Below are 54939 nucleotides of genomic sequence, written 5' to 3' on the forward strand. Positions count from 1 at the left end.
CGCGTCGCGTGGGCCGGGGGCCAGGACCGCACCGCCTCTCGCCATGCGCGTCAGCCACCACGGCAGGCGCCCGATGTTCTCGTAGGGGCCGAGGACGAGTCCCGCCCGCACCAGCAGGGCCCGTTCGCCGAACACCTGGGTAGCTGCGAGTTCTCCCCCGCGCTTGGCCGTCGCGTAGTCGACGTCGTCGCCTTCGCCGGGGGAGCCGCCGACCACGGCGGCCTCCTCGCCGGACCCGGCCGGCGCGGGGAACTGGTAGACCGAACGGCTGGAGATGTAGGCGTACCGTCCGACGCGTCCGTCCAGGAGCCTCGCGACGTCACGCACAGCGGACGGTGCACTCGACCAGGTGTCGACGACCGCGTCCCACTCCCCGTCGTTGAGCGCTTGGAGGCCGCCTTCCGCGGTTCGGTCGCCGTGCAGCGATGCGACTCCCTTGGGCGGCTCGTGCCGTCCCCTGTGGAAGACGGTCACCTCCCATCCCCGGGCGAGCGCGTCCTCGGTGGTGGCGCGGCCCACGAACTCCGTCCCGCCCAACATCAAAAGCCTCATGGGAGAACTCTGCCCTCTGTACGTTCTGTACGGAACGGCTGCACGCTCAGAGCGGAACCGTTCGGCGGTTGTACACCGGAACCGTTCAACCGCCGAACGGCCCGCCCGTAACCGGAGTAGCTTCACGACCGTGACCGATTCCTTCGACCTTGTCCGGGATCTCCCGGCCGCGCTGCGCGACCGGACGGCCGCGTGGGCGTACATCCGGGGCTTCGCCGCGACGTGGCGGACCCCGCTGGCCCCCGGCGACGGGATCCCGGACGCCGACCTGACGGCGGTCGAAGCGGCCCTGGGCGTGCGCCTCCCCGCCGCCCTCCGCGAGGCGTACGCGCTGTTCGGCCGGCGCGCCGACCTGCACAGCAACATGCACTTGCTGCTGAGCCCGGACGAGTTCTACGTGGACGACCGCAAGGAGGCGCTCGTCTTCCGCGAGGAGAACCAGGGGGCCGCTTCATGGGGCGTCCTGCTCGGCGACCTGGACAAGGCGGACCCGCCCGTCCGCATGCGCACCGACCTGGGGGACAAGGAGGCGGAGCGCTGGGAGGGCTGGCTGGCCGCCTTCTCCACGTCCTGCATAGAGATCGTCCTCTCCGAGGCGCTCCAGGCCGACGAGCCCGTGTGCGACCACGGCGACTTCGAGGACTTCGAAGAGCTGGACCGCCGCTTCACCCGGCTGCCCTTCCCGTCGTACCCCGAGGGTGAGGAAGGCGAGGCCTTCTACACGGCCCCGGGCCTGCTCATCTGCGACGCCGGAGGCTGGCTCTCCGTCCGCGCCGGCGACGAGGAGACCCTGGACCGCTTCCGCGAAGACTTCCCGGCCGACTGGCTCACCTCCTGACGCAGTAGCCCACCAAGCCCCACCCGCTCCGTTGACTTGCGGCGTGTTGTTGTTATCCGGCCTGCCATAACAACAACACGCCGCAAGTCAACGTTGTGGGTGCTGCGCCCGTCCGCTGAGAGGTGGTTGTGGGCGGCGTGCAATGGGGTGAGGCGGGTGGTCCGTATTCCGGGGCGCAACGTTATGTGTGGGCTGACCGGTTGGCATACCTGATGGTATTTATGTCCCGCTCGATGGGAGTCGTGCGGATTTAACTGGTTGGCCTTGCGTGGGGCAAAGTTCGGTCTAAGGTCGAGTTCCTGCAACTCTCATTCGGTGGGGGAATGGGCGTGCGCATTGACGACTGCCTTGCGCGGATGATGACGATCCCGGGCGCGCAGCGGGTCACGCTGGTGGACTGCGCCAGCGGGCTCGCCGTCGCGGCCGCGGGCCGGGAGGACCTCGTCGACCAGCATGAGGACGCCGCCGGCGCGACCGACGTGGTGCGGGCCGTGCTGACCGCGCCCGCGCTCAGCGCCACCCCGGCCGGCGACGACGTCGAGGAGATCATCGTCTGCGGTACGGACGGATACCACCTATTGGCCCTCACCGGAGCGGATCTCGACGGCCATCTGTTCGTCCATTTGCTGCTCGACCGGGAAAAGGGGAATCTCGCGCTCGCCCGGCTGCGGATGCGGGGCCTCGTCGATGAAATGACAGGGCCGAAATGACGGTGCTGAAGTGACAGGGACGAAGCGACGGAGAGCCGAAGTAGCGGGGCCGAAATGACGGACGGGTGACGGTGGCGGATATTCCAGAAGTCCTCGGTTCGCTGGAGCGTGCGCGCGGCACCGGTTCGCTGCGCGTCGGAGAGGAGGGTGCGCTACATATCCGCCGCGGGCTCGTCACCGGTGCCGAAAGCCGCCACGCGCCCGGCGCCGGTGGGCACGATCCCGAACTGGCGGCGCTGCTCGCGCTGTTCGACGCCGCCTATTTCCTGCTCGGCTCGGACGCCGAACCTGTCTTCACCGAGGAGCCGGTGGACGCGGCGTCCCCGGGGATCACCGTGGCGACGCTCGTGCACGAGCAGCGCCGGCGGCGCGGGCTGCTCGACGCCGCCTGGCCGGACGGGGCCGTGGACGTCGCGCCGGTGGAGCCCGTCCGGCGCGTCCGGCGGCAGCGCGTAATCCTGACCGGCCTCCAGGCGGAGATCCTCCTCAACGCCGACGGGACGCGGACGCCGGCGGAGCTGGCGCGGGACCTCGGGCGGACGGCCTTCGCCTGCCTCCTCGCCGTCCGCGGCCTCGCCGCCGCATCGCTGCTGCGCACCGAGGCCCCGGAACCCGAGGCGGCGCGGACCGGGACCCCGAGACCCGGGCCGGCGCCGCGGCCGGAGCTCCCGGCCGAGTGGGCGCCGGCCGACCAGGACCTCCTCACCCGGCTCCGGACGGCGCTCGTGGAACTCGGCTGACCGTGTGGACACTGATCGAAAGGCTGACGAAGGTGGCGAAACGAGCGGCGCCGGCGGTGCGGCTGCCGGAGGCCGAGGTGACGGCCGAGCTGAGGACGCTGCGGGCCCGCATCCCGCAGCTCACCGGGACCCTGGTCGCGTCGGCGGACGGGCTGCTCATCGCACAGGACCTGCCCGAGTCCGTCGAGCCGTCCGGCATGGCGGCCGTGACCGCGACCGGCCTCTCGCTGGCGCACCGCATCGCGCAGACCGCGCACGGCGGCGCGTTCCACGAGGTCGTGATCCGCGGCGTGGACGGCTACGTCGTGATCTACGCCGCGGGGCCGACCGCGTCCCTCACCGTCCTCGCCGGCCCGGCCGTCAACGTCGGGCGCCTCCACCTGGAGTCCCGCCCCGCCGCCCGCGCCATCGCCGCGCACCTCGCAGGACCGCGCACCGACCACCGCACATGACGACCACCGCACACGGCAACCACGAAAGGGGAGCACGCATGTCCAACCTGGATCTCGCGCTGAAGGACATGATGGCCATCGACGGGGCGATCGGCGTCGCCGTCGTCGACTACAACAGCGGGATGGCCCTCGGCCAGCTCGGCAGCTCGAAGACCCTCGACCTCCAGGTCGCGGCGGCCGGGAACACCGAGGTCGTCCGGGCGAAGCTCCGCACCATGGAGCAGCTCGCCATCAAGGAGGAGATCGAGGACATCCTCATCAGCATCTCCAGCCAGTACCACATCATCCGCCCGGTGACCGGACGCAAGGGCAAGGGCCTGTTCCTCTACATGGCGCTGGACCGCGCCCGCGCCAACCTCGCCATGGCCCGGCACCGGCTCCGCGACATCGAGGAGAACCTGGAGGTCTGAAGAACACGTGCCCGCCGCCCCCGGGCAACGGGGGCGGCGGGCACAAGCCTCCGCGGGCCCTACTTGGTGAGGGTCAGGCCGCGGGCGGGCTGGACGGTCAGCTTGTCGGCGGCCTCGTCCAGGTCGACGAGCACCTCGTCGCCGTCGCGGACCTCGCCGGAGAGGAGCTCGCGGGCGAGCTGGTCGCCGATGGCCGTCTGGACGAGGCGGCGCAGCGGCCGCGCCCCGTACAGCGGGTCGTAGCCGGTCAGCGCCAGCCACTCGCGGGCCGCGTCGCTCACCTTGAGCGTGAGCTGCCGCTCCGCGAGCCGCCTGGCCAGCTGGTCGACCTGCAGGTCCACGATCTTCGTCAGCTCGGCGGTGGACAGCGAGTCGAACAGGATCACGTCGTCCAGCCGGTTGAGGAACTCCGGCTTGAACGAGTTCCGCACCGCGTTCCAGACCGCCTCGCGCTTCGCGCCGTTCTCCAGCGTCGGGTCGACCAGGAACTGCGACCCGATGTTGGACGTGAGGATCAGGATCGTGTTGCGGAAGTCGACCGTGCGGCCCTGGCCGTCGGTGAGCCGGCCGTCGTCGAGGACCTGGAGGAGGATGTCGAAGACCTCGGGATGCGCCTTCTCCACCTCGTCCAGCAGCACCGCCGAGTACGGGCGGCGCCGGACGGCCTCGGTGAGCTGCCCGCCCTCCTCGTAGCCGACGTAGCCGGGCGGGGCGCCGACCAGCCGCGCCACGCTGTGCTTCTCGGAGTACTCGCTCATGTCGATGCGGGTCATCGCCCGCTCGTCGTCGAACAGGAACTCCGCGAGCGCCTTCGCCAGCTCGGTCTTGCCGACGCCGGTCGGGCCGAGGAACAGGAACGAGCCGGTCGGGCGGTCGGGGTCGGAGATGCCCGCGCGGGCGCGGCGGACCGCGTCCGACACCGTCCGGACCGCGGCGGACTGCCCGATCAGCCGCCTGCCGAGCTCCTCCTCCATCCGCAGCAGCTTCGCCGTCTCCCCTTCGAGCAGCCGGCCGGCGGGGATGCCCGTCCACAGCGCGACCACGTCGGCGACGTCGTCGGGGCCGACCTCCTCCTTGACCATCGCGTCGCGGTTCTCGGCCGCCTCCGACGCCTCCTCCAGCTGCTTCTCCAGCGCCGGGATCTCGCCGTAGGTGAGCCGCGCGGACGTCTCCAGGTCGCCGTCGCGCTGCGCGCGCTCCGCCTCGCCGCGGAGCTGGTCGATCCGCTCCTTGATCTCGCCGACGCGGTTCAGGCTCGCCTTCTCCTTGTCCCAGCGGGCGACGAGCCCGGTCAGGTGCTCCTGCTTGTCGGCCAGGTCGGCGCGGAGCCTGTCGAGCCGCTGCCGGGACGCCTCGTCGGTCTCCTTGGAGAGGTTCATCTCCTCCATCTTGAGCCGGTCGACGGTGCGCTGCAGCTCGTCGATCTCGACGGGCCGGGAGTCGATCTCCATGCGCAGCCGGGACGCGGCCTCGTCCACCAGGTCGATCGCCTTGTCCGGCAGGTACCGGGACGTGATGTAGCGGTCGGACAGCGTCGCCGCCGCCACCATCGCCGAGTCGTTGATCTGCACCTTGTGGTGCGCCTCGTAGCGGCCCTTGAGCCCGCGCAGGATCGCGATCGTGTCCGCCACGGACGGCTCGCCGACGAAGACCTGCTGGAACCGGCGCTCCAGCGCCGCGTCCTTCTCGATCCGCTCGCGGTACTCGTCCAGCGTCGTCGCGCCGATCATCCGAAGCTCGCCGCGGGCCAGCATCGGCTTCAGCATGTTGCCGGCGTCCATCGCGCCCTCGGCCGCGCCCGCGCCGACGACGGTGTGCAGCTCGTCGATGAACGTGACGACCTGCCCCTCGGACTCCTTGATCTCGTGCAGGACGGCCTTCAGCCGCTCCTCGAACTCGCCGCGGTACTTCGCGCCCGCGACCATCGCGCCGAGGTCGAGCGACACGAGGCGCTTGCCGCGCAGGGACTCGGGGACGTCCCCCGCGACGATGCGCTGCGCCAGGCCCTCCACCACGGCGGTCTTGCCGACGCCGGGCTCGCCGATGAGCACCGGGTTGTTCTTCGTCCGCCGCGACAGCACCTGCACGACCCGGCGGATCTCCGCGTCGCGCCCGATCACCGGGTCGAGCCGGCCGTCGCGGGCCGCGGCCGTCAGGTCGACGCCGTACTTCTCCAGCGACTGGTAGGTGCCCTCGGGGTTCTCGCTGGTGACGCGGGCGTGCCCGCGCACCTTCTCGAACGCGTCCAGCAGCGCCTGCGGCGTCGCGCCGTGCTCCTTCAGCAGGCCCGCGACGGGGCCGCCGTCCGCCGCCAGCCCGACCAGCAGGTGCTCGGTCGAGACGTAGTCGTCCTCGAGCTGCTCCGCGCGGTGCCCCGCGGTGTTGACCGACCGCTGGAGCTGCCCCGACAGGCGCGGCGTCGCCACCGTCGAGCCCTCCGCCTTCGGCTTGGCCGCGAGCTGCTCCTCGGCCTGCCGCCGGATGGCCTGCCAGTCCGCGCCGACGGCCTCCAGCAGCGGGACGGCCGTCCCGTCGGTCAGTCCGATCAGCGCCACCAGCAGGTGCTGCGGCTCCACCTCGGGGTGTCCCTCCGCCGCGGCCCTGCGGACCGCGACCGACACCGCTTCCTGGCTCTTCTGCGTCAGTTTGTAGTCCATGTGTCCCCAGCCCCCGTGTATTGAGAAGCGGTGATATTGAGCTTTAGTCCCGGTTGCGTTCGTGCCAGACCACGACGCTCGTCTGCCTGATCGGCACCAGGTCGGACCCGGGCGTGCCGCCCTGCTCCCCGTGCCGGCGGCGCTGCTGCGCCAGCCGGGCCGCGACGGAACGGGTGGACTCGAGTTCCTTGGCGAGCTCCTCCAGCGCCGCGTGCGCCTTCGCGAGCTCCTCCCGGAGCCGCACGTTGTCGCGCTGCAGCCCCAGGATGTGCTTGATGCCGGACAGGTTGATGCCCTCTTCCTGCGAGAGCCGCTGGATCTCGCGGAGCATCACGATGTCGCGCATCGAGTAGCGGCGGCCCCGTCCCGCCGTCCGGCCCGGGGACACGAGGCCCATCCGGTCGTAGGTCCGCAGCGTCTGCGGGTGCAGCCCGGACAGCTGCGCCGCCACCGAGATCACGTAGACCGGAGTGTCGTCACCGAACGGATCAGTATTCACGGCCCACTCCGTTCACGCGCACCCGGGAGACAACGCCACCTCATGTCGTCACTCCTGCTTGGCCTGCTGGAGGAGGTCGACGCGGAGGTCGTCGCCGGCGTTCGCCTCGCGCAGCCGGGCGAGGGCCTCCCGCGCCTGGTCGTCGAGCTTCTGCGGGACCTGGACGTCGACGGTGACGAGCAGGTCGCCCTTGGTGCCGTCGCGCCGGGGGGCGCCGCGGCCCTTCACGCGGAACGTGCGGCCGTTCGGGGTGCCCTCCGGCAGGCGCAGCGTCACCGGCTGGCCCTGGAACGTCGGCACCCGGATCTCCGCGCCCAGCGCCGCCTCCGGGAACGTCACCGGGACGCTCAGCGTGAGGTTGTCGCCGCTGCGGCCGAACACCTTGTGCGGGAGCACCTTGATGTTGACGTACAGGTCGCCCTGCGGGCCGCCGTTCTCGCCCGGCGCGCCCTTGCCCTTCAGCCGGATCTTCTGGCCGTCGGCGACGCCCGCCGGGATCCGCGCCTGGATCGTGCGGGTGCCGGTGGCGCGGCCGCTGCCGTGGCAGATCGGGCACGGGTCGTCGACGACGAGGCCCCGCCCGTGGCAGTCCTTGCACGGCTCCTGGAAGCCGAAGTTGCCCAGGTTGCGGGTCTCGTGGCCGGTGCCCTCGCAGTTCGGGCACACCCGCGGCACGGTGCCGGCCTTGGCGCCGGTCCCGCGGCAGGCGTTGCAGGCGGCCTCGCTCGTCAGCTTGATCGGCACGGTCACGCCGTTCATCGAGCGGCCGAACGACAGTGTCACCTCGGTCTCGACGTCCGCGCCGCGCCGCGCGCGCCGCGTCGTCCCGGTGGTGCGCCCGCCGCCGCCGCGGCCGAACAGCCCGCCGAACAGGTCGCCGATGCGCTCCCCGGTGCCGCCGGTCTGCGTCCCGCCGCCGGTCTGGCCGAACAGGTCGCCGAGGTCGAACGGGAAGCTCCCGCCGCCCTGCTGGCCGCGGAAGCCGCCCGGCATGGACCGCACCGCGTCGTACTCCTTGCGGCGCTTCTCGTCGGAGAGGACGTCGTACGCCTCGGAGACCTCCTTGAAGCGGTCCTCGGCCTCGGCGTCGCCCTTGTTCGCGTCCGGGTGGTACTTGCGCGCCAGCTTCCGGTACGACTTCTTGATCTCCTCCTGCGAGGCCGTCTTGGCGACACCGAGGACCTTGTAGTAGTCCTTCTCCAGGTAGTCCTTGGTGCTCACGGCGCCCCGCCTTCTGCTATCGCCACTTGCCACATGTCTTCACGTGCCCCGGCGGTCCCGTCCCGGCCGTCGCGGCCGGGACGGGACACCGGGTCCTTCGGGGGGCGTGCCCCCGGATCCCTCGGCGCGGGGCCGGGGATCACTCGCCGTCGCCGCCCGTGTCGCCGCCGCTCTCGCCGCCGGCGTCCGGGGCGGGGTCGGCCACCGCCACGCGCGCGGCCCGCAGTATCCGCTCGCCGATCCGGTAACCGGGCTGGAGGACGTCCACGACACTCGTCTCGGTCACGTCCGGCGAGAGCGAGTGCATGAGCGCCTCGTGCACGGTCGGGTCGAAGGGCTCGCCCTTCTCGCCGTACCGCTCCAGGCCGAGCTTGCCCGTGATGGCCTCCAGGCTCTCGGCGACGGACTTGAACCCGCCCTGGAGCTCGTCGTGCTCACGGGCGCGGACGATGTCGTCCAGCACCGGGAGCAGCTCGGACAGCACCTGCCCGAGGGCCTGCTCCCGGACCGCGACCCGGTCGCGCTCGACGCGCCTGCGGTAGTTGTCGTATTCGGCCTTCAGTCTCTGGAGGTCGGCGACGCGTTCCGCCAGCTGCTCCTGCAGCGCGGTGACCTCCTGGTCGGTGGCCTTGGCGCCGTCGTCCGCGGGGGCCTCCGGGGCGGGCGACTCGGCCGCCTGCTCCCGGACTTGCCCCGTCTCGGGATCGATGCGCCGCTTGTCGCGGATCACCGGGCCCTCCTTCTCCTCGCCCTCGTCAGGGGAGGACGTCACGATGCATCACCCTTCGGCTTCTCGTCGTCCACGATCTCGGCGTCGACGACCTCGTCGTCCTGCTCGTCGCCGCCCTGGGCGTCGGCCGTCGGGCCGGCGTCGCCGCCCGGCTGCGCGCCCTCGGGGTTCTGCGCGTACATCGCGGCGCCCATCTTCTGGCTGACCTGCGCGAGCTTCTCGGCGCTGGTCTTGATGGCGTCGACGTCGGTGCCCTCCAGGGCCTTCTTCACCTCGGCGACCGCGTCGTTGACCTCGGTCTTCAGCTCCTCGGGGACCTTCTCGTCGTTCTCCCGCAGGAACTTCTCGGTCGAGTACGCGAGGGTGTCGGCCTGGTTGCGGACCTCGGCCTCCTCCTTGCGCCTGCGGTCCTCCTCGGCGTACTCCTCGGCGTCGCGCATCATGCGGTCGATGTCGTCCTTGGGCAGCGCGCTGCCGCCCGTGATGACCATCGACTGCTCCTTGCCGGTGCCCTGGTCCTTCGCGCTGACGTTCACGATGCCGTTCGCGTCGATGTCGAAGGTGACCTCGATCTGCGGGACGCCGCGCGGCGCCGGCGGCAGACCGGTGAGCTGGAAGGTGCCGAGCTTCTTGTTGTACGCCGCGATCTCGCGCTCGCCCTGGTAGACCTGGATCTCCACGGACGGCTGGTTGTCGTCGGCGGTGGTGAACGTCTCCGACCGCTTGGTCGGGATCGTGGTGTTCCGCTCGATGATCTTGGTGAAGATGCCGCCCTTGGTCTCGATGCCCAGGCTCAGCGGGGTCACGTCCAGCAGCAGGACGTCCTTGACCTCGCCCTTGAGCACGCCGGCCTGGAGGCTGGCGCCGATCGCGACGACCTCGTCGGGGTTGACGCCCTTGTTCGGCTCCTTGCCGGTCATCTCCTTGACCAGGTCGGACACCGCGGGCATCCGGGTCGAGCCGCCGACCAGGACGACCTGGTTGATGTCGTTCACCGAGATGCCGGCGTCCTTCAGCACCGAGTTGAACGGCGCCTTGGTCCGGTCGAGCAGGTCGCTGGTCATCCGCTGGAACTCGGCCCGGCTGAGCTTCTCGTCCAGGTGCAGCGGGCCTTCGCTCGACGCGGTGATGTAGGGCAGGTTGATCTGCGTCTCGGTCGAGCTGGACAGCTCGATCTTCGCCTTCTCCGCGGCCTCGCGCAGCCGCTGGAGGGCCATCTTGTCCTTGCCCAGGTCGACGCCGTTGGCGTTCTTGAACTTCTCGACCAGCCAGTCGACGAGCTTCTGGTCCCAGTCGTCGCCGCCCAGGTGGTTGTCACCGCTGGTGGCCTTCACCTCGACCACGCCGTCGCCGACCTCCAGCAGGGACACGTCGAACGTGCCGCCGCCCAGGTCGAAGACCAGGATCGTGGCCTCGTTCTCCTTCTCCAGGTGGTAGGCCAGCGCCGCCGAGGTCGGCTCGTTGATGATGCGCAGGACGTTCAGCCCGGCGATCTGGCCGGCCTCCTTGGTGGCCTGGCGCTGGTGGTCGGAGAAGTAGGCGGGCACGGTGATGACCGCGTCGGTGACGGTCTCGCCCAGGTACGCCTCAGCGTCGCGCTTGAGCTTCTGCAGCACGAACGCGCTCATCTGCTGCGGGTTGAAGTCCTTGCCGTCGATCGTGGTCTTCCAGTCGGTGCCCATCTCGCGCTTGACCGAACGGATCGTCCGGTCGACGTTGGTCACCGCCTGGCGCTTGGCGACCTCGCCTACCAGGACTTCACCGTTCTTGGCGAAGGCGACGACGGACGGTGTGGTCCGCGACCCCTCCGCGTTCGCGATGACGGTGGGCTCGCCGCCCTCCAGAATCGCGACGACCGAGTTGGTCGTCCCGAGGTCGATGCCGACCGCACGTGCCATGTTCTCGTCCTCCGTCGTTTCCGGTGTTCAGCGCGTTTCCGGTTGTGAACGCCCCCCGGTCGCCCCCGGGGTGCGGCCGGTTCGTTGCTGTCCGCAAGGTTGCCCGGCCGGTTCCCCGTTGTCAAATGACTTGAGTCGACCAGGCTCAACTTTGCTGACGTCCTCTACAACAGGACGATTGAGCCACCTATTCCGGTTCCCCACCGGCTGCAAGAAAACGGGATCAGTCGCCACTCCCGCCATGAAGTCGGTCACCCGCTCCGGGCGATCGCCTCGTGACGAGAGGAGACCCGATGACCCCCCGAACCTGGTGCCGGGCAATGCTCGGCGCCCTGCTGGCGGCGGGCGCGCTGACCGCGATGCCCCCGCCGGCCCAGGCCGCCCCGCCTCCCACGGGCGGCCTGCCCTCGGGCAAGGAGGCAGCCCCGGTGAAGGCCCTGGGCGGCGGCCGCTTCAGCGCACCGCTCCCGGCGGCCACCCCCGGGCGGGGCCGTGTCGCTCCGCGTCCAGGCGGCGGACGCGGACGGCAGCGGCGTCGACCAGCGGATCACGCGCGCCTACCTCGCCCGCTGACACCCGGGCCCGTATCTTCGCGAACTTCGGACGCTCTCGTAAGAAGCTGCGGGCCCGGATCACTACCCAGGTGACGGCACCCCCGGACGAAGGGCCCAGACCTTGTCGGATCCCGAAGACGCCGCCCGGTTCACGGCGATCTACGACGCGTACCATCCGCGCGTCCACGCCTACGTCGTGAGCCGGGTCGGCGCGCAGGCCGCCGAAGAGATCACGAGTGAGGCGTTCTGCGTCGCCTGGCGGCGCATCCGCGACCTGCCGGACGAGCCGCTGCCGTGGCTGTTCGGCATCGCCCGCAACCTGCTGCGCGAGTCCTACCGGGCGCGAGGGCGGCAGGACGCGCTGGCCCGCGAGCTGCGGACCTGGGCGGCCGGGCAGCCGCCCGCGGGCGACGTCGCGGAGGCGGTGGCCGAGCGCGCCGGGATGCTGCGGGCGCTGGCGGCCCTGCCCGACCGCGACCGCGAGCTGCTGACGCTCGTCGCCTGGCACGAGCTGTCGCCGGACGAGGCGGCGACGGTCGTCGGCTGCTCGAAGGCCGCGTTCTACGTGCGGCTGCACCGCGCCCGGCGCCGCCTGGAACGCGCGCTCGCCGCCGAGTCGCGGGCGCCCGGCCCGGTCGCGGCGCGCGCCCCCTCCATGATCACTCCGAAGAAGAAGGCGGTCCGATGAAGCACGACGTGATGAAGGCGCTGTCCGCGGCGCGGCCCCAGCAGCTCGACCCCCCGGCCGACCCGGCCGCGGCCCGCGCCCGCCGGGAACGCGACCTGGGCCGGGCGCTCCGGGCGGACCCGGAGGCGGCGCCCGCCGCGGGACGGGCGCGGGGGCGCCGTCCGGTCCGCTGGGCGGTCATCGGCACGGGCATCGTCTCGGCGGGCGCCGCGGCGGCGATCGCGGTCTCGGCCGCCGTGCCCGGGGCGCCCGAGGGCGGTGACCCCGGAGGCGGTCCGGGCGAGATCAGCCTCGGCAAGGAGGCCGTGCTGGTCGCGGCGGAGAACGCGGCGAAGCAGGAGATCGGCGAGTACTGGTTCTCCGATGACGTCGCCGGCCAGTCCTACGTCGTCCGGGGCGGGACGGGCTCGTACGTGATGGTCGGCGCGTACACGGAGTCCTTCCGGTGGGCGGGGGCCAAGCCCGGTTCGGCTTCGGGCGGCGCCTGGCGCATGCTCCCGGCCCGGCCGCAGACCCCGCCGGACGCGGCGGCGTGGCGGAAGGCCGGCTCCCCGGCGAAGATCAGGGCTTGGTCGGGGGACAAGTGGCTCACGCTGAACACCGCGGAGAATACGGCGTGGAAGGTGGACCATTCCGACGCTTCCGGCGGTGACCAGTGGTACGGCCGCATGACCACCGAGGAGGTGCAGAACCTGCCGACGGACCCGAAGAAGCTCACCGAGCGGTTCCTGACCTCCGAGGCGATGCAGTGGCGCGCGGCGGGAGCGCCGTCGCCGGAGAAGCTCAACGAGATGGAACGCGCGCACGGGCCGCTCCCCAAGCACGAGTTCGACTCCTTCGCCAAGCTCGGCGCGGTCGGCGGGCTCATCGTGAACTCGCCGGTCCCGCCGGACGTGCGCGCCGGGCTGATCCGGGCGGCGACCGCGCTGCCGGGCGTGGAGGCGATCGGGGAGGCGACCGATCCGCTCGGCCGCAAGGGCGTCGCGCTGGCGTCCGAGAGCAGGACCGTCGAGGTCACCGGCGACTCCGGCACGCCGCCTGGGCAGCGGGGCACGTACATGGCCCGCAAGGAGCTCATCTTCGACAAGGCCACGGGCGCGGTGCTGGCCTCGCAGTACGTGCTGACCAAGCCCGGCGGTCCCTATAAGGACCGTGCACGCGGGTTCGTCATCGACTACATGGCCGTCCGCGACACGGGCTGGACCGACGCCAAGCCGCAGCCGCCCGCGAAGCTGCCTCACTGACCCGGGACAGGCCCCCGTCCGGCGCACCGGACGGGGGTTTCCCGGCGGTTCGTCAGGCGGTGAGGTCGGCCGGGGACGTGCCGGCGTGGGTCAGCGGCAGGCCGAGGGCGGCGCGTTCGGTGAGCCAGGCGCTCGGGCGGTAGCGCGGGTCGCCGGTGGAGGCGTGCAGGCCGCGCAGGATCGCCAGGACGCGGTCGGCCCCGGCGTGCTCGCCCCATTCCAGCGGACCGCGCGGGTAACCGAGGCCGAGCCGGACGGCGGTGTCGATGTCCTCGGGGAGGGCGAGCCGCTGTTCGGCGATCCCGCAGCCGACGTTCACGATCGCCGCGAGAAGCCGCTGAGCGACGGGCGCATGGACGTCCCTCACGACGGTGACGGCCCGGCCTGTGGCGGCGAGGGCCGCGAGGCAAGCACGCCCTGTCTCCTTGTCGAGCCCGGGATGCACGGCCACGGTCAGACGGGTGAAGAACCCACCGAACGGGTCAACACCCAAGGTGCGCTCTACGGGAAGGTCCTCGGCAAGGGCGGTCTCGACCGTGCTCCGCCCGAGCGGTGCGACGAGCACGACCGCTCGACTGGACGGACGCTCACCGGACTCCACCTCGGCCCCAGACGTCGACAGCAACGCCCCAAGCTCCTCGCGGACATCGCCGTGCACCCAGACGGGACGGGCCTCCACGTCCGGGGCCGTGACCTCGGGCGGCTCCTGCTTGGCACCGTCCACGTACTTGTAGAAGCCCTCGCCGGTCTTGCGCCCGTACAGGCCCGCCTCGACGCGGGCCCGCCCGATCCTGGACGGACGGAACCGCGGCTCCGTGTAGAAGCCCGTCCAGATGGACTCCATCACCGGGTGCGACACGTCCAACCCGGTGAGGTCGAGCAGCTCGCAAGGCCCCATCTTCAGGCCGAGGACGTCCCGCGCGATGCGGTCGATGTCCACGGGCTCGGCGACACCCTCGGAGAGGATCTGCAATGCCTCCGTCGTCAGCCCGCGCCCAGCGTGGTTGACCAGGAACCCAGGCGCGTCTGGCGCGAGCACGGGTTCGTGACCGAGACGCCTCACCAGGTCGGTCAGCGCGTCCGGAATCCACTCGGCGGTGCGCGCCCCCGGAATCACCTCGACGAGGCGCATCAACGGCACGGGGTTGAAGAAGTGGAGGCCCGCCACACGGGACGGGTCGTTCAGCACGGCCGCGATCGACGTGACCGGCAGCGAACTGGTGTTGGTGACAAGGATCGTGTGCTCGGGGCAGACCTTCTCCAGGGTCGAGAACAGCTCACGCTTGGTCTCGATGTCCTCCCGGACGGCCTCGATGACGAGGTCGCACTCCTGGAAAGGCGTCATCGGCTCGCCGACCGGCTGCAGCCGCTCCTTCGCCGCGGCGGCGTCGTCCGCGGTCATCCGGCCCTTCGCCACGAGCTTGTCGAACATCCCGCGGATGTGGACGACCGCGTCCCGCACCGCCTCCGCGCGGACGTCGGCGATCTCCACGGTCAGCCCGCCCGCCGCCGCGAGCTGCGCGATGCCGCGCCCCATCACTCCGGCGCCGATCACCCGGACCGTCCGCACGTCCCGCGCCCAGTGCCCCGCGCCGTCCGCCGCGCCTTCCGCCATGCCGCCTCCTCCGTCCCACGGGCCGGGCCGGTGGCCGCGCCCCGGCACGATAGTAGGCGCGGCCCCCACGGCCACCGCCGCCGCACCGGCGGATCAGTCGTCGTTACCCCCGTCGTCGTCCTGGTCGTTGTTCTGGTTGTCGTTGTCCTGGTCGTCCTGCTGGTCGCGGTCACCGTCCTGGTCCCCGCCGTCGTCGCCGTTCCCGCCGCCGCCGCACCCGGCCGTCACGACGGCGGTCGCCCCGACCACCCCGGCCAGCGCGGCGGCCGGGGCCGCCGGCGTCAGGAACGCCAGCGCCGCGACCAGCATCTTCAGCATCTTCGTCGCCATGCCCGCCCTCTCCGATGATCTCCGCGTCCCGGGACCGGGACGCCCCCGCCGGGTGCTACCCCGGCCGCGGTCACCCTCACGGAAGGGGCCCGCATCCGAATGCTCCGCTGGACGGAAGCCCGCACGCCACCGATCCGGACGAACCGCATAACCTGCCAAGTGCGCCAGACGTCGAGTTGAGGAGCATCCATGCGTGAAGCGGTCGTCTGCGAGCCGCTGCGTACCCCGATCGGCCGGTTCGGCGGGGTCCTGAAGTCCGTCCCGCCCGTCGAGCTCGCCGCGACCGTCATCCGCGCGCTCGTGGAGCGCGCGGGCCTGCCCGGCGACGCGGTCGACGAGGTGATCCTCGGCCACTGCTACCCCTCGGCCGACGCCCCCGCCATCGGACGCGTCGCCGCGCTCGACGCCGGGCTGCCCATCGAGGTCGGCGGCACCCAGCTCGACCGGCGCTGCGGGTCCGGGCTCCAGGCCGTCCTCGACGCCGCCATGCAGGTCCAGCTCGGCGTCAGCGACGTCGTCATCGCGGGCGGCGCGGAGAGCATGAGCAACGCGCCCTTCTACACGACGCAGGCCCGCTGGGGCGTGCGCGGCCCGTCCCTCGAACTGCACGACGCGCTCGCCCGCGGCCGCGTCACCGCGGGCGGCGCCGGCCACCCGGTGCCCGGCGGGATGCTGGAGACCGCCGAGAACCTGCGGCGCGAGTACGGCATCGGCCGCGAGGAGCAGGACGAGCTGGCCGTGCGCTCCCACCAGCGCGCCGTCGCGGCGCAGCAGTCCGGGGTGTTCGACGAGGAGATCGTCCCGGTGACCATCCGGTCGCGCAAGGGCGACACCGTGGTCGACACCGACGAGCACCCCCGCCCCGGCACGACGGTCGAGGGGCTGGCGAAGCTCCGTCCCGTCCTCGGGAAGTCCGACGACCAGGCCACGGTCACCGCGGGCAACGCCAGCGGCCAGAACGACGCGGCGGCCGCGTGCGTCGTCACCACCCCCGAACGCGCCGCCGAACTGGGCCTGCGCCCGCTGGTGCGGCTCGTCTCCTGGGCCCGCGCCGGCGTCCCGCCCCGCACCATGGGCATCGGCCCCGTCCCGGCCACCGCCAAGGCCCTGGACCGGGCGGGGCTCACCCTCGCCGACATCGACCTCATCGAACTGAACGAGGCGTTCGCCGCCCAGGTCCTCGCCGTCACCCGCGAATGGGACCTGAAGGACGCCGACTGGGACCGCGTCAACGTCCACGGCTCCGGCATCTCCCTAGGCCACCCCGTAGGCGCCACGGGAGCCCGCATCCTCGCCACCCTCGCCCGCGAGATGCACCGCCGCGAAGCCCGCTACGGCCTGGAGACCATGTGCATCGGCGGCGGCCAGGGCCTCGCAGCGGTGTTCGAGAAGGTCTGACCCCCCACCCGCATCCGCACCCCACGGGTTCTGCGGCCGGAGCGAGTGCAGCGAGCGCAGGTCGCAGGACCCGCCGTGCGGAGCGGGGGTTCCAGGGGGTCGCCCCCTGGGCTAGTAGGGGTTTCGGCCGGTCTGGGCTATCAGCTGGTCCAGGGCGGGGGCGTTGGCGGGGATCTCTACCGGTGGGCCGAAGAGGCCCTCGATGCCCTTGCCGCCGCTTTGTTCGACGGCCGGTGCGACGAAGGCGAGGCAGGTGTCGATCTCGTCCTTGCCCGCGTCGTAGGGCTGGCCGCTGGCGCGGGCGACGTCCCAGCCGTGCACGACCAGTTCGTTCATCGCGACGTGGCCGGCCTCCTCGCCGGACAGGTCCACGCCGCCCGCCTGGGTGGCGCCCTCCCAGGCTTCGGGGGAGCGCCACGCGGCGGCGAGTGCGGCGAGCCGCTCGGGGTAGAGGGTGCGCCAGTCCGCGGGGAGGTTCGCGGCGTCGGCGGACGGCGGCTGCGACGGCCCGTCGGGGAACCGCTTGGCGGCCGCCCAGGTGAACGCCAGGCTCAGCCCGCCGATGTGCTCGATGAGCGCGGCGAGCGGCATGCCGGGGCACGGGGTGGGCGCGGTGAGCTGGTCGTCGCGGACGCCCGCGAGCAGTTCGGCCATCCGCCGGGCGGCGGGTGTGAGGTCGGGCTTCGAGGTCATGTGGGCACCTCCGTCGTACGGTCCGGTGGCGGTCGGCGGGTCGGTCCCGCCCGCGGATATGGACTCGTGGTCCGGCCCGTACTCATCGGCCCGGTGCCCGGCGATATGCGGAATCCATAAGGTATGGGGGACGTGACGTAACGCGGGCCGGTTCGCGAATGGTCTCCGGATCGCCGTACTGTGGGCTGACCTGCGAATGTGACGCATAAACTACTACCGAGTAGTATTCGGGCCCCGGATGAAGCGCAGTCTGTCGCGAGCCCTACGCTGACTGCCATCGCCCGTACCCCAGGAGGACGGAACAGTGTTCTGGATCACGTTGGTCATTGGGCTCGCCGGAACGGCGGTCGCTCTGGCGCTCGCCGGTCGGCGGGTGCTGTTCCTGTATCAGATCGCCAAGAGCGGCCAGCCCGACCCCGAACGGACGCTGCAGGTCAAGCGGGACCCCAAGAGCGCGGTCGAGGGTCAGGCGGTCGAGGTCTTCGGGCAGCGCAAGCTGCTGAAGTGGACCATCGCCGGCGCCGCGCACTTCGCCGTCATGTGGGCGTTCTTCCTCCTGGCGACCGTCTACGGGGAAGCGGCCGTCCAGCTGCTGTTCGGGCTTGAGGCGCACATTCCGTTCCTGCAGACCTGGGGGCCGGTCGGCTTCGTGCAGGACACCATCGCCCTCGCCTGCCTCGCCGGCCTGATCACTTTCACGGCCATCCGCGTCAAGAACTCGCCGAAGCGGATCGGGCGCCAGTCCCGGTTCAAGGGCTCGCACCTGTCCGGCGCCTGGATCACGCTGTTCATGATCTTCAACGTGATCTGGACGATGTTCTTCTTCCGCGGCGTCGAGGTCGCCCGCGACAACTTCGGCTACGGCGGGGCCGCCTACTTCTCCCACCTCACCGGCAACCTCTTCGAGGGGATGAGCGACAGCACCCTCGAGGTCCTGGAGTCGGTCGGCCTGCTGCTGCACATCGGCGTCGCGCTCGTCTTCCTGGTGTTCGTCGTCCACTCCAAGCACCTGCACATCTTCCTGGCGCCGCTGAACGTCATGTTCAAGCGCCGCCCGGACGGCCTCGGCGCCGCGCAGCCGATGATGTCGGACGGCAAGCCGCTCGACTTCGAGGAGGCCGACCCCGACGAGGACGTCTTCGGCCGCGGCAAGATCGAGGACTTCACCTGGAAGGGCTTCCTCGACATGGCGACCTGCACCGAGTGCGGTCGCTGCCAGTCGCAGTGCCCCGCCTGGAACACCGGCAAGCCGCTGTCGCCGAAGATGCTCGTCCTCGAACTGCGCGACCACGCGCTCGCCAAGGCGCCCTACATGGTCGCCTCGGAGGAGGAGAAGCAGAAGTTCACCGACGAGCAGAAGCTCGCCATGGAGGTGGACAAGGCGCTCGTCGGCGACGACGGCGTCATCCACCCGGACGTCCTGTGGTCGTGCACCAACTGCGGCGCCTGCGTCGAGCAGTGCCCGGTCGACATCGAGCACATCGACCACATCCTGGACATGCGCCGCTTCCAGGTGATGATCGAGTCCTCGTTCCCGTCCGAGGCCGGCGTCATGCTGAAGAACCTCGAGAACAAGGGCAACCCGTGGGGCATGTCCGAGATGAAGCGCCTCGAGTGGATCGAGGAGCTGGACTTCGAGGTCGAGGTCGTCGACGACAAGCTCCCCGAGGAGACCGAGTACCTGTTCTGGGTCGGCTGCGCCGGCGCCCTGGAGGACCGCGCCAAGAAGACCACCAAGGCCGTCGCGGAGCTGCTGCACATCGCGGGCGTCAAGTTCGCCGTCCTCGGCCCCATGGAGGCGTGCACCGGTGACCCGGCCCGCCGCCTCGGCATGGAGTTCGTCTTCCAGATGCTGGGCCAGCAGAACGTCGAGACGCTGAACGACGCGGGCGCGAAGAAGATCGTCGCGACGTGCCCGCACTGCTTCAACACCCTGGCCAACGAGTACCCGCAGATCGGCGGGAACTACGAGGTCGTCCACCACACCCAGCTCCTCGCGCACCTGGTCGAGGAAGGGAAGCTCACTCCGGTCACGCCGATCGAGGAGAGCATCACCTACCACGACCCCTGCTTCCTGGGCCGGCACAACAAGGTCTACAAGCAGCCGCGCGACATCATGGCGACCGTCCCCGGCGTCAAGACGCAGGAGATGCACCGCCACAAGGACCGCGGCTTCTGCTGCGGCGCCGGCGGCGCGCGGATGTGGATGGAGGAGCGCATCGGCAAGCGCATCAACACCGAGCGCGTGGACGAGGCGCTGGAGACGAACCCGGACACCGTGTCCACCGCGTGCCCGTTCTGCCTGGTCATGCTGGGCGACGCCATCAACGAGAAGAAGAACTCGGGCGACGCCAAGGAGTCGCTGGAGGTCGTGGACGTCTCCCAGCTCCTGATCCGCTCCGTCAAGGGCGAAGGCACCGCCCCCGAGAAGGAGACGGTCGCCGCCGAGTAGCGGTCGCGCGCGCAGCGCCAGGACCCCCGGCTTCGGCCGGGGGTCCTTCGCGTTGCGCGGTCGGCGGGGCGGTGCGCGGTCAGCGGGGCGGTTCGGGCGGGAGCACGGCGCCGGTCGCCGCCTCGGGCTCCGCCACCGCGGCCGACGTGATGTCCATGCCGCCGTCCAGCTCACCGTCCGCGCCGCCCTCCAGGACGGGCGGGACCGCGACCAGGACCTCGTGCAGCCCGTGCAGCATCCACGGAGGCAGGATCTCCCGGCGGACGAGGTCTTCGGTGGAGGTGAAGGGGCCCTGCGCCGTCCGGGCCAGGACGAGCAGCTTCGCGTGGTACGGGTCCAGGCCGGGCAGCGCGGAGAGCAGCCCCTCGGGCGCCGAGTTGACGTCGACGAGGCCCCCGTCGTCGAACTTGCGGGGCAGGTCGGGGCGGCCGACGCGGAGCCGGTGCGCGATCGACGGGTAGTGCGTCACCAGGGAGCGGGCCTGCTCGCGGCGGACCCGGCGCTCGATCAGCGGGACGCCGAGCGTCCCCGCCTCGCCGGCGAATCCGGGCCCGGTCGGCCCCGCGGTGAGGATGGCGAGGTGGACGGCACCGCCGAACACCGTGCCCAGCAGCGAGATGCCGAGCGGCAGGTCCCACCAGGTCGTCCGCTCCACGTCGGTCAGGTCCACGGCCACGAAGCAGAGGACCGTCAGCGCGAGGTAGCCGACCGCCGCCAGCGCGAGGGGGAGGCTGCGGCGGCGCGCCGCGAAGTAGGTGACGGCGGCCCACGTCACGGTTCCGAAGGTGAGCAGGGGGAGCGACACCAGGATGGCCCGAAGCGGCCACGGGAGCCGCCGCGCGGCGGGCACGGCCATCGGGTGCGCGAAGGCCGGCGCCGGGCCCGGGGGAGCGAGCCGGGGCATCGCGGGAGCGTCGGCGAAGCGCGGCCCGGCGACGCCTCCAGGGGGCACCGGCAGGACGGTCGGCTCCCGAGGCGGCGGCACCGCCTGGCTGGGCTGCGGAGCCTGGCTGGGCTGCGGCGCCGGCTCGCTCCGCTTCTGCGCGGCGGGTAACGCCAGCGCGGGATCGGCGCGCAGGATGCCCACGTGCAGGTTCTGGAGCCGCTCCCCCGGCTCGACGCCGAACTCCTCGGCGAAGAAGTCGCGTGCGTCCCGGTAGGCGGCCAGGGCCTCCGCCTGCCTGCCGCACCGGTACAGCGCCAGCATCAGCTGGTGGCGGAACCCCTCCCGGAGCGGGAACTCGCCGACCAGCCGGATCAGCTCGGGCACCAGGCGTGCGTGCTCCCCCAGCTCCAGCCCGATCTCGGCGGACGCCTCCAGCGCCGCCGCGCGCTCCTCGTCGAGCCGCTCCCGCGCCGCGTCGAAGAACGACCCGGTCAGCCCGGCCAGCGCCGTTCCGCGCCACAGCGTCAGCGCCTCCCGTAACTCCGCCGCCGCCCGCGCCGCGTCACCGGCCGCCCGCACGGCCAGCGCCGCCCGCACCCGCTTCTGGAAGAGTTCGGCGTCCAGGCCGCCTTGCGGGACGTTCAGCGCGTACCCCGCGCCGCTCCGCGTCAGCAGCCGCCCCGGGGCGCGCGGCGAGCGGTCGGGTTCGAGGACGCGCCGCAGCCCGGCGATGTACTTCTGGACGACGTTCGCGCCGTTGTCGGGAGGCTCGTCCCCCCACACCGCCGTCACGATCGAGAAGGTCGGGACGGGCCGGTTCGGCGACAGCAGCAGCACGGCGAGCACCGCCCGCTGCTTCCCGGGGCCGAGGTCGAGCTCCCTCCCGTCCCGCCACGCGGACGGCCGGCCGAGGATCTCGAAGCGCAGTGACGAGGTTCCGCCCGGCAGCGTGACCACCTCCGCTCACCGTCCGGTGCGCCGCCGTCTCCGGCGCCGCGGCAGGGCTCCCGCAGTCCCGCCGCAGTGATCGCAGCATACCGACCGCGCCTCCGCGCCGTTCCGGCGCCGACTTGACATCGGGGCCATCGTCCTGCCCGGTTTCGGCGGCGTCCGGCGGCGTGTCAGGACGCGGGAGGGGGTTGCGGCGGGGTCACCCTGGTAAGACCCAGGGATGGTCGTGCTCGTCTCCCTCCTCGCGTTCCTGACGACCCTCGCCGGGGGCCTCGCGGCGATGCGGGTGCGCGACAACCGGCACCTCGTCCTCGGACTGGCCGGCGGCCTGATGCTCGGGATCGTCGCGTTCGACCTGATCCCCGAGTCGCTGGAGCTGACCCGGCACTCCCCGCTCGGCGTCCCCGCCCCCATGATCGGCTTCGCCGCGGGGTTCCTGCTGCTGCACGTCGTGGAGCAGGCCGTGGTGATCCACCGGGCCCACGAGCACGAGTACGCCCCGCACGTGCACGTCCACGCGCACGTCGGCGGATCCGCGGGGCTGGTCACCGCGTCCGCGCTCGTCGTGCACAGCCTGATGGACGGCGTCAGCATCGGCCTCGGCTTCCAGTCCGGGACCGAGGTGGGGATCTTCGTCGCCCTCGCCGTGATCGTGCACAAGTTCGCGGACGGGTTCAACACCGTCACCGCCGCGTCGCTGAACCGCGCCGACCGGCGGCCCGCCGTCGTGCTGCTGTTCGCCAACGCCACCGCCCCGATCGCCGGCGCCGCGCTCGGCACGGTCGTGCGGGTGCCCGACGCCGTCCTCGGCCCGTACCTCGGCGGCTTCGCCGGCGTCCTGCTCTACCTGGCCGCCGCCGAGATCCTGCCGGAGGCCCATAGCGTCCACCCCCGCGTGATGACCCTGTGCGCGACCGGACTCGGCCTGGCGGCCGTCCTGCTCATCGTCAGCCTGGCCCATTGAGGACATGGGAAAGGCCCTGCGAGCAAAGGCAGAGGGCCGTCCGGGAGCACCCGGACGACCCTCTGTCGCCTTGGGAACTAACGTCCCCGAAGGAAATCAGCCCGTCATGGACTGCGCGAACTCGGCGTTGGACTTCAGCCACTCGTCCACGGCCTCGTCGGGCTTGCCCTTGTACTTGTTCTCCATCAGGTCCTCGAGCGTCCCGAGCTGCTCGTCGGTCATCCGGAACTTCTTCAGCCAGCCGGTGACGTCCTGCTGGTCCTCGGAGAAGCCCTCACGGGCGACGGTGTAGATGCCGTCCGGCTTGCCCATCGCGCCCTTCGGGTCCTTCAGGTCGCGGATGGGGTACTTCGAGTAGGCCCAGTGCGGGCGCCACAGCGTGACGACGATGTCCTTCTTGGCGTTCACGGCCTTGTCCAGCTCGGTGAGCATGGCCGCCGTCGAGGACGTCGTCACCGTGAACTCGTCCTTGAGGCCGTACGCGGGGAGCATCTCCTCCTGCGACACCCGGTACAGGCCGGAGCTCTTCTCGATGCCGATGATCTTGCCGTCGTACGTGCCGCCCTTGCCCTTGAGGTCCTCGAGCGACTGCAGCGGCGAGTACTCCGGCACCGCGATCGTCAGCGGCGCCGAGTCGTACCAGGCGCTGACCTTCTCCAGCTTGTCGCCGTACTGCTTCCAGTAGTCCTCGTGGGTGCCCGGCAGCCAGGCGTCGAGGAACAGGTCCACGTCGCCCTTGGCCATGCCCGCGTACAGCGGCCCGGTGTCGAGGGTCTTGACCTCGACGTTGTACCCCTTGTCGGTCAGCAGCCGCTTCCACAGCTGCGTCGCGGCCTCACCCTCGGCCCAGCCGGCGACCATGCCGATCGTGATGTTCTTGTCGGTTTCGCCCCCGCCGGAGCCCGAGTCGGAGTCACCGCATCCCGCGGCGGTCAACGCCAGCGTCAGCGACATGGCCGCGACGGCCAGACCCTTGAACTTGAAGCGCATTCCCGTCCTTTCGTAGACATGCATGTGGAGCTGGGGGAGCGGTGAGTCAGCCGACGAGCTCGGCCTCCCGGTCGGCCACGGGGGCCGCCGTGCCGCGGGTGGCCGTCCCGCGGCCGTTCCTGCCGCGCGCGAACAGCGCGCGAAGCATGCTCGGGCCGTGGCCCAGGGCGCCGGTGAGGCGGTCCAGGTAGATGGCCAGGATGACGACCGCGATTCCGCCCTCGAACCCCTTGGCGACGTCCACCCGGTTGATGCCCTCCAGCACCACCCCGCCGAGGCCGCCCGCGCCGACCATGCCCGCGATGACGACCATCGACAGCGACAGCATGATCAGCTGGTTGATGCCCGCCATGATCGACGGCATGGCCAGCGGGATCTGGATCCGGGTGAGGATCCGGTTCGGCGGCGTGCCGAACGCCTCGCCCGCCTCGACCATCTCCGGGTCGACGCCGCGGATCCCGAGCTCGGTCAGCCGCACCCCCGGCGGCATCGAGAAGATCACCGTGGCGACCACGCCCGGGACGGCCCCGATGCTGAAGAAGAAGATCGCCGGGATCAGGTAGACGAACGCCGGCATCGTCTGCATGAAGTCCAGGACGGGCCGCACGATGCGGCTCACCACGTCGCTGCGCGCCGCCGCGATCCCGATCGGCACCGACAGCACCGTGGACACCGCCGCCGCCACGATCACCAGCGCCAGCGAGTCCATCGAGTCCTTCCACAGCTCCATGCTCTCGATGAGCGCGAAGCCGAGGATCGTGAACGCGCTGAGCTTCCAGCCGCTCACCAGCAGCGCCAGCAGTGCCAGCACCAGCGCCAGCACGATCGGCGGCGGCCCCGTCAGTACGCTGGTCAGCGCGTCCACCGACGCTTGTATCGCCGACCCGATCCCGTCGAACAGCCACGACAGGTTGTCGGTGCACCAGCTCACCAGGTTGTCGAACCACTCGCCGATCGGCGCCCGGGGCAGTTCGATCGCGAGCACGTCACTCGTCAACGCCACTGCCCTCCTTCGTCAGCGCCAGCTCCGGCTCCTCGTGGACGACCTCGTCGAGGTGCGTGTTGATCGATCCGAGCGCCGCCAGCAGCGTCACCCGGGGGATAACGCCGACCAGTGTGCCCTCCTCGTCCGCGACCGGTACCGGCAGGTCGCTCTCGGCGCACCTGACGAACAGGTCCGCCACCGGCGTGTCGGGCGACACGGGCTCCGGGTCCTCCGGGTCGATCAGGCCGTCGAGCTTCGCGACGTTGTCCTGGACCGCGTCCGCTATCACCGTGGCGCGGACCCGCCCGACCAGCTTCCGGTCCCGCCCGATCACGAAGGCCGCGGAGGTCTGGTGCTCGCGCATCGTGCGCAGCGCCGTCCGGGGGCCCGTCGTTGACAGTACCGTGACCAGCGGTTTCTCCATAACCGAGGCCGCCGTCAGCACCCTGGTGCGGTCCACGTCCGCCACGAACTGCGCGACGTAGTCGTTGGCCGGGTCGGTGAGGATCTCCTCGGCCGTCCCGATCTGCACGATCCGGCCCTCCCGCATCACCGCGATGCGGTCGCCGATGCGCATGGCCTCGTTCAGGTCGTGGGTGATGAAGACGATCGTCTTGCCGAACCGCCCCTGCAGATCCAGGAGCAGGTCCTGGACCTCCCGGCGGATCAGCGGGTCGAGCGCGCTGAACGCCTCGTCCATCAGGATCAGCGGGGTGCCGGACGCCAGCGCCCGGGCGAGCCCGACGCGCTGCTTCATACCGCCCGACAACTGCCCGGGGACTTTGTCCTCCCAGCCTTCGAGGCCGACCAGTTTGAGGAACTCCCGGGCCGTCTTCTCGCGTTCTTCCTTCGGGACGCCGCGGACCTCCAGCGCGTACGCGGCATTCGCCAGAACCGTCCGGTGCGGGAAGAGCGCGAAGTGCTGGAAGACCATGCTGACCTTGTTCTGCCGCAGGGTCCGCAGCGCCTTCGGCGACATCTTCGCGATGTCCTGGCCGTCGATCTCGACGCTGCCGGACGTGACCCCGAGCAGGCCGTTCAGCATCCGGATGAGCGTGGACTTGCCGGACCCCGACAGGCCCATGACCACGAAGATCTCACCCTCGCGGACCTCGAACGTGGCGTCCACCACCGCCGGGGTGACCCCGAGGTCACGGACGGCCTTGAGATCGGCGCCCGCCTTGAGCTTCCGTTGGGCCTCGGCCGTCTTACGGCCGAAGAGCTTGGTGACGCTTTCCGCGCGGAGTACTGACACGATCTCCTTCCGGGTTCCCACTGCCGACTGTGGCGCGGAAACGGGTCGCCCTATCCGTCCAGGCGCCCGGACGAGACGACCTCACGCAAAGAGATCGTCAACCAGACGCCAAACCAGTGCGTCGCCCGAAACTACCCGTTCAGAGAACATGTTTCATCTTTCGGTGCTTTCCGTCACATCTAGGTCACGAATCGAGCACGTCTTACACCTTCGTCCGATGAAAGTTGAGGTAGGAGCGCGATGGCGTGGGCCCGCGCTGGTCCTGGTAGCGCGACCCGTACCGCGCCGCCCCGTAGGGGTACTCCGCCGGCGAGCTCGTCCGGAACAGGCACATCTGCCCGATCTTCATCCCCGGCCACAACTTGATCGGCAGCGTCGCCACGTTCGACAGCTCCAGCGTCACGTGCCCCGCGAACCCGGGGTCGATCCACCCCGCCGTCGAGTGCGTGAGCAGCCCCAGCCGCCCCAGACTGGACTTCCCCTCCAGCCGCGCGGCGAGATCGTCCGGCAGCCCGAACACCTCGTACGTCGAGGCCAGCACGAACTCCCCGGGATGCAGCACGAACGGCTCGTCGGCCTCCACCTCCAGCAGCCGCGTCAGATCCGGCTGCTCCACAGACGGATCGATGTGCGGATACTTGTGGTTCTCGAACACCCTGAACCACCGGTCCAGCCGGACGTCCACACTGGACGGCTGAACCATACCCGGCTCATACGGGTCGATCTTCACCCGCCCAGACTCGAGCTCGGCCCTGATGTCACGATCGGAGAGCAGCACGCCAGAAAAGCTATCCCACCCAACCCCCACCCACGATCCGGTACAGTATCCCCAGCACGGAGGCCCCACCGGCCCCCGCACGCGGGTGTAGTTCAATGGCAGAACTTCAGCTTCCCAAGCTGACAGCGCGGGTTCGATTCCCGTCACCCGCTCACCGCAAAGGCCCAGGTCAAAGACATGATCCCCGACACTGGGCCTTGATCGTTTCTGCTTGCCATCACTGTCGTGCAATTAGCGTGCAACTAGGCCACCGGCACCAGCGCCCCGGCCGCGCCGTCGTCCCCCTCGTCGTCCTGGTCCCGCTCCTCACGAACGAGGGCATCGAGGCCATCGGCGATCATACGGTCACCCTTGGCCGACCTGTGTTGGTAGCGCAGCGCCGCCCACGCCTACGCTCAGTGGTCCGCCAAGGCCCTCCCCACCGCCCAGCAGTGGGAGAAGGCAGCCCACGGAACCCGAGGCGAGATCTACCCGCGTGGGGCAACCAGCGGACCCCCGCGAAGGTCAACTGCCGAGAGGGCGGCAAGCGCAGCACCACCGCCGTTGACTGCTACGCGAGCGGCGTCAGCCCTACGGCGTCTACGACATGGGCGGCAACACCTGGGACTGATGCTCCACCGAGACCGAACCCGGCCGCTACGAGCTGAAGGGCAGCGCCTTCACAAGCCCATTCCTACGCTGCGCACCCTCCACCTTCGACGACGACACCGGCTTCCGCTGCGTCACCCCAGCCGAAACCATGCGAGCCCTACTCAACGTGAAAGGGCAATAAGCACGACGTGACGCCACGCCCGCGCCGGGTGTCGCGGCCCTGTCACTCCTGTCCTAGGACATAGGACATGCTTGCCGGGCCAACAGGGGCAGGGCGTTCACGCACGTTGTCAGATCCATGCGGCATGCTCTGCCGCATGGACGAGAACGGCTTTTGGCTGCTCATCGAGGACTGCAAGCCAGGAGCGCCTGACCCGGATGCTGAGCATCTTGCGGCCACGCTAACGGCACGCCTTGCCGCCGGTCCGTTGTACAAAGTCATCGGGTTCGCTGAATACCTGTCGTGGGCGCTTTACCGTCTGGATCGCAGAGAGTACGGCTGCGATCTATCGGGTGACGCCTTCCTCTACACACGTGCTGCCGTCGTTGCTGCCGGTCGGGATGCTTACGAAGGAGTCCTAGGAGATCCGGCGGAGTTCGTCCCATATGCCACCGGACTCGTGTGGGCAGAGAGCCTGCTCTACGTACCCGACCGCGCGTACGAGCACATCACCGGCGAGGAGTGGGACCGCAGCACCCGCTACTCCTACGAGTCGTACTCGAATGCCGCCGGTTGGGCCGGTCCGTAGCCACGTCCTGTGGCGCGAGGTGTAGACGCTGGTTGACCACCTCCGCAGGACCTGCGTCAACAACTGCGAAGACGTCTTAGTGCGTGTTTGAGAAGGATCTTGTTATTGGTATGCGAGGGGGCGTCGGCCTTGGCGGACGGCGGGTCGCCCACCGCGGGCCAGGCGGCGGGTCATGAGGCCGATGGCGGCCCAGCGGATCATGGCCTCGCTGGTGGCGGGGTGGTGTTCGTAGTCGCGGGCCAGCCGCCGGTGCGCGGTCAGCCAGGCCAACGTCCGCTCAACCGCCCACCTGCGTGGAAGCATGGCGAATCCCTTCTGGTCTGCGGGTTTGCGGACGATGTCGATCGTGGTGCACAGGGTCTGGGCGGCCCAGCCGACCAGCCGTCCGGCGAACCCGGACTCAGTGGGAGTTCGGGGAGAGCGCCGTTCGGGGTATGCCGGGAACGGCACTCCTGGCGGGATTCATCCCTCGCTCGAAGTTGCTTGCACGCAGCTCTGACGACAGGCGCCAATAGGAGATCTCGGGCTGACCGGGGCCCGGGAGTGAAACGGCCACCGCTGTGATCGTGTGGGTGTGTCTGAACCAGACGATCGGCGGTGGTCTTGCCGCCCACTGCAGAAGAGATCGGCCCGGCCGGGTGGGCGGACGCGTTCGATGAACTGTTCGCGCAGGTTGTGGCACCGTTCTTCGGGCGGCGCGAGCCCCGGTTGCGGACCCGGTCGTTCCTGTGCGGGCTACGGCTTCAGGCACGTTCAGTCCATCGAAGCGCCCGCACCCGTTTAGCGAAGGGATCAGGGCAGCACGTGCTCCGGGCCTGCGTCGGACGGCCCGCAGGGGAGGGGCCGGCGCGGCACGGGAGCGGACTGGAGGATCGAGGTGGTGGTGCGGCCGTGCGGGGTGAAGCGGTCGAGGATCGGTTCGAGTTCGTCCACTGAGCGCAGGTGCGCGATGAAGAAGAAGCAGTCGTCGCCGGTGATGCGGTGGCATTCGACGATCTGCGGGATCTCATCGGCGATCTTGGGGATCAGGTGCAGCTCGCGCAGGGCGGGCCGGACACGGACCAGCACGCTGATCGGGAAGCCCAGCGCCCGCGGATCGACCGTGGCGTGGTAGCCGACGATCACTCCGGTGCTCTCCATCCGCTGGATCCGCTCGGCCACGGCGGGCGCCGACAGGCCGACCCGGCGGCCGAGCTCGGCGTGGCTGGTCCGGGCGTTCCGCTGGAGCTCGGCAAGAATCCGAAGGTCGATGTCGTCGAGTTCCTTGGATTCGAAGGCACGGCCGGGCCGGCTCCTTCTGTTGGCCATTCCGCCAGGTTAAAGATTGCCCGACGATACGGCCATGCCATTTCCGCCGTCGGGGTACTTCGTCGGCAGCGCCGTCTTCCACTACCTGGGGCCGGCGCTGGCGGTCCTGCTGTTCGCGCAGTTGGAGCCCCTCGGCGTCGCCGGGCTGCGGATCTGGGGCGCGGCCGTGGTGTTCGCGGCGTGGCGCCGTCCGGCTCTCCGCCGGATCGACCGGACGGTCGCCGCGTGGGGCGCGGTCCTCGCGGCGATGAACACCACGTTCTACCTGGCCATCGACCGGCTGCCGCTGGGCACCGTCGCGGCGATCGAGTTCCTTCCGGTCGTCGCCCTGGCCACGCTGGGAGCCCGGACGGCCCGCAACGTGCTCGCCCTGATCGCGGCCGTGGGCGGCGTGGCTCTGCTGACCGACGCCGAACTGGCGGGCGAACCCGTGGGCCTGGCGTTCGCCTTCGCCAACGCGGGGTTGTTCGCGGTCTACATCGTGCTCGCGCATCGGATGGCGCGCCGTCCGGGCGGCGGCGTGGACGGGCTGGCGGCGGCGATGGTCACGGCCGCGGTGCTGGTGGTGCCGTTCGGGACGGCGCCGGCGCTGCCGGCCGCGTCCGACCCGGCGGTGCTCGCCGCCGGGCTCGGTGTCGGGATCTGCTCCTCGGTGATCCCGTACGTGCTCGACCAGCTCGCCATGGAACGCCTGCCCAGGGCGACGTACGCGCTGATGACGTCCCTGCTGCCGGCGACCGCCGCGGTGACGGGCGCGCTGGTGCTCGGACAGTTCCCGACCACCGCCGAGGCCGCCGGGATCGCATTGGTGATCGGCGGTGTCGCGTCGCACCGCGACCCCGGCTGAAAAGGAGAGAACATGGAACAGACACGACTCGGCGCGACGGGGCTGAAGGTCTCCCGCATCTGCCTGGGCATGATGAGCTACGGCGATCCCGCGGCGGAGGCCTGGTACCTGGACGAGGAGCGGGCCGAGCCGATCGTCCGCGCCGCCGTCGACGCCGGCGTGACCTTCTTCGACACCGCCGACATGTACTCGCTCGGGCGCACCGAAGAGATCACCGGGCGGCTGCTGTCCACGCTGTTCGCGCACCGCGAGGACTACGTGCTCGCCACCAAGGTCTACTTCCCGATGGGGCCGGGGCCCAACGACGGAGGGCTGTCCCGCAAGCACGTCCTGTCGGCCATCGACGCCTCCCTGCGCCGCCTCGGCACCGACTACGTCGACCTCTACCAGATCCACCGCTGGGACCACGAGACGCCGATCGAGGAGACGATGCAGGCGCTGGACGAGGTCGTGAAGGCCGGCAAGGCCCGCTACATCGGCGCCTCCAGCATGTACGCCTGGCAGTTCGCCAAGGCGCAGCACTGCGCGCCGACCCGGTTCGTGTCCATGCAGAACCACTACAACTTGGTCTACCGCGAGGAGGAACGGGAGATGATCCCGCTCTGCCTCGACCAGGGCGTCGGCGTCATCCCCTGGAGCCCGCTGGCACGGGGGCTGCTCGCGGGCAGCCGCGAACGCGGCGGGGGCCTGCGCACGGTGCGGGCGGGCAGCGACTCCATCGCCGGCGACCTCTACGAGGACGCCGACTTCGACGTGGTCGACGCCGTTCGCGAGGTCGCGGCCGCACGCGGCGTGCCGCCCGCCCGGATCGCGCTGGCCTGGCTCCTCGGCCGTCCGGGCGTGACCGCGCCGATCATCGGCGCGACCTCCGAGCGGCACGTCGACGACGCCGTGGCGGCGGCTGAACTGCGGCTCACGGAGGAGGAGACACGGCGGCTGGAGGCTCCGTACCGGCCGCACCCGGTTCTCGGCCACACCTGACCGGCCCGCACAACGTCTGCACCTTGACGTCCATCGTCCGCCGCGCCACCTGATCTGCAGCAGCCCGCCTGAAGGTCAAGTGCTTCCGGCGATGGTGCTGCGGCGTTCGAGGAGGACCACGTCACGCCACCGGTCGTGGTGCCGGGCGAGGCGGGTTCGGATACCGACGGTCCGGAAGCCTGATGAGTGGTGGAGGCGCAGGCTGGCGGTGTTCTCGGGGAAGATGCCGGTTTGGATCGTCCAGATTCCGGCGGCCTCGGTGGAGGCGATGAACGCGGTCAGCAATGCCCTGCCGATGCCGCGGCCGCGAGCTTGCGGAGCGATGTAGAGGCTGTGCTCAACGACGCCGGTGTAACAGCGCCTGTCGGACACCGCCGTTGCGGCGACCCAGCCCAATGTCGCGTCGCCCTCCGCGGCCGCGTGGGCTGCGACGGCCACGTAGCGGTGCAGCGGCAGTCTGGAAGCATCGAAGGCATCCCAGGACGGTGCGGTGACCTCGAAGCTGGCGTCGCCGGTGTCCAGACCCATCTGGTAGATCGCCAGAACCCGGTCGGCGTCTCCGGGGCGCATGGGACGGATGGTGACTTCGGCCGGTGTGGTGGGCATCGCGGTTTCTCTCGGGCCCGGGGCGGCGGCGTAGTCGTTGCTCGTCACTGTCCGGAAGCCCTGCCCGGCTTGGTGGCGTGAACGATGGCCGAGCGCACTCCGCCTTGGGCCGCACTGGTGCCGGTGATGGTGACTCGGGTGAATCCGGCCAGCCGCAGCGTCTTCAGACAGGTGTCAGCGGTCAGGGCTCGGGCGGCACATTGATGGTTCGGCTCGGTGGGACCTGCCTGGACCTCGTCGGCGATGATGTCGCTGATGCCCAGCCGTCCACCGGGGCGAAGGACACGAAATGCTTCAGCCATGACGCGGGGCTTGTCGGCCGACAGGTTGATGACGCAGTTGGATATGACCACGTCGACGGCCGCGTCCGGCAGCGGGATGTCCTCGATGTGGCCGCGCAGGAACCGGACGTTGCCGAGACCGGCCTGGTCGGCGTTGGCGGCGGCGAGGGCGAGCATGTCCGGGCTGGCGTCCAGACCGTAGGCAAGCCCGTCGGGGGCGACCCGGCGAGCCGACATCAGCACGTCGATTCCGCCGCCCGAGCCCAGGTCCAGGACGGTCTCACCAGGCTGCAGGTCGGCGACGGCGACCGGGTTGCCGCAGCCGAGACTGGCGCGGACCGCGCCATCGGGGAGGCCGGTGAGGTCGTCGTAGCCGGTAGGACCGCAGCAGCCGCCGGTGGACGAGCAAGTCTCACCACCGATGGCGTGGGCGCCTTCCAAGGTCGCGCGGGCGAGCGCGCCGTAATGGTCGACGATTGCCGGTGGCTGGTGGGGAGGCTGGTCGTCGGGGTCCGTCATTTGAGAGCTCCTCACCCTGTGGGGGCGCAGGACGGCGGTACGGGAGCGGGGTTGCCCATGATGATGTCGGCGGCCGTCGGGAAGCAGTCCACGCAGGCGTCGTTGATCCGGTAGAAGCGCGCGGTGCCGCGGCTGTCGGCCAGCACGAACCGGACGTCGGCCAGCACTTTGAGGTGCGCCGAGACGGTGGACTGGCCGACGTCGACGAACTCGACGATCTCGCCCACGCTCATCGGGCGTCCCTGGCGGGCCAGGAGCGACACGATCTGGATTCGGGTCGAGTCGGCCAGCGCCTTGAACCAGGACGCGTACTCGGTCGCGGTGGACCGGTCGAGCGGTCCCTTGTCCATATCCATCGTTAATCGACGATAAGCGATGAATTGAGGATGGGCAAGAGGTCTGCCGTGCTCCGCGGATCTGCGCGTCTGTGGAAGCCGGCAGGTCAGCGGCCGCTGGGCGGGCAGCAGGTGCGCAGGTAGGTCTGGAGTTCGGTGAGGGACTCCTCGACGGCATCGGCGTCAATGCGGTAGTGGACCTGCTTGCCGTCTCTGCGGGAGGTCAGCAGTCCACCTCGGCGCAGGAGTGCCAGTTGCTGGGAGGCGGTCGGCTGGGCGATGCCCAGGCGTTCGGCGACGGTGCCGACGGTGAGCTCGATCCCTCCGGTGAACAGCTCCAGCATCGCCTGGCGCTGCTCACTGGCCAGTGCCTTGAGGAACTCACGCGCTCCGGCCCCGAGTTGAGCCGTCGAAGGGTCGCACCGGGTATCCGCTGACGCGCAGGATGCATCGACGGGAGCCGTCGATGGTGGCGGTGGTCCGGTCACGCGTTCGGTCAAGGCTTCGGCTCTCCCCTTCGGCGGTGTCTGGCAGCATACGCCACACATCGTCACATTGTAGTATTGTAAATTGATGATATGTTCCGGCCATGACCGACCGCACAGCCTCACTGCTCATCGTCGGCGGCGGCCAGGCCGGACTGGCCACCGCACGCATCGCCCGAACCCTCGGGGTGACCCCGCTGGTCCTGGAGGCCGCCGACCGGCCGGCCGGATCCTGGCCGCACTACTACGACAGCCTCACGCTGTTCTCCCCGGCCCGCCGCAGCGCCCTGCCCGGCGTGCCCTTCCCCGGCGATCCCGACAGCTACCCGGCGCGGGACGAGGTGGTCGCCTACCTGACCGGCTACGCCGCCCGGCTGGATGCCGACATCCGCACCGGCCACCGCGTCGAACGCGTCACCCGCGCCGAAGACGGGGCCGGGTTCCAGGCCGTGACCGCGGACGGGGCGGTGTTCACCGCCCCGCTGGTGATCGCGGCCACGGGGGCGTTCAGCCGCCCTTACCGCCCCGCGCCGCCGGCGCTGGATTCCTTCGCCGGGACGGTGCTGCATTCGTCCGACTACCGGCGTCCCGAGCCGTTCACCGGCAGGCGAGTGGTGATCGTCGGCGGCGGGAACTCGGCGGTGCAGATCGCGATCGAGCTCGCCGCCGTCGCCGAGGTCACGCTCGCCACCCGGCATCCGCTCCGCTTCATGCCGCAGCGGATCGCGGGCCGCGACATCCACCTTTGGCTGCAGCGCACGGGCCTGGATACCGCCAGGTGGGCCAGGCCAGTGCTGACCGGAGGCCAGGGCACTCCGGTCATGGACACCGGCACCTACCGGGACACCATCGCCTCGGGGAACCCCGACCGCCGTCCCATGTTCGACCGCCTGGACGGCAATCAGGTCGTCTGGAGCGACGGTATGCGCGAGCACGTCGATGTCGTCCTCCTGGCCACTGGGTACCGGCCCGCCCTCGACTACCTGGCCGGACTCGGAACCATGGACGAGGATGGGGCACCCCGCCATCGCGCAGGGATCTCCACCGCCGTCCCCGGTCTCGGCTACGTCGGGCTGGAGTGGCAGCGCTCGTTCGCCTCGGCCACCCTGCGCGGCGTCGGCGCGGACGCCCGCCACGTCCTCACCCGGCTGCTCAAGCAATCACGTCGCACCGGAGTCCCGGTCGCCGCGGGCGATCCGGCGTCGGTTCAGGGGGTCAGGCGCCGCTGAGGTCCGGTAGCGCGAACAGTCCCGACAGCCGGGTGAGGCGCTCGGGGATCACGCGGTAGTACACCCAGGTCCCGCGGCGCTCGCCCTCGATCAGTCCGGCCTGACGCAGGATCTTCAGGTGGTGGGAGATGGTCGGTGCGGACACGTCGAAGGGGCCGGTCAGGTCGCAGACGCATGCTTCGCCGCCCTGCGCCGAAGCGATCAGGTTCAGCAACCGCAAGCGCACGGGGTCCGCCAGTGCCTTGAACACCCGGGCCAGGTCGGCGGCCTCGTCCTGGTCCATCACCGGGCCGCTCAACGGCTCGCAGCACACCGGAGCAGAGACGTCCTCAAGTTCCATCAACCCAGCCACCCGCCTAATTTGACATCCATCTAAACAGTGATGCACTCTTGCGCTGATTCGATGTTAGTCGAAACAAGCTGCAGTGCCGTGACTTCAAAGGAGACGCCCATGAGCACCAGCACCGACCGGGACGAGCCCGCCGCCCCCGCGGCGGGACAGAGCACCGGTCAGCACACCCAGAGCGGCAGCTGCTGCGGCGTCAGTGCCTGTTGCACCGACGCCGAGCAGCCCGTCGCCTCCGGAGCCGCGCTGCTGCAGGCCAAGACCGAAGCCGGGTGCGGCTGCGTCGCAGACCACGACGGCGAGGACGCCCTGCCGGTACTGGTGATCGGTGCCGGACCGGTCGGGCTGGCCGCCGCCGCGCACCTGGCCGAGCGCGGCCTGGACTTCCGCGTACTGGAGGCCGGTCCTCAAGTCGGCGCCGCGATCTCCGAATGGGGTCACGTCCGGCTGTTCTCGCCATGGCGCTACAACACCGACGCCGCCGCGCGCCGCCTGCTGGCGCCCACCGGCTGGACCGCCCCCGACCCCGGCCACCTGCCGACCGGTGCCGAACTCGTCCGCGACTACCTCGTCCCGCTCGCCGACGTCCCGGAGCTGGCGGGCCGCATCCACACCGGGACGCGCGTCCTCGCCGTCACCCGCCAAGGCATCGACGCCACGCGCACCATCGACCGCGACCAGCATCCGCTCCTGGTCCGCACCATCGACTCCGCGGGGACGGTCCGCGACCTCACCGCCCGCGCCGTCATCGACGCCTCCGGCACCTGGGGACACCGCAACCCGCTCGGCCACTCCGGCCTGCCCGCCATCGGAGAAGACCAAGCCGCCCCCTACTTGGCCGGGCCGCTACCGGACGTGCTGGGACGCGACCGCGACCGGTTCGCCGGCCGCCGCACCCTGGTGGTCGGCATGGGGCACTCGGCCGCCAATACCCTTCTCGCGCTGGCCGAACTCGCCGAGCAGGCCCCGGGAACCCGCATCAGCTGGGCCGTCCGCGCTGCCTCGGTCGCCCGGCTCTACGGCGGCGGGGACGCCGACGGGCTACCCGCCCGCGGGGCGCTGGGCACCCGGCTCAAGCAGGCCGTCGAGGCCGGTGCGATCGACCTGGTCCGCAGCTTCACCATCACCCGCTTCACCGTTCCCGAGAGCGGACCCGACGAGCCCGGACCGGTCACCGTCACCGGCGGCACCCGCGACGGCGAGCGCACCATCGCCGCCGACACCGTGGTCGCCGCCACCGGATTCCGTCCCGACCTGGAGATGCTCCGCGAGATCCGCCTCGACCTCGATCCCGCCACCGAGGCGCCGGCCGAGCTCGCACCGATGATCGACCCCAACCTCCACTCCTGCGGCACCGTCCCGCCCCACGGCGAACGCGACCTCGCCCACCCCGAAACCGGGTTCTACATGGCCGGGATGAAGAGCTACGGCCGCGCGCCCACCTTCCTGATGGCCACCGGCTACGAGCAGGTCCGCTCCATCGCCGCCGCCCTGGCCGGCGACCGGGAAGCCGCCGACACCGTCCAGCTCGACCTCCCCGAAACCGGCGTCTGCTCCACCGGCACGGTCACCGAAGACCAACCAATTGGCGCGGAAGCGACCGCCGCCGAGCCCGCGGTCGAGGAGAGCCCCTCGTCCTGCTGCGGCTCCTCGGACCAGGCACCGCAGCCGGTCGCCATCGGCGTCGGCGCCCCGGCCGGTGTCGGATTCGCCACTGGCCGGGTGCACGGCTACTCCGGCGGCGTCGAACGCGGCGAAGGCTGAGCCCACGGTCGGTGGATACCGCATCTTCCATCCCGGTCCCGGCGGTTTCGGCCGCTGGGACCGGCTCCAGCCCGCGTGGTGTGCTGGCCGCCCTCTGCATCACCGAGATCACCAGCTGGGGTGTGCTGTACTACGCCTTTCCAGTCCTGGCCCCGGTCATCACCGCCGACACCGGCTGGTCCACCACCGGCAGCACCGCTGCGTTCTCCGCCGCGCTCATCGTCGCCGCCCTCGTCGGCATCCCGGTGGGCCGCGTCCTGGACCGCCGCGGCCCACACGCCCTGATGACAGGCGGCTCCGTCCTGGCCGCAATCGCCATCGTGGCAGTGGCGGCGGCGCCCTCGCTGCTCTGGTTCGCCGCAGCGTGGTTCCTGGCCGGGGTAGCGATGTCGGCCGTCCTCTACCAGCCCGCCTTCGCCGCGCTAACCCGCTACTACGCGCCCCGCCATCTGCCCGCCCTCACCACCCTCACCTTGGTGGCGGGCCTGGCCAGCACCGTGTTCGCGCCGCTCACCGACGCCCTCGCCGGACACCTGACCTGGCGCGGCGTCTACCTTGCCCTCGCCGCCGTCCTCGCCGCCGTCACCATCCCTCTGCACGCCATCGCCCTGCGCCGCCCATGGCCCGGGTCCTCCGGCGATCGATCGGCCGCCGCCGACCATGCCGCCGGCCATGCCGCCGACCATGCCGCCGGCCGGGCGGCCCGCCCACCGGCGGTTCGCCACATCACGCGGAGCCGCCCGTTCTGGCTGCTGGCCATCGCGCTCACCCTGTCCGCGTTCGCCATGTTCGCGGTCCTGATCAACCTCATTCCGCTGCTCACCCACCGCGGCGCCAGCCCCACTCTGGCCGCCTGGGCGCTCGGCCTGGGCGGGATCGGCCAGGTCGCCGGCCGCCTGTGCTACCGCCCGCTATCCAGGCACACCAGCGTCCGCGGCCGCACCGTCTGGATCCTCGGCCTCTCCGCCGCCACGACCGCTGCCCTGGCACTGATCCCGGGCCCGGTGCGACTGCTCATCGCCGTCGTCGTCTTGGCAGGCGTCACCCGCGGTATCGCCACACTTCTGCAGGCCACCGCCGTCACCGACCGCTGGAGCATCGCCGCCTACGGCACCCTTTCGGGCATCCTGGCCGCCCCCATCACCGTCGCCACAGCCCTCGCACCCTGGGCGGGAGCCGCCCTCGCCGACGCCCTCGGCAGCTACCCCGCCCTCTTCGCCGTCCTCGCGCTCACCGCGGCCCTCGCCGCACTTCTGGCCAGCGTCCCGACCCACCACAACAGGACTCCAGGCACCAAAGGAACACCGTGACCAGCGAGCGGACCTGTCCGAACGCCCGGCGCCTCCGCTGTGCCCGCCGCGGAGGGGCGACTGGCCATCGACTACTGGACGATGATCAACGGCGAAGACGCCTCCTGCGGCTCACGCGACGCGACGCTCACCGATCTCAACGGCGCGGTCGGCGCCGTCCGTCCGCTCGCCGGGCAGGGCATCACCCTGGAGGTCGGCCCGTGGAGGCGGTTCTAGGCGACTGGTAACGTATCATCCTATGCTGATGTCAGTTGATAATGATGTAATGCGCGTCCTGGCGGACCCCCTCCGTGCGCACATCGTGACCCTGCTCGCCGGCGAGGCGCTGTGCACCTGCCACCTGGTGGAGGAGACCGGTGCCAGGCAGACCAACATCTCCAACCACCTGCGGGTACTGAAGGACGCGGGACTGGTGGACAGCGAGCCCTGCGGCCGCTTCACCTACTACCGGCTGCGCCCCGAGGCGCTGGACGCCCTGGCCGCGCGACTCGGTGACCTGGCGACGCGGGCCCGTGCCACCCGCGCCAACGGCGCCAGGAGGCCCTGCCCGTGACCGTCCGAACCCCTGAGCCCACATCGGAGCAGGCTGAGAGCCTCGTAGGCAGGCTGTCCGCGCTGGACCGGTTCCTGCCCTTGTGGATCATCGCCGCCATGGCACTCGGTCTCGGCCTCGGCCGTGCGGTGCCCGGCCTGGACGACGCGCTGTCCAAGGTCGAGATCGGCGGCATCTCCCTGCCCATCGGGCTCGGGCTGCTGGTCATGATGTACCCGGTGCTGGCCAAGGTCCGCTACGACCGGCTCGACACCGTCACCGGTGACCGCCGCCTGATGATCTCCTCGCTCGTGCTGAACTGGCTGGTCGGCCCGGCCGTGATGTTCGCGCTGGCCTGGACCTTCCTGCCCGACCTGCCCGAATACCGCACCGGCCTGATCATCGTGGGGCTGGCCCGCTGCATCGCCATGGTCATCATCTGGAACGACCTGGCCCGCGGTGACCGCGAGGCCGCCGCCGTCCTCATCGCCCTGAACTCGGTCTTCCAGGTAATCGCCTTTGGCGCGCTGGGCTGGTTCTACCTCAAGGTGCTCCCCGGCTGGCTCGGCCTGGCCACCGACGACGTGCACTTCTCCACCGGCAAGATCGTGGTCAACGTGCTGGTGTTCCTCGGCATCCCGCTGCTGGCCGGCTACCTGACCCGCCGCGCCGGCGAGAAGGCACGCGGCCGCGAGTGGTACGAGAACCGGTTCCTGCCCCGCATCGGCCCGGTCGCCCTGTACGGGCTGCTGTTCACCATCGTCATCCTGTTCGCCCTCCAGGGCGACACCATCACCAACCAGCCCGCCGACGTCGCCCGCATCGCCGTACCGCTGCTGGCCTACTTCACGGTCATGTGGGGCGGATCGTTCGCCCTCGGCCACGTCATCCGCCTGCCCTACCCACGTACGGCGACTCTGGCGTTCACCGCCGCCGGCAACAACTTCGAACTGGCCATCGCCGTCGCCATCGGCACCTTCGGCGTGACCTCCGGCCAGGCGCTGGCCGGGGTGGTCGGGCCCCTCATCGAGGTCCCGATCCTCGTCGCCCTGGTGTACGTCTCTCTATGGCTCCGCCGCCGCTTCACGACCCGCTCACCACGCTCGACCAGCGAGGAACCTGATGCCTGACAAGCCCAGCGTCCTGTTCGTCTGCGTCCACAACGCCGGACGGTCCCAGATGGCCGCCGCCTACCTCACCCACCTCGCCGGCGACAGGGTAGAAGTCCGCTCCGCCGGATCGGCCCCCGCCGACCAGGTCAACCCCGCCGTGGTCCAGGCGATGGCCGAAGAGGGCATCGACATCTCCGCCGAAACCCCCAAGGTCCTCACCGCCGACGCCGTCCAAGCCTCCGACGTCGTCATCACCATGGGCTGCGGCGACACCTGCCCCGTCTTCCCCGGCAAGCGCTACCTCGACTGGGAGCTCGACGACCCCGCCGGCCAAGGCGTCGACGCCGTCCGCCCGATCCGCGACGAAATCCGCACCCGCATCGAGCAACTCACCACCCTGCTCACCTCGACCAACGCGATCAGCAATCAAGTCGAGTCAACCCCTGAGGTGGGGCCTGTTCAGGACTGAGAGCAAAGAAATCGAAAGCTCGCGATCTCACTGGTTCACTTCGTCGCCGCCGTCCCGCTCCCGCTCGGCCTGGGCGGTCTCCTCGGCCGGGCCTGGATGCGTTCCGATGGGCAGGGGCGGTGTGAGTGCCTGCGCGTGGTCAGGCTGCGGTAGGGCGGATGTGCCGGCCCGCGGCCTGAGCGTCGGTGGTGGAGGAACGGGTCATGAAGGCGCGGTGCAGTCCGGTGGCCCGCAGCAGGTCGGCCGGCTGTCGGCGGGCGCAGGCGAGGGTCAGGGTGGTGCCGGTCGCTTCAGCCCGGTGGTGTGCGCCGACGAGCATCGCCAGTCCGGACGCGTCGCAGGACGTCACGCCCGACAGGTCGATGGTCACGTAGGGGCCGGAGTCCTGGAGCGCGGCGTACAGGCGTTCCCGCAGGATCGGGGTGGAGGTGACGTCGAGTTCGCCGCTGATCGCGATGACGGTGCGGTCGTCGAGCCGTTCGCGGGTCAGGCCGGCGGCCGTTTGGACGAGGCGGTGTTGCGGCGTCATGGCGCCGGACCTGTCTGGGCCGGAAGGGCCCGAGCATGGAGAAACCAGGGGATACGGACTTGGCCGCCCGCATCGAAGAGACCCTCGTCACGGTGAGTGTACGCGCTTGCCTTGCCATCGCGCTGCGCGGCGGCTGGCGGGTGCGTCCGTCGGAGGTGCGCGAACTGCCTGATGGACGGCTCGCGCGCCGAGTGTCCGGGGTGTGCCGAGGGAATGGGTCTGGTGTCCGATCGGAGGGATGAGGATGACCGGGCAGGGGGAGGGGCGGCCTGGCGCCATTCACGATCGTTTGGTGGAGGCGATGAACTCCGGGGTGCTGGCCACCGACGAGCGCGGCCGGATCACGGCGTGGAACCCGCGGGCCCGGGAACTGCTCGGCTACACCCGCGACGAGGTGCTGGGCAGGCCGATGCACCGGCTTCTGCACCGGGACGCCGACGGGCACGTCCCGCCCGAGCAGGACTGCCGCCCCCTGCGCGGGCTGCGCAACGGCGTTCCCGATCACGGGGACGGCCAGCGGTTCGCCCACCGGGACGGGCGGCTGGTGATGTGCTCCTGGTCGTCCGCGCCGATCTACACCGGAGACCCGGGCCTGGCCGGGCCGGCGGACAGGGCGGTGGCCGGGCTGGTCGTCGTCTTCCAGGACGCCGCCGACCGGGTCGAGGTCGAACGCGAGCGGCGCGACCAGATGGCGCGAGTGCAGCGGGTCAACTCCCGGTTGCGGCTGGTCGCCGAGATCACGACGGTGCTGTCGTCCACGCTGAACGAGCAGGAGGCGCTGCGGCGGCTGGTCCGGCTCGTGGTTCCCGCGCTGGGGGACTGGGCCGAGGTCGATCTGCTGGTTCGCGACGGCCGCGTCGAGCGGGTGGCCGCGACGCACCACGGACTCCCCGCCGCCGACGTCGCCGGGCTTGAGGGGCCGCTTCCGCCGCTCCCGCGCGTACCGCGCGGACCGCTGGCCCAGGTGCTGCAGGGCGGTACGTCGGTCGTGCTCGGCGGCGTGGCCTCCGTGCGTTCCGACGAACCGCTGGACGCCGCTCAGCGCGAACTCTTCCAGGTCATGGACGCCCAGAGCGCGATCATCGCCCCGCTGGCCGCCCGGGGTGAGACCTACGGCGCGCTGACGCTGGGCTACTCCCGTCCAGGCCACGGCTACGGGCCGGACGACCGGCTCGTCGTCGAGGACGTCGCGCGCCGCACCGGCCTCGTCCTGGCCAACGCCCGCCTGTACGCCGAGCAGCGCAACACCGCCGAAGCGATGCAGCGCAACCTGCTCGCCCCTCTCCCGCAGCCGGGCGATCTGCGGCTGGAGGCACGGTACGTGCCCGCGGCGCAGGTCAGCTGGGTCGGCGGCGACTGGTACGACGCGTTCGCGCTGCCCGATGGCGCCGTCGGAGTGGTCATCGGGGACATCGTGGGCCATGACCTGCAGGCGGCGGCCCGCATGGCCCAGGTCCGCAACATGCTGCGGGCCCTGGCCTGGAACATGGCCGCGCCACCGGGCATCGCGCCGCCCAGTACCGTGCTGGCCGCCCTGGACGGCGTGATGGCCGCCGTCAGCGACGCCGACCTCGCCACCGGCGTGTTCGGCCGCGTCGAAGAAGCCTCCGGCGGGCGATGGCGCCTGCGCTGGTGCAACGCCGGCCACCCACCACCGCTCCTGATCACCGGTGACGGCGGCACGCAGTTCCTGGACGAGCACGGGGTGCTCCTCGGTGACCCCGCCCTCACCGGGACCCGCCCCGACGCCGTCCGCGCCCTTCCACCCCTGTCCACGCTGCTGCTCTACACCGATGGCCTCATCGAATCCCGGGACACCGACCTGTCCGACCGCCTCACCAGCCTCCGCCGCCACGGCTCCCATCTCGCCCAGCTTCCCCTGACCGACCTGGTCGACCAGATCCTGGAGCGCATACGGCCCAGCGGCGAGGACGACGTCGCGCTTCTCGCCCTCCGCATCCCCGGATGACGGCCACGGTCGCGCGCACACCCGGCCCACCTCGGACCGGGGCCGCGTGATGCGAGCCGTTCACGGATGAAGCCGCCTTCTGGCTGCGCCATCCCGGCGGCTCTGGGGCGCGTAGACTCCGGTCATCCGGCCAATGACGTCGTCCCGCCCGGTTGACCCGCCATACCGGCTTTCCAGGGAACGCCGTGCCCCTTCCGGAACGCGTCCGCTCCGACCGCCCGCTCCGACCGCTGCCCCTGACCCCTGCCGGTCCTCTGGCGATCACCGCGGTGGCGGTCATCGTCCTCACGGTGTCGTGGAGGACCGTCACGCCGCTGTTGGCGATCACCACGGCCGCGGCCGCCCTGCTCGCCGGAGTGGTCCCGTTCGCGCTGGTGTACGGGACGAAGCCCCACCGCCGGCGTCGTGTAGCCACCAGTTGGCCGGGCCTGGGGCGGCGCCGCCGATTCCCGATGGAGCGCACGGCCCGCGCCGCCGGCCGCACCCCGGATCATCGGGCGCAGAATATGGGCGCGGCCTTGCCGCGAAAGGCCCAAGAGAAGTGCAGCAAACGGTAAATGAAGTTTACCTCGGATGTGCGGAAAAATCGGCAGATCATGCGTACGATATAGCTATCTGACAAGCGGGGACGCCTGGGGATGGCTTGAGTTGTCGGTGGCCTGGAGAAGTGCTTTACGCCACCGTGGGGATCAACGCATCGGGTCGGCCCCGTCCCTGCCGACAACGCACCCGGGGGCCGCAAGATCCGCGCCTCTCAAGAAAGGGGCGCAGACCTGTGGGATTCACTGCCGAACGAAGAACGGGCATCGCCTTCTCTCCGTCCATGACCCCCCGGCTGGCGATGCGGCCACGGGCCCCGGCCGACGGCGGTGGCAACGACGGTGCGGGCCGCGCGGTGCTGGACGGCGGCTGGTGGCCCCGCTCGGCCAATCCGGCCTTGGAGTTGCCCGGACTGGTCCTGGCACTTCAAGCGCGAGGCCCCGCCGACGACCACCGTCTCATCGTGCACATCATGCTGGAGGCGGCCGGGTGGGACGTCCATCCCCGCCGGCTGCGCGTCGACGGCCCGGACGACATCCGGGAGGTGCAGCTCAGCTGGTTCGACCACCTGCCTGCCGGGCGGCTCACCGCGATCTATGCCGACGGCCGGCACGTGGACCTGTTCACACTGCCCGCCTCGACCCCCTATGCCGAGGCCCAGGACGCCCTGGGAACGGCGGCCCGCTGAACGCCCGCCGACCCGCACGATCCGGCCTGGACGCGATCGACGGCGCCGGACGCCGGGAAATCCGACGGGACGGCATGGGGAACACCTGGATCATTCGTATTGGGAGCGTAGGTATTTCATCAGGGTTTTGCCGCGGGGGGAGAGGTGGTAGCCGGTTTCCAGGCTTTCGGTGAGGCCGAGGGCTTTGAGGCGGCGGACGTCGGCCTTGAAGGGGAGTTTGTCGCGGTTCAGGTGTTCGGCCAGTTCTTGGGCGCGCAGGCCGGGGTGTTCCTCGATGAGGTGGAGGACGTCGCGGGTCCAGGGGGCGCGGCGGCTGCGGGTGTCGATGGTGTCCAGGGCGGTCTTGAGGTCGGCCAGTTCCTGGTCGGTCAGGTCGGCGTTGTCGGCCAGTTCCGATTTGGGGTCGGGGCCGCCTAGGTGGAGCATGACGCGGTGGTAGCCGCCTTGCTTGGTGCTCTTGGAGAGGGCGGTTAGCAGGGCCTCGCGGTTCTTGAAGCCGGAGTGGTGGGCGTCGTCCTCGGTGATCTCCTCGGGGGTGACGGACGTGACCGAGTCGATGACGATGATTCCCGCCCAGGTGCGCTGGGTGCTCCCCGCGCGGACCGGGGGCTCGGCCCACACCCGGAACACTCGGTTGATCCGTCCCTCTGCGATCCCCTCAAGGACCTCCCGTCTGAACAGCATCGTTCCCCCTTGAGTGATTGACCTCTGCCTCTGCCATCTTCTTGCACCGGCCGCGTCAGGGCTCGGCTGCCGCTGCTATTCACCCAGGAGGACGTTCGTGACCGTGCGTCGGCGAGTACGCGGGGTTCTCGGGGCGTGGCCCAGGCGCAGCACCATCTGGGGGTGTCCGCAGACCAGGTCACGGCGTAGCGCCGCCCGCAGGTAGGGCAGTTCCAGCGGCTGCGTGTGGAAGGCCGCGCTCACCTGCAGCGTCGCCGCGTGCAGCAGTACGTGCTGGAGGGCCTGCCCGGCCTGCACCCAGTCCACCCGCCTGTCGTCCCGGGTGGTCAGCACGGCAACCGTCCCCACGTTGCCACCGGACGGGCCGTGGTGCCGCAGCGCCCATGGCGTCCCGGCGAAGAACTCCCGGGACGGGAACTCAAGGCCGTCCGGTGACGCCGGGAAGGAGGCCGGAGTGAGACCGTCGCGGCGCCTGCTGTGCGGCGGGATCGCCCAATCCAGCAGCTCGCCGGCGGTACGGGCGTCGGAAAGCTGGATCGCCTCGGCCGCCTGGACGTGCTCGGCCAGCCGCCGCAGCTGATCCGCGCCCGAGATCAGGCGAAGGTCGGCCCCTTCGTTGCGCGCGATGCCTGCCAGGACGTTCGGCAGCAGCGGCGGCAGCGGGGTCGTCAGGAACGGTCCGCGGTGCGTGTGACGGCGCGCGATCGCCCGGTACAGCCGCTCCTCGTACGGCCGCGCCGCCGTTCTCGCGGCCCAGGTGATCCGGGCCAGCAGATCGGGGCGCCCCGGGTCGGGCAGCAGCCGGACGCGGGCGGTGAAGCCGAGGCGCCGGACGGCCAGCCGCGCGTTGAACAGGGCCGCCCCGCAGCTGATCGCCATCTCGCGTCCGGCCGGGTCGGTGATCGGCAGCAGCCGCGTCCGGTCGGCCCGCAGTTCCAGCCCGTCGGGGCGGTCGACGAAGCCCCACGGCTGGGTGTTGTGGATGGACGGTGCCTGGATCGCGGCCCGCACGACGAAGCGTGCCGCCAGATCGGGCCTCTCGCTCGTGTCCCGGGGCTTCGCCGCGATGCGCGCCGCGTTGATCATTTCGATGACCTCCCGCCGTGAGGTGTCCGGCGCTTCCAGCGTGCCGGGAAGGCGCCGAGGCGACAGCCCGCCCAAAGTCCCTTATGTCAGGACGTTCGACCCAACGCCCCGCGCGAGGACCTTCGTCCCGGATGTTCCGGGCCAACGCCGGTGCGGACGACGGCCCGGGCGAGGTTGGCTGGAGACGGAACCTCTCTTGAGGACGGTGCACGATGGAACGGATGAACGCGCTGGACGCCGGCATGTTCTTCGCCGAGAACGACTCGACCCCGCTGCAGATCGGTACGGTGACCGTCTTCCAGGGGCCGGCGCCCGAGTACCCCGAGCTGGTGCGGCACGTCTTCGCCAGGCTGCGGCTCGCCCCGCGCTGCCTCCAGCGCGTCCGGACCGTTCCGTTCCACCTCGCCCACCCCGTCTGGGTGGACGATCAGCGCTTCGCCATCGAAGACCACGTCCTGCGGGCGACGGCCCCGGAGCCCGGCGACCCGGAAGCCCTGCGAGACCTGGCCCAGGCCATCCTGAGCCGCCCCCTGGACCTCACCCGCTCCCCCTGGGAGGTGTGGCTGGTCGAAGGGCTGGCGGACGACCGCTGGGCGCTCATCGCCAAGGTGCACCACTGCATGGTGGACGGCATCGCCGGCATCGACCTCCTCGGAGCACTGTTCGACATCGACCCCGACCGGGCCCCCGCCCGTCCCCACGTGTGGATTCCCGAGCCGGAGCCGCCCGCGTGGGCCGTGCTGCGCGGCGGCATCGCGGACAGGCTGAAGGGCTTCGAGCGGCAGGCGGCCCGGCTGTTCCTGCCCGCGCTGCGCGACTCCGCCGCCGTCGCGGGCGCGATCCCCGGGTACGCGGCGCGGCTGGCCGGGTTCGGCACGTCCTCGCTCAACGGCCCGACCGGGCCCCGTCGGCGCTGGTCCCGGACCCATGCCGGGCTGGACGAGGTCGACCGCATCCGGCGCGCGTTCGGCGGGTCGGTCAACGACGTGGTGCTGGCCGCCACCGCCCGCGGGTTCCGCGACCTGCTCGACGCCCGCGGCGCCCTCGGCGGGGAGTCGGTCGTCCGCGCGATGGTGCCGGTGTCCGTGCGGTCGTCCGGCGAGCGCGGGGTCCCCTCCAACCGGGTGTCGGCGGTGCCCGTCGACCTGCCGTGCGGGGAACCCGATCCGCTGCGCCGGCTGGCGCTCGTCCGCGCGCAGATGGACGACCTGAAGAGCCGCGACCAGGCCGCCGGCCTCGACGCCTTCGTCCGGCTGCTCGGTGCCGCGCCCGGCCTGCTGGCCGCGGCCGCCCATCTGGCGCTGCGGCGCCGCCAGCCGCTGATCCACACGATCGTGACCAACGTCCCGGGCCCGCCGATCCCGCTCTATGCCATGGGGCGCCGGATGCTGGAGCTCGACCCCTACATCCCGATCGCGGCGGGCGTGCGCGTCTCGGTCGGCATCGTGTCCTACGACGGCGGCCTGGCGTTCGGGCTCACCGGCGACCACGACGCCGTCCCCGACCTGGAGGTCCTCTCCGCGGGGATCCGCAACGGCATCGACGAGCTGCTCAAGGAGGCCGCCCAGGCCGGATGACGCGTCAGGCCCGGCCGAGGACGCAGAACTCGTTGCCCTCCGGGTCGGCCAGCACCGACCACGGGACCTTGCCCTGGCCGAGGTCGACGTCGGTGGCGCCGAGCGTCCGCAGCCGGGCCACCTCCGACTCCTTGGCGTCGATGGGGGCCGGCAGCAGGTCCACGTGCACGTGGTTCCACCAGGTCCGCTCGCCGGACGTGCGGAGGAACTCCAGATACGGTCCGGTGCCATCGGTGGAACGCAGGACCGCGTGGTCGTCGGTCACCTCGTGCAGGGTCCAGTCGAGCGCCTCGTCCCAGAACCGGGCCATGGCGCGCGGATCCGCGCAGTCGACCACCACCGCGGCGATCGGCCCGGTGTCCCGGTGGGCCTCCCGGGGTTCGAGGACGCAGAACACGTTCCCCTCCGGGTCGGCCAGGACCGTCCACGGGACGTCGCCCTGCCCCACGTCGGCGGGGGTCGCGCCGAGGTCCTTCAGGCGCGCGACCAGCTCCGCCTGGTGGGCCGCCGAGGTGGTGGCGAGATCGACGTGGACGCGGTACTTCACCGTCTCGAGGTCGGGGACGGCGACGAGGTCGATGTAGAAGGCGGAGGGGTCCGGCCAGTCGGCGCCCTCGGGTTCGAGGTTGGTCACGCCGGGCGCCTCGCTGGAGATGCGCCAGCCCAGCGCGTCCGCCCAGAACCGGCCGAGGGCCGAGTCGTCGCGGGCCTTGATGTTCACCTGTACTGGTCTCAGGGCCATGCCGCCGATCATAGGTTCACCTACGGGACGGGAGCGTCGTCCAGCGTGTCGAGGGAGACCTCCAGCAGCCGCGTCTGCGTCGCTTCGAGCCGTTCCACGACGAGTTCCGCGAAGCGGCGCGTCAGCTCGTAGCCCAGCGACGGGTCGACGGCGCAGAGCGTCCGCACCAGCCGCCCGTCGAACTCGATCGCCCGGACCGGGGTCTGCGCGAAGGCGCCGAACCGCCACCGGTGCGGGCGGAACAGCCAGGACCAGCCCAGCGCGGAGCCCGGCCCGAAGGTGCCGACGACGACCGGCCCGCGGCCGGGCGGGTGCAGGTCCAGCGCCACGGTCCCGTCCTGGACGAGCCAGAACCGCTCCGCCGGGTCGGACTCGTTGACGATGCGCCGCCCCGCCGGGAACCCGGTGCGGCGGGCCGCCCTGGCCAGCCCGGTCAGGTCGGCACGGCGCATCCCGCTCAGGAACGGTTCGCGGGCCATTTCGTCCGCTGTCACCACGCTCATCGACTCACTCCCTCCCTCCGTCCGGCCCGTTGCGGCCGGACCCGGCGGACCGTCGGCGGCCTCGGACGACCGCACGCCACGGCTCATGACGGCCTCCTGCCTCCGACGTGGTCACGCGGCCTGGGCCGGGCTTTCGATCTCCAGGCCGATCCGCGGGGCGTCGAGGATGGAGTTGTGGACGGTGCACGCCTCCACGACCCGCCGCAGCTCCTCGGTCTTCCCGGCCGGCAGCGCGATGGGCGGACGCACCCGCAGCCCGATCCGGGACACCCGCGCCGGGCCGGTCGCGCTCATGGCGAAGTCGGCGGTGACCTCCAGCCCGTCCGCCGGAAGGCCCTGCCGCACCAGGTACCGCCGCGCGTAGTGCGCCGCGCAGGCGGCCAGGGACGCCACGAACAGCTCGACCGGCGTGGGGCCGGCGTCCGTGCCGCCCGCGAAGTACGGCTGGTCCACGTGGATCACGTGGCCCCGGGCCAGCACGGCGAAGGCGTCGTTCTCTCGGTGGATGACCGTCATCTGGCTCATCGCGGCACCTCCGGTGCGTGCCGAACTTCCTTCTCGCCTCCAGCCTCCGCCATGCGGAACCCGCGGTTAAGAGCCGAAGGTCCCGTCGCGAGGGGGCGACAGGCCGTCGGACGAGGGGCCGGCGCCCCGGTCGTCGTGTGACGGGCTTCACGCACGGCGACATACCCCTGGGGGTATAGTCCGGAGTGGAGGTGCACGAGTGGAGAACAATCTGGAGATGGACGCCACCGTCCTCGCCGACGCGCTCACCCGGCTCCGGCGGGCGCACGGCCAGCTGGGCGGGGTGATCTCGATGATCGAGAACGCCGAGGACTGCGAGCGGGTGCTGACGCAGCTCGCGGCCGTGTCCAAGGCGATCGACCGCGCCGGCTACAAGATCATTTCGACCGGGCTGCAGCACTGCCAGGCGGCGGCCCAGCGCGGCGAGAAGCCCCCGATCAGCGCCGAACGGCTGGAGAAGCTGTTCCTGGCGCTCTCCTGACCTCCGGCACTTCCCGGCCCCTCGCCTCCGGGTGAGGGGCGGCCAACCCACCATGCGCATTCTTGTGTCCTCAGGATACCCCCCGGGGTATGCGCGACCCGATCCAGAACAGGCGACCCGAAAGCGAAGGAAGACATGCCAGCGATCCGCACCGAGGTCGTGGAGACCTCGTCCCTGGGCGACCGCAGCTATCTGGCCCATGACGGCCGGGTCGCCCTGGTGGTCGACCCGCAGCGCGACATCGACCGCTTCCTGACCCTGGCCGGACGGCTGGGCGTCCGCATCACGCACGTGGCCGAGACCCACGTGCACAACGACTACGTCTCCGGCGGGCCGGCGCTCGCGCGGGTGACCGGCGCCGCGTACCTGGTCGCCGCCGCGGACGACGTCGGCTTCGACCGGACGGCCGTGACCGACGGCGACGAGATCGCCGTGTCCGAGACGATGCGCGTCCGCGTGGTCGCCACGCCGGGGCACACCTTCAACCACCTGTCCTACGTCGTGTCCGGGCCGGACGGCAGCCCGGAGGGCGTGTTCACCGGCGGATCGCTGCTGTTCGGCACCACCGGCCGCACCGACCTGCTCGGGCCGGACCACGCCCATCCGCTGGCCCACCGGCAGCACGCGTCGGTGCGGCGCTTGGCCGATCTCCTCCCCGACGGCGCCGGCATCTGGCCCACGCACGGCTTCGGGAGCTTCTGCTCGGCGAGCCAGTCCGACGCCGCCGCCTCGACCATCGGGCAGGAGAAGCGGTCCAACCCGGCGCTGCGGCTGGAGGCCGACGACTTCGTCGCGGAGACCCTCGCCGGGCTCGACGCCTACCCCGCGTACTACGCGCACATGGGCGTCCGGAACACCGCCGGGGCCGACCTGATCGACCTCACCCCGGCCCGGACGGCGGACGCCGCCGAACTGCGCGAGCGCATCGCGGCCGGCGAGTGGGTCGTGGACCTCCGTTCCCGCAAGGCCTTCGCGCAACGCCACCTCGCCGGGACGCTGAGCTTCGGGCTGGACGGGCCGATGTCGACCTGGCTGGGCTGGATGGCCGAGTGGGGGGCGCCCCTCACGCTGCTGGGGGAGAGCCCCGAGCAGGTGGCGGACGCGCAGCGGGAGCTCGCGCGCATCGGCATCGACCGTCCCGTCGCCGCGGCGAGCGGCACCCCGCGGGAGTGGGCCGGCGGCGACGCCGCCCGGCTGGGCGAGCTGGCCGTCGCGTCGTTCACCGACCTGGCCGGCGCCCGCGCCGGGCGCGTCCCCGGGCACCTGCCCGCACCGGACGTCGTGCTGGACGTGCGCCTGCGCGGCGAATGGCAGGCCGGGCACATCGACGGCGCCGTCCACGTCCCGCTGCCCGACCTCCCCCACCGGCTGGACGAGGTGCCGGCCGGAACCGTCTGGGTCCACTGCGGCTCGGGCTACCGCGCGGCCGCCGCGAGCAGCCTGCTCCAGCGGGCCGGACGCCGGGTGGTGCACATCGACGACGCCTTCGGCCAGGCCGCCGCAACGGGCCTCCCGATCATCGACCACTGAAAGCAAAGGAGAATTCGTGACGACCCCGCAGACGCCCCCCGCCCTGGAAGCCCCCGCCCTGCAGCGGCTCCTGGACGCCGGAGACGACCTCGCCAAGCCGCGGCTGATCGACGTCCGGACGCCCGGCGAGTTCGAGACCGTCCACATCCCCGGCTCGTACAGCGTGCCGCTGGACCTGCTGCGCGAGCACCGGGCCGAGCTCCGCGCCCACCTCGGCGAGCAGGTGGTGCTCATCTGCCGCTCCGGCCAGCGCGCCGCCCAGGCCGAGCAGGCGCTGGCGGACGCGGACCTGCCCAACCTGCGCGTCCTGCACGGCGGGATCACCGCGTGGCAGGCGGCCGGCGGGACGGTCGCCACCGGGCGTCCGCGGTGGGAGCTGGAGCGCCAGGTCCGCCTGGTCGCCGGCTCGATCGTGCTGGCAGCCGTCCTGGCCAGCACCGTCGTGCCTCCCGCCAAATGGCTCGCCGCGGTGATCGGCGCCGGGCTCGCCGTCGCGGCGCTGACCAACACCTGCGCCATGGGCATGGCCCTGGCCAGGCTGCCCTGCAACCGGGGGCCGAGGCACGACATCCGGACCGTGCTGAGCGCCCTGGCCGACGGCCGTCCATGACCCCGGCCCGCCGCACCGGCACGCCGCCCGCACGCGGCGACGTCCCGCAGAGAAGGGGGAGGACATGCTGACCGCGATCGCCCTCGGCGTCGTCATCGGCGTCCTGCTCGGGCTGCTCGGTGGCGGCGGCTCGATCCTGGCGGTCCCCGCCCTGGTCTACGGGGCGGGCCTGCCGCTGGCCTCGGCGGTCCCGGCGTCCCTGCTGGTCGTGGGGATCTCCTCGGTCACCGCCGTGCTGCCGCGCGTGCGCGCCGGGGAGGTGCGCTGGCGGATCGCCGCCGTCTTCGGCGGCGCGGGCGCCCTCGCGGCCTTCGGCGGCGCCGAGCTGAACCGCCTCCTGCCCGGTCAGGCCGTGCTGCTCGGCTTCGCGGCGCTGATGGTCGCGGCCGGGTGGCGGATGCTGGCCGAGTCGGGCCGGCCGGAGGGCGCCGCGTGCGCGCTGCCCGGCGGCGGCGTCGACTGGCGCGGCTGCCTGCCCCGGTCCCTCGGCGCGGGCGCGGTCGTCGGCGTCCTGACCGGCCTGTTCGGTGTCGGCGGCGGGTTCCTCATCATCCCGGCGCTGGTGGCCGGGCTGGGCCTGCCGATGGCGGCGGCGGTCGGCACCTCGCTGGTCGTCGTGGTGGTCAACTCCGCCGCCGGGTTCGCCGCCCATGCCGGGGACGCGGTGCTGGACTACGGGATCATCGCCGCGTTCGGCGCCGCGGCCGTCGCCGGGTCGCTGGCCGCCGCCCGCCTGGGCCGCCACCTGGACGCCGACCGCCTGCGCCGCTGGTTCGCCTACCTGGTGTTCACCGTCGCGGCCTTCGTGGCCGCCCAGGCCCTCCTCAACCCGGCCGCCCTGAACTGACGCCGACGCCGGGAAGCCTGCACAACGAAAGGACGCCCACCGCTCGGTGGGCGTCCTTCTGGTCTCGTGCTACTTGAGGATGGGGAAGCGCTGGTCCAGGCGGGTGCCGCTCCACCGTTCGCCCAGGCGGAGGGTGTCGCCGGCCTTGACCAGGGCCAGCCCGATCAGGATGATCGCGTAGATCAGGTGGTCGTCCATGAAGGGGTTGTTCTCCGGGGGCAGGACCGCCGACCACATCAGAAGCATCATCAGCGCGCCGCCGGCGGCGGCGATCCGCATCCCGATGCCCAGCAGCAGCGCCGCGCCGATGGCCGCCAGGCCGATCATGAACAGCCAGTCCGCCCAGGCCGCTCCCGCCAGGCCGTTGTAGAGGCCGGCGAACGGGCCCTGCGGCGCATTGGCCAGGAACCCCTCGGTGGGGCTGGCACCGTCGGCGTCCACCCCGGCCTCTCGCAGTGCCTCGCCGACCCCGGCCGGCGATCTCGGCGGTCGTTCGTCCATCACCGACCACCTCCGTGTCTCTCACGCTCGTCCGGCAAGGGGCCGGGGGCAGTGGCATGGGCCCGCAGATGGCGGGACCTTCGACCCTGCCGCCGGCGGCGCGATCTGCGGTTCGCTGGAAGTGCGGGATCGGGAGAGCCATAGGAGTAGCAATGAGCACGCATCCGCCGCTTGAACGGCGCGTCGCCGCCGACGTGATGACCAGGGACCTGCTCACCATCGCCGCGTCCGAGTCGGTGCTGATGGCCTGGGAGCTGATGTGCAAGGCCGAGGTGCACCACCTGCCGGTCGTCGACGACGAGGGCGGATTCCTCGGCGTCGTGGACGCGCAGACCCTCGCCGCGACCTGGAACTCCGCGACCCCGCGCGATGCCCGCCGGCCCGTGACCGCGATCCTCCCGCACCGGCCGCCGACGGCGGTGCGGCCGTCGGCCGCCGTCGCCGACGCGGCGAGCGCGATGCTGGAGGCCGGCGCGGACTACGTCCCGGTGACGAACGAGTACGGCGTCCTCGTCGGCCTGATCACCGCCCGGGACCTCATCGCCGCGCTCGCCGGTGTGGAGCACGACGTCGCACCGCGCAGCACGGGCATGCCGTCCCTGTACCGCATCGAACCCGTGCTGCCGAGCGCCGTCCCGGCCCGCCCGAACCGGGGCCGCATGGGGCCCGGCTGACCGGCCCGTCCTCAAGCCGCCCTCCGCGCGGCCGAACCCGGCTCCGGGACGATCGCGACCGTGCACGGGGCGTGGTGCAGCATCGCCGAGCTGGTCGCCCCCAGCAGCAGCGGATCCACACCCCCGGTTCCGCGGTCGCCCAGGACGAGGAGGTCGGCCTCCGAAGCGGCGTCCAGGAGCGCCTCCCGGGGACGCTCCAGCTGTACCGAAGTCCGCACGCGGACGTTCGGATACCGCCGCGTCCAGGGGTGGACGGCCTCGTCCAGCATGGCGGCCCGCGTCCGGTACAGCCGTTCCTCGTCGGTGAACAGGGAGAGCTCCGCCTCGGGCACCGCGCCCGGCTCCCAGGCTCCATGGACCACGAGCAGCTCGCCGTCGCGCAGGGCGGCCTCCTCGATCGCGAAGCCGAGCGCCGCGTCCGCGCCCGCCGATCCGTCGACCCCGGCCACGACGGACCCGCGCGGCCCGGCGTCGCCGCGGACGGCGATCACCGGCCGGCGGGTGCGCGCGGGCAGCTGCACCGCGGTCGACCCGGCGGGCAGCCGGTGCCGCTCGTGCGACCCGATCACGATCAGCTCCGCGTCGTCGGACTCGTGGACGAGCGTCTCGGAGACGGGCTCGCGCCGCAGCACCGTGCACACCCGCACGCTCGTCCCCAGCTCAGCGGCCCGGCCGGCGCCTTCGCGCAGGATGTTCTCGCCCACCCGCTGGAAGACGGACTGGACGGCGGTGTCGACGTGCTCCTGCGGATAAGGCCAGCGCCAGCAGTAGCACATCACCAGGTCGAGGCCGCGGAGCCGGGCCTCCTCGACCGCCCAGCGCAGCGCCGGCTCGTTCTCCTCGGTTCCGTCGTAGCCCAGCAGGATGTTCGGCCGCTGGGCCCGCCTCAGCGCGACCATCGGGTCCCCTTTCCGCGAAACGCGGTTACCCCCTCAGGTTTCCGCAGGGCACGGGCGTCATGCAGGGCCGAAGGTCCCGGCCGCGCCGTGCCGTCCGGCACTGCTCCGGGCGGCGGGCCGGTGGGAACGTGACGATGCCGGGGAAGCCCTTACCGACTAGCTCCAACCGACCTCGGACGAGACCGCACGGGGAGGCGCCATGGACCGGTGGATCCTGTCCTACGACCACTACGAGCCCGGCACCGAACGGTTACGGGAGGCCCTGTGCACCCTCGGGAACGGCTACTTCGCCACCCGGGGGGCCGCTCCGGAGGCGTCCGCCGGCACCGTCCACTACCCGGGGACGTACATCGCGGGCTGCTACGACCGGCTCCCGGCGGAGATCGACGGGCGGCACATCGACAACACCGACCTGGTCACCATGCCGAACTGGCTGCCACTGGCCTTTCGCGCCGCCGACGGCGAGTGGCTCGATCTCGACCGGGCGCAGGCGGACGACCGGCTGCTGTCCTACCAGCAGGAGCTGGACATGCGGCGCGGCGTCCTGACCCGGCTCCTGCGCGTGCGCGACGCGCAGGGACGGACGTCGCGGATCGCCCA

General features: G+C 71.5%; 57 protein-coding genes, 1 tRNA gene and 3 pseudogenes (2 of these 61 cut by a window edge). 32 read left to right on the forward strand and 29 right to left on the reverse strand.

Going from position 1 to position 54939, the window contains the following annotated elements:
* Positions 1–552 carry the 5' portion of an NAD-dependent epimerase/dehydratase family protein gene (locus tag IEZ03_RS14870; RefSeq protein WP_184878996.1) on the reverse strand. Its footprint begins 444 nt before the window's first position, so only the first 552 of its 996 coding nucleotides appear in the window; it begins with the start codon at positions 550–552; its stop codon lies off the left edge, out of view.
* Positions 553–682: 130 nt separating this feature from the next.
* On the opposite strand from IEZ03_RS14870, the gene IEZ03_RS14875 reads away from it, so the two are divergent.
* The 5 genes from IEZ03_RS14875 (at position 683) to IEZ03_RS14895 (ending at position 3702) form a co-directional block, all read left to right on the forward strand.
* Positions 683–1390: an SMI1/KNR4 family protein gene (locus IEZ03_RS14875; protein ID WP_184878999.1), complete on the forward strand. Its 708-nt coding sequence runs from the start codon at positions 683–685 to the stop codon at positions 1388–1390.
* A gap of 329 nt (positions 1391–1719) precedes the next feature.
* Positions 1720–2100 (forward strand): roadblock/LC7 domain-containing protein, encoded by a 381-nt coding sequence (locus IEZ03_RS14880; RefSeq protein WP_229808289.1) that lies wholly within the window; start codon positions 1720–1722, stop codon positions 2098–2100.
* A 65-nt stretch (positions 2101–2165) separates the two neighbouring features.
* Positions 2166–2840: a hypothetical protein gene (locus tag IEZ03_RS14885; protein WP_184879001.1), complete on the forward strand. Its 675-nt coding sequence runs from the start codon at positions 2166–2168 to the stop codon at positions 2838–2840.
* A 32-nt stretch (positions 2841–2872) separates the two neighbouring features.
* Positions 2873–3292 carry a roadblock/LC7 domain-containing protein gene (locus IEZ03_RS14890; RefSeq protein WP_229808290.1) on the forward strand — a complete coding sequence of 140 codons (420 nt, stop codon included), beginning with the start codon at positions 2873–2875 and terminating at the stop codon, positions 3290–3292.
* A 38-nt stretch (positions 3293–3330) separates the two neighbouring features.
* Positions 3331–3702 (forward strand): hypothetical protein, encoded by a 372-nt coding sequence (locus IEZ03_RS14895; protein WP_184879003.1) that lies wholly within the window; start codon positions 3331–3333, stop codon positions 3700–3702.
* A 59-nt stretch (positions 3703–3761) separates the two neighbouring features.
* Here IEZ03_RS14895 and clpB read toward each other — a convergent pair whose 3' ends face one another.
* The 5 genes from clpB to dnaK all read right to left on the reverse strand — a co-directional run bounded on the left by clpB (position 3762) and on the right by dnaK (position 10707).
* Positions 3762–6359: an ATP-dependent chaperone ClpB gene (gene clpB, locus IEZ03_RS14900; RefSeq protein ID WP_184879005.1), complete on the reverse strand. Its 2598-nt coding sequence runs from the start codon at positions 6357–6359 to the stop codon at positions 3762–3764.
* A 43-nt stretch (positions 6360–6402) separates the two neighbouring features.
* Positions 6403–6858 (reverse strand): heat shock protein transcriptional repressor HspR, encoded by a 456-nt coding sequence (locus IEZ03_RS14905; RefSeq protein ID WP_184879007.1) that lies wholly within the window; start codon positions 6856–6858, stop codon positions 6403–6405.
* A gap of 48 nt (positions 6859–6906) precedes the next feature.
* Entirely contained in the window at positions 6907–8079 is a 1173-nt protein-coding gene (gene dnaJ / locus IEZ03_RS14910; RefSeq protein ID WP_184879009.1) for a molecular chaperone DnaJ, read from the reverse strand.
* Positions 8080–8218: 139 nt separating this feature from the next.
* Positions 8219–8854, reverse strand: coding sequence for a nucleotide exchange factor GrpE (grpE, locus tag IEZ03_RS14915; RefSeq protein WP_184890258.1), 636 nt, complete (start codon positions 8852–8854; stop codon positions 8219–8221).
* The gene (gene dnaK, locus IEZ03_RS14920) at positions 8848–10707 is read right to left on the reverse strand and encodes a molecular chaperone DnaK (RefSeq protein WP_184879011.1); all 1860 of its coding nucleotides are present in this window, start codon (positions 10705–10707) and stop codon (positions 8848–8850) included. Before dnaK ends, grpE begins: the two co-directional genes overlap by 7 nt.
* A 675-nt stretch (positions 10708–11382) precedes the next feature.
* Between dnaK and IEZ03_RS14925 the strand changes: the two genes are divergently transcribed.
* Both IEZ03_RS14925 and IEZ03_RS14930 read left to right on the forward strand, forming a co-directional pair.
* A complete protein-coding gene (locus IEZ03_RS14925; protein ID WP_184879014.1) occupies positions 11383–11949 on the forward strand; it encodes an RNA polymerase sigma factor in 567 nt (188 codons plus the stop codon).
* Positions 11946–13193: a CU044_5270 family protein gene (locus IEZ03_RS14930; protein WP_184879017.1), complete on the forward strand. Its 1248-nt coding sequence runs from the start codon at positions 11946–11948 to the stop codon at positions 13191–13193. Before IEZ03_RS14925 ends, IEZ03_RS14930 begins: the two co-directional genes overlap by 4 nt.
* 52 nt (positions 13194–13245) lie before the next feature.
* Here the strand turns inward: IEZ03_RS14930 and IEZ03_RS14935 are convergent, their stop codons facing one another.
* Both IEZ03_RS14935 and IEZ03_RS14940 read right to left on the reverse strand, forming a co-directional pair.
* Entirely contained in the window at positions 13246–14808 is a 1563-nt protein-coding gene (locus IEZ03_RS14935; protein ID WP_184879019.1) for a 3-hydroxyacyl-CoA dehydrogenase, read from the reverse strand.
* Positions 14809–14901: 93 nt separating this feature from the next.
* A complete protein-coding gene (locus tag IEZ03_RS14940) occupies positions 14902–15138 on the reverse strand; it encodes a hypothetical protein (RefSeq protein WP_184879021.1) in 237 nt (78 codons plus the stop codon).
* A gap of 189 nt (positions 15139–15327) precedes the next feature.
* On the opposite strand from IEZ03_RS14940, the gene IEZ03_RS14945 reads away from it, so the two are divergent.
* The gene (locus tag IEZ03_RS14945) at positions 15328–16536 is read left to right on the forward strand and encodes an acetyl-CoA C-acetyltransferase (protein WP_184879023.1); all 1209 of its coding nucleotides are present in this window, start codon (positions 15328–15330) and stop codon (positions 16534–16536) included.
* Between the two features lie 111 nt (positions 16537–16647).
* Here IEZ03_RS14945 and IEZ03_RS14950 read toward each other — a convergent pair whose 3' ends face one another.
* Positions 16648–17229: a TIGR03086 family metal-binding protein gene (locus IEZ03_RS14950; RefSeq protein ID WP_184879025.1), complete on the reverse strand. Its 582-nt coding sequence runs from the start codon at positions 17227–17229 to the stop codon at positions 16648–16650.
* A 304-nt stretch (positions 17230–17533) separates the two neighbouring features.
* On the opposite strand from IEZ03_RS14950, the gene IEZ03_RS14955 reads away from it, so the two are divergent.
* The gene (locus IEZ03_RS14955; protein WP_184879027.1) at positions 17534–19681 is read left to right on the forward strand and encodes a (Fe-S)-binding protein; all 2148 of its coding nucleotides are present in this window, start codon (positions 17534–17536) and stop codon (positions 19679–19681) included.
* A 79-nt stretch (positions 19682–19760) separates the two neighbouring features.
* On the opposite strand, the gene IEZ03_RS14960 is transcribed toward IEZ03_RS14955, so the two are convergent.
* Positions 19761–21524 carry an AfsR/SARP family transcriptional regulator gene (locus IEZ03_RS14960; RefSeq protein WP_184879030.1) on the reverse strand — a complete coding sequence of 588 codons (1764 nt, stop codon included), beginning with the start codon at positions 21522–21524 and terminating at the stop codon, positions 19761–19763.
* Between the two features lie 214 nt (positions 21525–21738).
* Between IEZ03_RS14960 and IEZ03_RS14965 the strand changes: the two genes are divergently transcribed.
* The gene (locus IEZ03_RS14965; RefSeq protein WP_184879033.1) at positions 21739–22482 is read left to right on the forward strand and encodes a ZIP family metal transporter; all 744 of its coding nucleotides are present in this window, start codon (positions 21739–21741) and stop codon (positions 22480–22482) included.
* A gap of 96 nt (positions 22483–22578) precedes the next feature.
* Here the strand turns inward: IEZ03_RS14965 and IEZ03_RS14970 are convergent, their stop codons facing one another.
* The 4 genes and pseudogenes from IEZ03_RS14970 to dcd all read right to left on the reverse strand — a co-directional run bounded on the left by IEZ03_RS14970 (position 22579) and on the right by dcd (position 26490).
* Positions 22579–23472, reverse strand: a complete 894-nt coding sequence (locus IEZ03_RS14970; protein WP_132047880.1) for a glycine betaine ABC transporter substrate-binding protein — start codon at positions 23470–23472, stop codon at positions 22579–22581.
* 163 nt (positions 23473–23635) lie between these two features.
* Positions 23636–24328: pseudogene (locus IEZ03_RS14975) on the reverse strand (ABC transporter permease); the annotation flags it as partial.
* Positions 24329–24458: 130 nt separating this feature from the next.
* Positions 24459–25712, reverse strand: coding sequence for a quaternary amine ABC transporter ATP-binding protein (locus IEZ03_RS14980; RefSeq protein WP_184879036.1), 1254 nt, complete (start codon positions 25710–25712; stop codon positions 24459–24461).
* A gap of 202 nt (positions 25713–25914) precedes the next feature.
* Positions 25915–26490 (reverse strand): dCTP deaminase, encoded by a 576-nt coding sequence (gene dcd, locus IEZ03_RS14985; RefSeq protein WP_132047874.1) that lies wholly within the window; start codon positions 26488–26490, stop codon positions 25915–25917.
* 81 nt (positions 26491–26571) lie between these two features.
* Between dcd and IEZ03_RS14990 the strand changes: the two genes are divergently transcribed.
* The 3 genes and pseudogenes from IEZ03_RS14990 to IEZ03_RS15000 all read left to right on the forward strand — a co-directional run bounded on the left by IEZ03_RS14990 (position 26572) and on the right by IEZ03_RS15000 (position 27830).
* A tRNA-Gly gene (locus IEZ03_RS14990) sits at positions 26572–26642 on the forward strand.
* A gap of 289 nt (positions 26643–26931) precedes the next feature.
* Positions 26932–27273: pseudogene (locus tag IEZ03_RS38835) on the forward strand (hypothetical protein); the annotation flags it as partial.
* 125 nt (positions 27274–27398) lie between these two features.
* A complete protein-coding gene (locus IEZ03_RS15000) occupies positions 27399–27830 on the forward strand; it encodes a DUF4240 domain-containing protein (RefSeq protein WP_184879039.1) in 432 nt (143 codons plus the stop codon).
* A gap of 102 nt (positions 27831–27932) precedes the next feature.
* On the opposite strand, the pseudogene IEZ03_RS38840 reads toward IEZ03_RS15000, so the two are convergent.
* Both IEZ03_RS38840 and IEZ03_RS15010 read right to left on the reverse strand, forming a co-directional pair.
* Positions 27933–28232: pseudogene (locus tag IEZ03_RS38840) on the reverse strand (hypothetical protein); the annotation flags it as partial.
* 390 nt (positions 28233–28622) lie between these two features.
* Complete coding sequence (locus IEZ03_RS15010; RefSeq protein ID WP_184879045.1) at positions 28623–29138, reverse strand: Lrp/AsnC family transcriptional regulator; 516 nt, start codon at positions 29136–29138, stop codon at positions 28623–28625.
* 34 nt (positions 29139–29172) lie between these two features.
* Between IEZ03_RS15010 and IEZ03_RS15015 the strand changes: the two genes are divergently transcribed.
* Both IEZ03_RS15015 and IEZ03_RS15020 read left to right on the forward strand, forming a co-directional pair.
* Positions 29173–29985 carry an EamA family transporter gene (locus IEZ03_RS15015; protein ID WP_184879048.1) on the forward strand — a complete coding sequence of 271 codons (813 nt, stop codon included), beginning with the start codon at positions 29173–29175 and terminating at the stop codon, positions 29983–29985.
* A 12-nt stretch (positions 29986–29997) separates the two neighbouring features.
* Positions 29998–30966, forward strand: a complete 969-nt coding sequence (locus tag IEZ03_RS15020) for an aldo/keto reductase (protein ID WP_184879051.1) — start codon at positions 29998–30000, stop codon at positions 30964–30966.
* 75 nt (positions 30967–31041) lie between these two features.
* Here IEZ03_RS15020 and IEZ03_RS15025 read toward each other — a convergent pair whose 3' ends face one another.
* The 4 genes from IEZ03_RS15025 to IEZ03_RS38570 all read right to left on the reverse strand — a co-directional run bounded on the left by IEZ03_RS15025 (position 31042) and on the right by IEZ03_RS38570 (position 33255).
* A complete protein-coding gene (locus IEZ03_RS15025) occupies positions 31042–31620 on the reverse strand; it encodes a GNAT family N-acetyltransferase (protein WP_229808291.1) in 579 nt (192 codons plus the stop codon).
* Entirely contained in the window at positions 31617–32372 is a 756-nt protein-coding gene (locus IEZ03_RS15030; RefSeq protein ID WP_184879054.1) for a methyltransferase domain-containing protein, read from the reverse strand. The genes IEZ03_RS15025 and IEZ03_RS15030 overlap by 4 nt, the downstream gene beginning before the upstream one ends.
* An 11-nt stretch (positions 32373–32383) precedes the next feature.
* Positions 32384–32728 carry an ArsR/SmtB family transcription factor gene (locus IEZ03_RS15035; RefSeq protein WP_221480512.1) on the reverse strand — a complete coding sequence of 115 codons (345 nt, stop codon included), beginning with the start codon at positions 32726–32728 and terminating at the stop codon, positions 32384–32386.
* A gap of 86 nt (positions 32729–32814) precedes the next feature.
* Positions 32815–33255, reverse strand: coding sequence for an ArsR/SmtB family transcription factor (locus tag IEZ03_RS38570; protein WP_184890261.1), 441 nt, complete (start codon positions 33253–33255; stop codon positions 32815–32817).
* Positions 33256–33296: 41 nt separating this feature from the next.
* On the opposite strand from IEZ03_RS38570, the gene IEZ03_RS15045 reads away from it, so the two are divergent.
* Positions 33297–34421: a flavin-containing monooxygenase gene (locus IEZ03_RS15045; RefSeq protein ID WP_184879057.1), complete on the forward strand. Its 1125-nt coding sequence runs from the start codon at positions 33297–33299 to the stop codon at positions 34419–34421.
* Here IEZ03_RS15045 and IEZ03_RS15050 read toward each other — a convergent pair.
* Positions 34408–34761 (reverse strand): ArsR/SmtB family transcription factor, encoded by a 354-nt coding sequence (locus IEZ03_RS15050; protein ID WP_184879060.1) that lies wholly within the window; start codon positions 34759–34761, stop codon positions 34408–34410. The genes IEZ03_RS15045 and IEZ03_RS15050 overlap by 14 nt on opposite strands.
* Positions 34762–34872: 111 nt before the next feature.
* Here IEZ03_RS15050 and IEZ03_RS15055 point away from each other — a divergent pair, with 111 nt between their 5' ends.
* The 6 genes from IEZ03_RS15055 to IEZ03_RS15080 all read left to right on the forward strand — a co-directional run bounded on the left by IEZ03_RS15055 (position 34873) and on the right by IEZ03_RS15080 (position 39954).
* Complete coding sequence (locus tag IEZ03_RS15055) at positions 34873–36531, forward strand: FAD-dependent oxidoreductase (RefSeq protein ID WP_184879063.1); 1659 nt, start codon at positions 34873–34875, stop codon at positions 36529–36531.
* Between the two features lie 80 nt (positions 36532–36611).
* A complete protein-coding gene (locus tag IEZ03_RS15060; protein ID WP_229808293.1) occupies positions 36612–37841 on the forward strand; it encodes an MFS transporter in 1230 nt (409 codons plus the stop codon).
* A gap of 39 nt (positions 37842–37880) precedes the next feature.
* Positions 37881–38057 carry a hypothetical protein gene (locus IEZ03_RS15065; protein WP_184879066.1) on the forward strand — a complete coding sequence of 59 codons (177 nt, stop codon included), beginning with the start codon at positions 37881–37883 and terminating at the stop codon, positions 38055–38057.
* A 49-nt stretch (positions 38058–38106) separates the two neighbouring features.
* Positions 38107–38394 (forward strand): ArsR/SmtB family transcription factor, encoded by a 288-nt coding sequence (locus tag IEZ03_RS15070; protein ID WP_221480513.1) that lies wholly within the window; start codon positions 38107–38109, stop codon positions 38392–38394.
* Complete coding sequence (gene arsB, locus IEZ03_RS15075) at positions 38391–39503, forward strand: ACR3 family arsenite efflux transporter (protein ID WP_268248543.1); 1113 nt, start codon at positions 38391–38393, stop codon at positions 39501–39503. Before IEZ03_RS15070 ends, arsB begins: the two co-directional genes overlap by 4 nt.
* Positions 39496–39954, forward strand: a complete 459-nt coding sequence (locus IEZ03_RS15080; protein WP_184879070.1) for an arsenate reductase ArsC — start codon at positions 39496–39498, stop codon at positions 39952–39954. Before arsB ends, IEZ03_RS15080 begins: the two co-directional genes overlap by 8 nt.
* A 139-nt stretch (positions 39955–40093) precedes the next feature.
* Here the strand turns inward: IEZ03_RS15080 and IEZ03_RS15085 are convergent, their stop codons facing one another.
* Complete coding sequence (locus IEZ03_RS15085) at positions 40094–40483, reverse strand: STAS domain-containing protein (RefSeq protein WP_184879072.1); 390 nt, start codon at positions 40481–40483, stop codon at positions 40094–40096.
* Between the two features lie 292 nt (positions 40484–40775).
* Between IEZ03_RS15085 and IEZ03_RS15090 the strand changes: the two genes are divergently transcribed.
* From IEZ03_RS15090 to IEZ03_RS15100, 3 genes are all read left to right on the forward strand, one after another.
* Positions 40776–42452, forward strand: a complete 1677-nt coding sequence (locus tag IEZ03_RS15090; protein ID WP_184879074.1) for a SpoIIE family protein phosphatase — start codon at positions 40776–40778, stop codon at positions 42450–42452.
* A gap of 269 nt (positions 42453–42721) precedes the next feature.
* The gene (locus IEZ03_RS15095; RefSeq protein ID WP_189241199.1) at positions 42722–43009 is read left to right on the forward strand and encodes a hypothetical protein; all 288 of its coding nucleotides are present in this window, start codon (positions 42722–42724) and stop codon (positions 43007–43009) included.
* A 266-nt stretch (positions 43010–43275) separates the two neighbouring features.
* Positions 43276–43680, forward strand: coding sequence for a DUF5994 family protein (locus tag IEZ03_RS15100; RefSeq protein WP_184879076.1), 405 nt, complete (start codon positions 43276–43278; stop codon positions 43678–43680).
* A 90-nt stretch (positions 43681–43770) separates the two neighbouring features.
* On the opposite strand, the gene IEZ03_RS15105 is transcribed toward IEZ03_RS15100, so the two are convergent.
* Complete coding sequence (locus IEZ03_RS15105) at positions 43771–44364, reverse strand: ASCH domain-containing protein (RefSeq protein WP_184879080.1); 594 nt, start codon at positions 44362–44364, stop codon at positions 43771–43773.
* A gap of 75 nt (positions 44365–44439) precedes the next feature.
* Positions 44440–45450 (reverse strand): Acg family FMN-binding oxidoreductase, encoded by a 1011-nt coding sequence (locus IEZ03_RS15110; protein WP_221480514.1) that lies wholly within the window; start codon positions 45448–45450, stop codon positions 44440–44442.
* A gap of 212 nt (positions 45451–45662) precedes the next feature.
* Here IEZ03_RS15110 and IEZ03_RS15115 point away from each other — a divergent pair, with 212 nt between their 5' ends.
* Positions 45663–47027 carry a wax ester/triacylglycerol synthase family O-acyltransferase gene (locus IEZ03_RS15115; protein ID WP_184879082.1) on the forward strand — a complete coding sequence of 455 codons (1365 nt, stop codon included), beginning with the start codon at positions 45663–45665 and terminating at the stop codon, positions 47025–47027.
* A 4-nt stretch (positions 47028–47031) separates the two neighbouring features.
* Here the strand turns inward: IEZ03_RS15115 and IEZ03_RS15120 are convergent, their stop codons facing one another.
* The 3 genes from IEZ03_RS15120 to IEZ03_RS15130 all read right to left on the reverse strand — a co-directional run bounded on the left by IEZ03_RS15120 (position 47032) and on the right by IEZ03_RS15130 (position 48797).
* On the reverse strand, positions 47032–47769 hold the full coding sequence (locus IEZ03_RS15120; protein WP_184879085.1) for a VOC family protein: 738 nt from the start codon (positions 47767–47769) through the stop codon (positions 47032–47034).
* A gap of 20 nt (positions 47770–47789) precedes the next feature.
* On the reverse strand, positions 47790–48272 hold the full coding sequence (locus tag IEZ03_RS15125) for a cyclic nucleotide-binding domain-containing protein (protein ID WP_221480515.1): 483 nt from the start codon (positions 48270–48272) through the stop codon (positions 47790–47792).
* Positions 48273–48383: 111 nt separating this feature from the next.
* Positions 48384–48797: an OsmC family protein gene (locus IEZ03_RS15130; RefSeq protein WP_184879088.1), complete on the reverse strand. Its 414-nt coding sequence runs from the start codon at positions 48795–48797 to the stop codon at positions 48384–48386.
* 217 nt (positions 48798–49014) lie between these two features.
* Here IEZ03_RS15130 and IEZ03_RS15135 point away from each other — a divergent pair, with 217 nt between their 5' ends.
* The 4 genes from IEZ03_RS15135 to IEZ03_RS15150 all read left to right on the forward strand — a co-directional run bounded on the left by IEZ03_RS15135 (position 49015) and on the right by IEZ03_RS15150 (position 52265).
* Positions 49015–49278: a metal-sensitive transcriptional regulator gene (locus tag IEZ03_RS15135; protein ID WP_373293619.1), complete on the forward strand. Its 264-nt coding sequence runs from the start codon at positions 49015–49017 to the stop codon at positions 49276–49278.
* 135 nt (positions 49279–49413) lie between these two features.
* Positions 49414–50808: an MBL fold metallo-hydrolase gene (locus tag IEZ03_RS15140; protein WP_184879091.1), complete on the forward strand. Its 1395-nt coding sequence runs from the start codon at positions 49414–49416 to the stop codon at positions 50806–50808.
* Between the two features lie 16 nt (positions 50809–50824).
* A complete protein-coding gene (locus tag IEZ03_RS15145) occupies positions 50825–51418 on the forward strand; it encodes a rhodanese-like domain-containing protein (RefSeq protein ID WP_184879095.1) in 594 nt (197 codons plus the stop codon).
* A gap of 64 nt (positions 51419–51482) precedes the next feature.
* Positions 51483–52265 carry a sulfite exporter TauE/SafE family protein gene (locus IEZ03_RS15150; protein ID WP_184879097.1) on the forward strand — a complete coding sequence of 261 codons (783 nt, stop codon included), beginning with the start codon at positions 51483–51485 and terminating at the stop codon, positions 52263–52265.
* Between the two features lie 69 nt (positions 52266–52334).
* Here the strand turns inward: IEZ03_RS15150 and IEZ03_RS15155 are convergent, their stop codons facing one another.
* Positions 52335–52766 (reverse strand): hypothetical protein, encoded by a 432-nt coding sequence (locus IEZ03_RS15155; protein WP_184879100.1) that lies wholly within the window; start codon positions 52764–52766, stop codon positions 52335–52337.
* 152 nt (positions 52767–52918) lie between these two features.
* Between IEZ03_RS15155 and IEZ03_RS15160 the strand changes: the two genes are divergently transcribed.
* Positions 52919–53440, forward strand: a complete 522-nt coding sequence (locus tag IEZ03_RS15160) for a CBS domain-containing protein (protein ID WP_184879103.1) — start codon at positions 52919–52921, stop codon at positions 53438–53440.
* Between the two features lie 11 nt (positions 53441–53451).
* Here the strand turns inward: IEZ03_RS15160 and IEZ03_RS15165 are convergent, their stop codons facing one another.
* Positions 53452–54339: a universal stress protein gene (locus IEZ03_RS15165; protein ID WP_184879106.1), complete on the reverse strand. Its 888-nt coding sequence runs from the start codon at positions 54337–54339 to the stop codon at positions 53452–53454.
* A 199-nt stretch (positions 54340–54538) separates the two neighbouring features.
* Between IEZ03_RS15165 and IEZ03_RS15170 the strand changes: the two genes are divergently transcribed.
* Positions 54539–54939: the 5' end (the start) of a glycoside hydrolase family 65 protein gene (locus tag IEZ03_RS15170; protein ID WP_184879109.1), read on the forward strand. 1996 nt of this gene lie beyond the right edge of the window; the window shows 401 of its 2397 coding nt (coding positions 1–401); the start codon lies at positions 54539–54541; its stop codon lies off the right edge, out of view.

The organism is Actinomadura livida (assembly GCF_014648675.1).
GTDB lineage: Bacteria > Actinomycetota > Actinomycetes > Streptosporangiales > Streptosporangiaceae > Spirillospora > Spirillospora livida.

Coding starts and splice junctions, on each gene's coding strand:
- IEZ03_RS15045 (WP_184879057.1), top strand. CDS start 33,297: ATGACCGACCGCACAGCCTCACTGCTCATCGTCGGCGGCGGCCAGGCC.
- IEZ03_RS15125 (WP_221480515.1), bottom strand. CDS start 48,272: ATGAGCGTGGTGACAGCGGACGAAATGGCCCGCGAACCGTTCCTGAGC.
- IEZ03_RS15115 (WP_184879082.1), top strand. CDS start 45,663: ATGGAACGGATGAACGCGCTGGACGCCGGCATGTTCTTCGCCGAGAAC.
- IEZ03_RS15135 (WP_373293619.1), top strand. CDS start 49,015: ATGGACGCCACCGTCCTCGCCGACGCGCTCACCCGGCTCCGGCGGGCG.
- IEZ03_RS14935 (WP_184879019.1), bottom strand. CDS start 14,808: ATGGCGGAAGGCGCGGCGGACGGCGCGGGGCACTGGGCGCGGGACGTG.
- IEZ03_RS14930 (WP_184879017.1), top strand. CDS start 11,946: ATGAAGCACGACGTGATGAAGGCGCTGTCCGCGGCGCGGCCCCAGCAG.
- IEZ03_RS15130 (WP_184879088.1), bottom strand. CDS start 48,797: ATGAGCCAGATGACGGTCATCCACCGAGAGAACGACGCCTTCGCCGTG.
- IEZ03_RS15085 (WP_184879072.1), bottom strand. CDS start 40,483: ATGACGCCGCAACACCGCCTCGTCCAAACGGCCGCCGGCCTGACCCGC.
- IEZ03_RS14950 (WP_184879025.1), bottom strand. CDS start 17,229: ATGACCTCGAAGCCCGACCTCACACCCGCCGCCCGGCGGATGGCCGAA.
- IEZ03_RS15035 (WP_221480512.1), bottom strand. CDS start 32,728: ATGGATATGGACAAGGGACCGCTCGACCGGTCCACCGCGACCGAGTAC.
- IEZ03_RS15080 (WP_184879070.1), top strand. CDS start 39,496: ATGCCTGACAAGCCCAGCGTCCTGTTCGTCTGCGTCCACAACGCCGGA.
- IEZ03_RS15120 (WP_184879085.1), bottom strand. CDS start 47,769: ATGGCCCTGAGACCAGTACAGGTGAACATCAAGGCCCGCGACGACTCG.
- IEZ03_RS15070 (WP_221480513.1), top strand. CDS start 38,107: ATGCGCGTCCTGGCGGACCCCCTCCGTGCGCACATCGTGACCCTGCTC.
- IEZ03_RS15020 (WP_184879051.1), top strand. CDS start 29,998: ATGGAACAGACACGACTCGGCGCGACGGGGCTGAAGGTCTCCCGCATC.
- IEZ03_RS15155 (WP_184879100.1), bottom strand. CDS start 52,766: ATGGACGAACGACCGCCGAGATCGCCGGCCGGGGTCGGCGAGGCACTG.
- IEZ03_RS15140 (WP_184879091.1), top strand. CDS start 49,414: ATGCCAGCGATCCGCACCGAGGTCGTGGAGACCTCGTCCCTGGGCGAC.
- IEZ03_RS14940 (WP_184879021.1), bottom strand. CDS start 15,138: ATGGCGACGAAGATGCTGAAGATGCTGGTCGCGGCGCTGGCGTTCCTG.
- IEZ03_RS15105 (WP_184879080.1), bottom strand. CDS start 44,364: ATGCTGTTCAGACGGGAGGTCCTTGAGGGGATCGCAGAGGGACGGATC.
- IEZ03_RS14965 (WP_184879033.1), top strand. CDS start 21,739: ATGGTCGTGCTCGTCTCCCTCCTCGCGTTCCTGACGACCCTCGCCGGG.
- IEZ03_RS15150 (WP_184879097.1), top strand. CDS start 51,483: ATGCTGACCGCGATCGCCCTCGGCGTCGTCATCGGCGTCCTGCTCGGG.
- IEZ03_RS15055 (WP_184879063.1), top strand. CDS start 34,873: ATGAGCACCAGCACCGACCGGGACGAGCCCGCCGCCCCCGCGGCGGGA.
- clpB (WP_184879005.1), bottom strand. CDS start 6,359: ATGGACTACAAACTGACGCAGAAGAGCCAGGAAGCGGTGTCGGTCGCG.
- IEZ03_RS15165 (WP_184879106.1), bottom strand. CDS start 54,339: ATGGTCGCGCTGAGGCGGGCCCAGCGGCCGAACATCCTGCTGGGCTAC.
- IEZ03_RS15010 (WP_184879045.1), bottom strand. CDS start 29,138: ATGGCCAACAGAAGGAGCCGGCCCGGCCGTGCCTTCGAATCCAAGGAA.
- IEZ03_RS14945 (WP_184879023.1), top strand. CDS start 15,328: ATGCGTGAAGCGGTCGTCTGCGAGCCGCTGCGTACCCCGATCGGCCGG.
- IEZ03_RS14895 (WP_184879003.1), top strand. CDS start 3,331: ATGTCCAACCTGGATCTCGCGCTGAAGGACATGATGGCCATCGACGGG.
- IEZ03_RS15015 (WP_184879048.1), top strand. CDS start 29,173: ATGCCATTTCCGCCGTCGGGGTACTTCGTCGGCAGCGCCGTCTTCCAC.
- dnaK (WP_184879011.1), bottom strand. CDS start 10,707: ATGGCACGTGCGGTCGGCATCGACCTCGGGACGACCAACTCGGTCGTC.
- IEZ03_RS15030 (WP_184879054.1), bottom strand. CDS start 32,372: ATGACGGACCCCGACGACCAGCCTCCCCACCAGCCACCGGCAATCGTC.
- IEZ03_RS38570 (WP_184890261.1), bottom strand. CDS start 33,255: ATGTGTGGCGTATGCTGCCAGACACCGCCGAAGGGGAGAGCCGAAGCC.
- IEZ03_RS15110 (WP_221480514.1), bottom strand. CDS start 45,450: ATGATCAACGCGGCGCGCATCGCGGCGAAGCCCCGGGACACGAGCGAG.
- IEZ03_RS15160 (WP_184879103.1), top strand. CDS start 52,919: ATGAGCACGCATCCGCCGCTTGAACGGCGCGTCGCCGCCGACGTGATG.
- IEZ03_RS15100 (WP_184879076.1), top strand. CDS start 43,276: ATGACCCCCCGGCTGGCGATGCGGCCACGGGCCCCGGCCGACGGCGGT.
- IEZ03_RS14970 (WP_132047880.1), bottom strand. CDS start 23,472: ATGCGCTTCAAGTTCAAGGGTCTGGCCGTCGCGGCCATGTCGCTGACG.
- IEZ03_RS15000 (WP_184879039.1), top strand. CDS start 27,399: ATGGACGAGAACGGCTTTTGGCTGCTCATCGAGGACTGCAAGCCAGGA.
- IEZ03_RS15050 (WP_184879060.1), bottom strand. CDS start 34,761: ATGGAACTTGAGGACGTCTCTGCTCCGGTGTGCTGCGAGCCGTTGAGC.